The organism is Paraburkholderia sp. BR10882 (assembly GCF_040948855.1).
Lineage (GTDB): Bacteria > Pseudomonadota > Gammaproteobacteria > Burkholderiales > Burkholderiaceae > Paraburkholderia > Paraburkholderia nodosa_A.
The window spans coordinates 339590-396228 of record NZ_JBFPKP010000004.1 but is presented as its reverse complement, the minus strand read 5'-3'; the positions used below and the strand labels follow the sequence as shown (position 1 = coordinate 396228).

53 protein-coding genes (2 of these 53 running past the window's edge) are annotated in these 56639 nt (G+C 63.9%); 23 read left to right on the top strand and 30 right to left on the bottom strand.

What is annotated here, in order from left to right; genetic code table 11:
* From AB3X99_RS14150 to AB3X99_RS14140, 3 genes are all read right to left on the bottom strand, one after another.
* Positions 1-177, bottom strand: partial view of a DnaJ domain-containing protein gene (locus AB3X99_RS14150; protein WP_368617258.1) — the 5' portion only. 954 nt of this gene lie to the left of the window's left edge; 177 of the gene's 1131 nt are visible here — the first part of the coding sequence; the start codon lies at positions 175-177; its stop codon lies beyond the left edge, outside the window.
* Between the two features lie 117 nt (positions 178-294).
* Positions 295-2073, bottom strand: a complete 1779-nt coding sequence (locus AB3X99_RS14145; protein ID WP_368617257.1) for a cobalamin biosynthesis protein CobT — start codon at positions 2071-2073, stop codon at positions 295-297.
* A gap of 14 nt (positions 2074-2087) precedes the next feature.
* Positions 2088-3317 (bottom strand): AAA family ATPase, encoded by a 1230-nt coding sequence (locus tag AB3X99_RS14140; RefSeq protein ID WP_069268614.1) that lies wholly within the window; start codon positions 3315-3317, stop codon positions 2088-2090.
* A gap of 167 nt (positions 3318-3484) precedes the next feature.
* On the opposite strand from AB3X99_RS14140, the gene AB3X99_RS14135 reads away from it, so the two are divergent.
* On the top strand, positions 3485-4297 hold the full coding sequence (locus AB3X99_RS14135; RefSeq protein ID WP_368617256.1) for a helix-turn-helix transcriptional regulator: 813 nt from the start codon (positions 3485-3487) through the stop codon (positions 4295-4297).
* 25 nt (positions 4298-4322) lie between these two features.
* On the opposite strand, the gene AB3X99_RS14130 is transcribed toward AB3X99_RS14135, so the two are convergent.
* A complete protein-coding gene (locus AB3X99_RS14130; protein ID WP_069268616.1) occupies positions 4323-4544 on the bottom strand; it encodes a hypothetical protein in 222 nt (73 codons plus the stop codon).
* Positions 4545-4913: 369 nt separating this feature from the next.
* Here AB3X99_RS14130 and AB3X99_RS14125 point away from each other — a divergent pair, with 369 nt between their 5' ends.
* The 4 genes from AB3X99_RS14125 to AB3X99_RS14110 are packed head-to-tail and all read left to right on the top strand — an operon-like array spanning position 4914 to position 14346.
* A complete protein-coding gene (locus tag AB3X99_RS14125) occupies positions 4914-6242 on the top strand; it encodes an efflux RND transporter periplasmic adaptor subunit (RefSeq protein WP_342947432.1) in 1329 nt (442 codons plus the stop codon).
* A gap of 18 nt (positions 6243-6260) precedes the next feature.
* Positions 6261-9419 (top strand): efflux RND transporter permease subunit, encoded by a 3159-nt coding sequence (locus AB3X99_RS14120; protein WP_368617255.1) that lies wholly within the window; start codon positions 6261-6263, stop codon positions 9417-9419.
* Positions 9416-12730 carry an efflux RND transporter permease subunit gene (locus AB3X99_RS14115; protein ID WP_368617254.1) on the top strand — a complete coding sequence of 1105 codons (3315 nt, stop codon included), beginning with the start codon at positions 9416-9418 and terminating at the stop codon, positions 12728-12730. The genes AB3X99_RS14120 and AB3X99_RS14115 overlap by 4 nt, the downstream gene beginning before the upstream one ends.
* Positions 12731-12762: 32 nt before the next feature.
* Positions 12763-14346, top strand: a complete 1584-nt coding sequence (locus AB3X99_RS14110; RefSeq protein WP_368617345.1) for an efflux transporter outer membrane subunit — start codon at positions 12763-12765, stop codon at positions 14344-14346.
* A gap of 15 nt (positions 14347-14361) precedes the next feature.
* Here the strand turns inward: AB3X99_RS14110 and AB3X99_RS14105 are convergent, their stop codons facing one another.
* Positions 14362-14817: a PACE efflux transporter gene (locus AB3X99_RS14105; RefSeq protein ID WP_342947430.1), complete on the bottom strand. Its 456-nt coding sequence runs from the start codon at positions 14815-14817 to the stop codon at positions 14362-14364.
* A gap of 88 nt (positions 14818-14905) precedes the next feature.
* The gene (gene nfsB / locus AB3X99_RS14100) at positions 14906-15556 is read right to left on the bottom strand and encodes an oxygen-insensitive NAD(P)H nitroreductase (protein ID WP_368617253.1); all 651 of its coding nucleotides are present in this window, start codon (positions 15554-15556) and stop codon (positions 14906-14908) included.
* A gap of 187 nt (positions 15557-15743) precedes the next feature.
* Between nfsB and AB3X99_RS14095 the strand changes: the two genes are divergently transcribed.
* From AB3X99_RS14095 to AB3X99_RS14075, 5 genes are all read left to right on the top strand, one after another.
* Positions 15744-16163, top strand: coding sequence for a secondary thiamine-phosphate synthase enzyme YjbQ (locus AB3X99_RS14095; RefSeq protein WP_069268621.1), 420 nt, complete (start codon positions 15744-15746; stop codon positions 16161-16163).
* 86 nt (positions 16164-16249) lie between these two features.
* The gene (locus AB3X99_RS14090) at positions 16250-16972 is read left to right on the top strand and encodes a dienelactone hydrolase family protein (protein WP_069268622.1); all 723 of its coding nucleotides are present in this window, start codon (positions 16250-16252) and stop codon (positions 16970-16972) included.
* A 126-nt stretch (positions 16973-17098) separates the two neighbouring features.
* A complete protein-coding gene (locus AB3X99_RS14085) occupies positions 17099-17872 on the top strand; it encodes a hypothetical protein (protein ID WP_368617252.1) in 774 nt (257 codons plus the stop codon).
* 46 nt (positions 17873-17918) lie between these two features.
* Positions 17919-18230 (top strand): cupin, encoded by a 312-nt coding sequence (locus AB3X99_RS14080; protein ID WP_069268624.1) that lies wholly within the window; start codon positions 17919-17921, stop codon positions 18228-18230.
* A gap of 139 nt (positions 18231-18369) precedes the next feature.
* Positions 18370-19074, top strand: a complete 705-nt coding sequence (locus AB3X99_RS14075; RefSeq protein ID WP_342947428.1) for a glutathione S-transferase N-terminal domain-containing protein — start codon at positions 18370-18372, stop codon at positions 19072-19074.
* 15 nt (positions 19075-19089) lie between these two features.
* Here the strand turns inward: AB3X99_RS14075 and AB3X99_RS14070 are convergent, their stop codons facing one another.
* Together AB3X99_RS14070 and AB3X99_RS14065 are read right to left on the bottom strand one after the other, a co-directional pair.
* The gene (locus tag AB3X99_RS14070; protein WP_368606000.1) at positions 19090-19785 is read right to left on the bottom strand and encodes a DUF4410 domain-containing protein; all 696 of its coding nucleotides are present in this window, start codon (positions 19783-19785) and stop codon (positions 19090-19092) included.
* Positions 19786-19820: 35 nt separating this feature from the next.
* Positions 19821-20438 carry an HAD family hydrolase gene (locus AB3X99_RS14065; protein ID WP_368617251.1) on the bottom strand — a complete coding sequence of 206 codons (618 nt, stop codon included), beginning with the start codon at positions 20436-20438 and terminating at the stop codon, positions 19821-19823.
* Between the two features lie 155 nt (positions 20439-20593).
* Here AB3X99_RS14065 and AB3X99_RS14060 point away from each other — a divergent pair, with 155 nt between their 5' ends.
* Positions 20594-20854, top strand: coding sequence for a hypothetical protein (locus AB3X99_RS14060; protein ID WP_069268628.1), 261 nt, complete (start codon positions 20594-20596; stop codon positions 20852-20854).
* Positions 20855-20872: 18 nt separating this feature from the next.
* Here the strand turns inward: AB3X99_RS14060 and AB3X99_RS14055 are convergent, their stop codons facing one another.
* Together AB3X99_RS14055 and AB3X99_RS14050 are read right to left on the bottom strand one after the other, a co-directional pair.
* A complete protein-coding gene (locus AB3X99_RS14055; RefSeq protein ID WP_069268629.1) occupies positions 20873-21835 on the bottom strand; it encodes a LysR substrate-binding domain-containing protein in 963 nt (320 codons plus the stop codon).
* Between the two features lie 16 nt (positions 21836-21851).
* A complete protein-coding gene (locus tag AB3X99_RS14050) occupies positions 21852-22931 on the bottom strand; it encodes a tartrate dehydrogenase (RefSeq protein ID WP_368617250.1) in 1080 nt (359 codons plus the stop codon).
* 253 nt (positions 22932-23184) lie between these two features.
* On the opposite strand from AB3X99_RS14050, the gene AB3X99_RS14045 reads away from it, so the two are divergent.
* Positions 23185-23682: a GAF domain-containing protein gene (locus AB3X99_RS14045; protein WP_069268631.1), complete on the top strand. Its 498-nt coding sequence runs from the start codon at positions 23185-23187 to the stop codon at positions 23680-23682.
* A gap of 43 nt (positions 23683-23725) precedes the next feature.
* Here the strand turns inward: AB3X99_RS14045 and AB3X99_RS14040 are convergent, their stop codons facing one another.
* The 9 genes from AB3X99_RS14040 to msuE form a co-directional block, all read right to left on the bottom strand.
* Complete coding sequence (locus AB3X99_RS14040) at positions 23726-24637, bottom strand: LysR family transcriptional regulator (RefSeq protein ID WP_368617344.1); 912 nt, start codon at positions 24635-24637, stop codon at positions 23726-23728.
* A 150-nt stretch (positions 24638-24787) separates the two neighbouring features.
* Complete coding sequence (locus AB3X99_RS14035) at positions 24788-25708, bottom strand: aldo/keto reductase family oxidoreductase (RefSeq protein ID WP_368617249.1); 921 nt, start codon at positions 25706-25708, stop codon at positions 24788-24790.
* A gap of 175 nt (positions 25709-25883) precedes the next feature.
* Positions 25884-26684 (bottom strand): ABC transporter ATP-binding protein, encoded by an 801-nt coding sequence (locus AB3X99_RS14030; RefSeq protein ID WP_069268633.1) that lies wholly within the window; start codon positions 26682-26684, stop codon positions 25884-25886.
* A 1-nt stretch (position 26685) separates the two neighbouring features.
* Positions 26686-28050, bottom strand: coding sequence for an ABC transporter substrate-binding protein (locus AB3X99_RS14025; RefSeq protein ID WP_368617248.1), 1365 nt, complete (start codon positions 28048-28050; stop codon positions 26686-26688).
* A 54-nt stretch (positions 28051-28104) separates the two neighbouring features.
* Positions 28105-29139 carry a branched-chain amino acid ABC transporter permease gene (locus AB3X99_RS14020; protein WP_368617247.1) on the bottom strand — a complete coding sequence of 345 codons (1035 nt, stop codon included), beginning with the start codon at positions 29137-29139 and terminating at the stop codon, positions 28105-28107.
* Between the two features lie 10 nt (positions 29140-29149).
* Positions 29150-30031, bottom strand: a complete 882-nt coding sequence (locus tag AB3X99_RS14015; protein WP_368617246.1) for a branched-chain amino acid ABC transporter permease — start codon at positions 30029-30031, stop codon at positions 29150-29152.
* 11 nt (positions 30032-30042) lie between these two features.
* Positions 30043-30822: an ABC transporter ATP-binding protein gene (locus AB3X99_RS14010; protein WP_069268637.1), complete on the bottom strand. Its 780-nt coding sequence runs from the start codon at positions 30820-30822 to the stop codon at positions 30043-30045.
* A 99-nt stretch (positions 30823-30921) separates the two neighbouring features.
* The gene (gene sfnG, locus AB3X99_RS14005; protein ID WP_342947419.1) at positions 30922-32025 is read right to left on the bottom strand and encodes a dimethylsulfone monooxygenase SfnG; all 1104 of its coding nucleotides are present in this window, start codon (positions 32023-32025) and stop codon (positions 30922-30924) included.
* A 26-nt stretch (positions 32026-32051) separates the two neighbouring features.
* Positions 32052-32621: an FMN reductase gene (msuE, locus tag AB3X99_RS14000; RefSeq protein WP_368605990.1), complete on the bottom strand. Its 570-nt coding sequence runs from the start codon at positions 32619-32621 to the stop codon at positions 32052-32054.
* A 436-nt stretch (positions 32622-33057) separates the two neighbouring features.
* Between msuE and AB3X99_RS13995 the strand changes: the two genes are divergently transcribed.
* Together AB3X99_RS13995 and AB3X99_RS13990 are read left to right on the top strand one after the other, a co-directional pair.
* Complete coding sequence (locus AB3X99_RS13995) at positions 33058-34284, top strand: acyl-CoA dehydrogenase family protein (protein ID WP_368617245.1); 1227 nt, start codon at positions 33058-33060, stop codon at positions 34282-34284.
* Positions 34281-35387 carry a sigma-54-dependent Fis family transcriptional regulator gene (locus AB3X99_RS13990; RefSeq protein WP_069268640.1) on the top strand — a complete coding sequence of 369 codons (1107 nt, stop codon included), beginning with the start codon at positions 34281-34283 and terminating at the stop codon, positions 35385-35387. The genes AB3X99_RS13995 and AB3X99_RS13990 overlap by 4 nt, the downstream gene beginning before the upstream one ends.
* Positions 35388-35423: 36 nt before the next feature.
* On the opposite strand, the gene AB3X99_RS13985 is transcribed toward AB3X99_RS13990, so the two are convergent.
* A complete protein-coding gene (locus tag AB3X99_RS13985; protein WP_368617244.1) occupies positions 35424-36692 on the bottom strand; it encodes an acyl-CoA dehydrogenase family protein in 1269 nt (422 codons plus the stop codon).
* 302 nt (positions 36693-36994) lie between these two features.
* On the bottom strand, positions 36995-38287 hold the full coding sequence (locus AB3X99_RS13980) for an NAD(P)/FAD-dependent oxidoreductase (RefSeq protein WP_368617243.1): 1293 nt from the start codon (positions 38285-38287) through the stop codon (positions 36995-36997).
* A gap of 138 nt (positions 38288-38425) precedes the next feature.
* Between AB3X99_RS13980 and AB3X99_RS13975 the strand changes: the two genes are divergently transcribed.
* Together AB3X99_RS13975 and AB3X99_RS13970 are read left to right on the top strand one after the other, a co-directional pair.
* Positions 38426-39097, top strand: coding sequence for a TetR/AcrR family transcriptional regulator (locus AB3X99_RS13975; protein WP_368617242.1), 672 nt, complete (start codon positions 38426-38428; stop codon positions 39095-39097).
* A gap of 353 nt (positions 39098-39450) precedes the next feature.
* Positions 39451-40236, top strand: coding sequence for a CerR family C-terminal domain-containing protein (locus AB3X99_RS13970; RefSeq protein ID WP_368617241.1), 786 nt, complete (start codon positions 39451-39453; stop codon positions 40234-40236).
* On the opposite strand, the gene AB3X99_RS13965 is transcribed toward AB3X99_RS13970, so the two are convergent.
* The 6 genes from AB3X99_RS13965 to AB3X99_RS13940 form a co-directional block, all read right to left on the bottom strand.
* Positions 40160-40768, bottom strand: coding sequence for a TetR family transcriptional regulator (locus tag AB3X99_RS13965; RefSeq protein WP_368617240.1), 609 nt, complete (start codon positions 40766-40768; stop codon positions 40160-40162). The genes AB3X99_RS13970 and AB3X99_RS13965 overlap by 77 nt on opposite strands.
* Positions 40769-40855: 87 nt before the next feature.
* Entirely contained in the window at positions 40856-41665 is an 810-nt protein-coding gene (locus AB3X99_RS13960; protein WP_368617239.1) for an SDR family oxidoreductase, read from the bottom strand.
* Positions 41666-41761: 96 nt separating this feature from the next.
* The gene (gene panC, locus AB3X99_RS13955) at positions 41762-42598 is read right to left on the bottom strand and encodes a pantoate--beta-alanine ligase (RefSeq protein ID WP_069268761.1); all 837 of its coding nucleotides are present in this window, start codon (positions 42596-42598) and stop codon (positions 41762-41764) included.
* Positions 42599-42634: 36 nt separating this feature from the next.
* Positions 42635-44305: an electron transfer flavoprotein-ubiquinone oxidoreductase gene (locus AB3X99_RS13950; RefSeq protein ID WP_368617238.1), complete on the bottom strand. Its 1671-nt coding sequence runs from the start codon at positions 44303-44305 to the stop codon at positions 42635-42637.
* Between the two features lie 803 nt (positions 44306-45108).
* Positions 45109-45927 (bottom strand): SDR family NAD(P)-dependent oxidoreductase, encoded by an 819-nt coding sequence (locus AB3X99_RS13945; protein ID WP_368617237.1) that lies wholly within the window; start codon positions 45925-45927, stop codon positions 45109-45111.
* A 143-nt stretch (positions 45928-46070) separates the two neighbouring features.
* A complete protein-coding gene (locus tag AB3X99_RS13940) occupies positions 46071-47213 on the bottom strand; it encodes a phosphotransferase (protein WP_368617236.1) in 1143 nt (380 codons plus the stop codon).
* A 29-nt stretch (positions 47214-47242) separates the two neighbouring features.
* On the opposite strand from AB3X99_RS13940, the gene AB3X99_RS13935 reads away from it, so the two are divergent.
* The 6 genes from AB3X99_RS13935 to AB3X99_RS13910 all read left to right on the top strand — a co-directional run bounded on the left by AB3X99_RS13935 (position 47243) and on the right by AB3X99_RS13910 (position 53863).
* Entirely contained in the window at positions 47243-47833 is a 591-nt protein-coding gene (locus tag AB3X99_RS13935) for a MarR family winged helix-turn-helix transcriptional regulator (RefSeq protein WP_368617235.1), read from the top strand.
* A 51-nt stretch (positions 47834-47884) separates the two neighbouring features.
* Positions 47885-49372 carry an acyl-CoA reductase gene (locus AB3X99_RS13930; RefSeq protein ID WP_368617234.1) on the top strand — a complete coding sequence of 496 codons (1488 nt, stop codon included), beginning with the start codon at positions 47885-47887 and terminating at the stop codon, positions 49370-49372.
* A complete protein-coding gene (locus AB3X99_RS13925; protein ID WP_368617233.1) occupies positions 49372-50766 on the top strand; it encodes a hypothetical protein in 1395 nt (464 codons plus the stop codon). Before AB3X99_RS13930 ends, AB3X99_RS13925 begins: the two co-directional genes overlap by 1 nt.
* A 37-nt stretch (positions 50767-50803) precedes the next feature.
* Complete coding sequence (locus tag AB3X99_RS13920) at positions 50804-51655, top strand: oxidoreductase (protein WP_368617232.1); 852 nt, start codon at positions 50804-50806, stop codon at positions 51653-51655.
* Positions 51645-53051, top strand: a complete 1407-nt coding sequence (locus AB3X99_RS13915) for a hypothetical protein (RefSeq protein WP_368617231.1) — start codon at positions 51645-51647, stop codon at positions 53049-53051. Before AB3X99_RS13920 ends, AB3X99_RS13915 begins: the two co-directional genes overlap by 11 nt.
* A gap of 113 nt (positions 53052-53164) precedes the next feature.
* On the top strand, positions 53165-53863 hold the full coding sequence (locus AB3X99_RS13910) for a TetR/AcrR family transcriptional regulator (protein ID WP_256095044.1): 699 nt from the start codon (positions 53165-53167) through the stop codon (positions 53861-53863).
* Between the two features lie 30 nt (positions 53864-53893).
* On the opposite strand, the gene AB3X99_RS13905 is transcribed toward AB3X99_RS13910, so the two are convergent.
* Positions 53894-54412, bottom strand: coding sequence for a PaaI family thioesterase (locus AB3X99_RS13905; protein ID WP_256095045.1), 519 nt, complete (start codon positions 54410-54412; stop codon positions 53894-53896).
* A 53-nt stretch (positions 54413-54465) separates the two neighbouring features.
* Here AB3X99_RS13905 and AB3X99_RS13900 point away from each other — a divergent pair, with 53 nt between their 5' ends.
* Positions 54466-55617: an NADH:flavin oxidoreductase gene (locus AB3X99_RS13900; protein ID WP_368617343.1), complete on the top strand. Its 1152-nt coding sequence runs from the start codon at positions 54466-54468 to the stop codon at positions 55615-55617.
* Between the two features lie 64 nt (positions 55618-55681).
* Here the strand turns inward: AB3X99_RS13900 and AB3X99_RS13895 are convergent, their stop codons facing one another.
* Together AB3X99_RS13895 and AB3X99_RS13890 are read right to left on the bottom strand one after the other, a co-directional pair.
* The gene (locus AB3X99_RS13895) at positions 55682-56377 is read right to left on the bottom strand and encodes an SDR family NAD(P)-dependent oxidoreductase (RefSeq protein ID WP_368617230.1); all 696 of its coding nucleotides are present in this window, start codon (positions 56375-56377) and stop codon (positions 55682-55684) included.
* A gap of 35 nt (positions 56378-56412) precedes the next feature.
* Positions 56413-56639: the final stretch of an enoyl-CoA hydratase/isomerase family protein gene (locus AB3X99_RS13890; RefSeq protein WP_069268774.1), read on the bottom strand. The gene runs 568 nt beyond the window's last position; the window shows 227 of its 795 coding nt (coding positions 569-795); its start codon lies off the right edge, out of view; the stop codon is at positions 56413-56415.

Below are 56639 nucleotides of genomic sequence, written 5' to 3'. Positions count from 1 at the left end.
CTGGTCGTCGGCCCAGCGCATCGAGGCGGCCGTGGGGTGCCGCCATTTGTCGGGATGCAGGATCTGCGCGAGATGGCGATAGTGATGCTTGATGTCCGCCTCGCTCGCCCCCGGCTCCAGATCGAGCCGGTAGTAGAGGCGGTCGTAATCCACGGGTCGGTAATCGCGGCCTGGCATGACCTGTATCTGTTCGTCAGTGGATGGGTTGGCAGGCGGCGCAACGCCTGCCCACTCAAGTTAGCGCAATGCGCCCAGTCCGGCAAGGAAAGCGCCGCAGCCGTTGCCCGCACCGTTTCAGCGCGGCCGGCCCCCGAGCAGGCGGCTCAACGTCGCAAACGCGGTGGCGGGCAGCTCGTGCAGCTTGCGCACGACCACGGCATCCGGATAGAACGCCTCGACGGCGTCGTCCAGTATGCCGATGCCGACCAGCTCGATGCCCTGCTCCCTGACCGCCTGCACGCGCGCGAGCAGGTCGCTGCGCAACACAGCCGGGTCGCCGTCGCTCGTCGAAGGATAGCCGTCCGAGAGAACCAAAAGCAGCCGACGGCGCGCCTTGCGCTGGGCGAGCCGCGCCGCCGCCCAGGCGAGCGCTTCGCCGTCGGGATTCTCGTGGCCGCACTCGATGGCCGCGAGCCCGCTCAGGTCGCGCGAGTCGAAGCGCTTGAACACGTGCAGATCCAGCCGCTCGACAAAGCGGTTATAGCCCCGCAGATCGGCGCCGGCCGCGCGCTCGCGCTCATAGCGCGCACGCAGTTCCGGCGCTTCGATCGAGCTGTAACCGAGCACTTCCGAATCGAAGGCGAGCTGGGTGAGCGCGTCGGCGAGCGCCGCCGCGCACAGGCGCGCCAACTCGATCTTGCGGCCCGCCATCGAGCCGCTCAGGTCGAGCAGCAGCGTGACGACCGTGTCGCGCCCGCTCGCATCACGCGCCACGCGAAACGGCGTGCGGTAGCCGCGCGAGGCGGCGAGACGCGCGAGCGCCGCGCGGTCGATCTCGCCGCGCTCCTGCTCGCGCTTCCAGTGCGTGAGTTCGTCGGCCTTGAGCACGCGCTCGAGCTGTGCCTTGAGCGCACCGGTCTCCGCGCGCGCCAGGGCGCGCAGCTTGCGCCACGCGGCGGGGTCGCCGCGGCCCGTGAGATCGGTGACGACGTCGTAGGCCGTGGTCAGCGGGATCGACAATCGTGGCCGCGTTGGCGCGGGGCTGCGATTCGTGGCGGCGGCGTGCGGCGCGTCCGCTTCGGAAAGCGTTGAGCCGGAGGCGGAATCGGACTCGGCGCTCGCACGTGCCGAAGCGCCGTCGTCGCCTTCGCGGGCGTTGTCGGGCTGGGCGGCGCCGCCCGGCGGTTCGACCTCGTCCGCCTCGCCGAATTCGTCCATTGCCTGAGCGAGCCGCGCCGATTCGTCGTCGAGCCCTTCGGACGGGGCCGCCGTCTGCATCATGTTGTTCGCGCCGCGCGACGCGAGCGAGCGCACGCCCGCCACGATCGCCGCGGCAGCACTCAGGCTGGCGCGCGTCGACTGGCTCGTGCGGGCCGCGCCGAGCGGAGCGTCGATCGCGCGCAGCGCGGCGGCCAGCGCCGCGGCATCGCGCTCGAGCACACCGGGCGCTTCGTCCCACAGCGTACGCTCGATCGCCCACGCAAGGCGCTCGCGCCACGCCAGTTTCGACCAGCGCCGCGCGACCGCATCGCCGCGCTGCGTACGCCAGCTTTGCGCGTAGCGTGGCGCACCAGGAAACGCCAGCGCGAGTTGTGCGAGCACGCGACGGTCCTCGATCGCCTGCGCAATGCGCCCCGTCACGCCGGCTTGCGGCGTATCCAGACGCGCCGCTTCGCTGTAGCGACGGCGCGCCGCCAGCAAATCGAGCGCGCCGAGCAGTGCGGCTTCATCCACGCCATCAGTCGCGAGACGCGCGGGCAGCACGAAACGTTCGCCTTCAATGCGCGGCTCGCCCGCACCGAACGTCACGCTCACGCGCGAGTCGCCGCTCAGCACCCGCGCGAGACGGCCGAGCGCTCCCGCGGGATCGGCGCTCGCCGTCAAACTATGTGTTGCGTCCTGCAAGTTGGCCACAAGTGCCTCCGCACTCACGCGTCGAAGATCACGTGATGCCGGATGACGCTGCGGATGAGCGCCGCATCGTCCGCGCTCACCTTCGCGTAGATCGCCGGCCCCGCCGCGCGCTCGACATCGCCGGTGCGCAGCATGAGTTCGGCCCAGTCGATCAGGCGACGCGTGGAGAACGCGCTCGCGAGATCCTCGCGGGCGAACGCGGCGCGGCAGTCGGCGGCGATGGCGGCGAGTGTGTGCGCGAGCGGCCGCGTGAGCGCAGGCAGCGTGCGCAGCAATACTTCGGTTTCCTCTTCAAGTGAAAGATAGTCGAACAGGTAGACGCGCCAGCGGTCGAGAAACGCCTCGTTGAGCAGATTCGCGCCCTGGTACAGATGTCGGTACGCGCTCATCGCGCCCGCGGCGTTCGCGGTGGCGAAGAGACGGAACGACGGATGCGGCTCGACGATTTCGTTGCCGCGCTCCTTGAGCAGCAGGCGGCCGTTCGGTTCCAGCACCGCGGTGAGCACCGCCAGAATCGAAGGCTCGGCAAAGTCGAGTTCGTCGATGATGAGCCAGTAGCCCTCGCGCATCGCCACGGGCAGCACGCCGTCCACCCAGATCGTCTCGCCGCCCTTCACGGTCCAGAAGCCGACGAAGTCGCCAATGGTGGTCTGGCCGTTCATGTTCGCGCGCAGCACGCCGTAGTCCGCGCGCGCCGCCACCTGCTCGATGAAGCTCGTCTTGCCCGAACCCGTATGACCGATCAGCATGACGCGGCGATTTTCTACGATGTCCTGAACGATGTCGTCGCCGCGTTCGGTGAAGAGGTAGGCCGCGTTCACGCGCGGCACTAGCGCGTTCGGTTCCCCGCGCGGCAGGTCGACACTGCCGATGCGTACGGTGGGCGTGTGGATTTGCGGGCTGGCTTGAGTCGCTTTGGCCTCGCGCGCCACTTCGACGGCCCGCTGCAAGGCGGCGGCAAATGTGCTGCCCGCTTGTGTGGCTCGCACTTCGTTGGCGCGCTGAGCTTCGGAAACGAAGCCCTCGCGACGCCACTTGAGCAGCTTCGCTTCGAGATTGTCGAGATCGATTTCGGTGTCGATGTCGATGTCGACTTCACCGTCCTCGCCCTGGCCGTGCTCGATGCGGTACATGTGTGCGCGTTCCGAAGGCGTGACGCGCCACCATTCGCGCGCTCGGCCGGCGCCGCGTGTGTAGAGCCCGAGCGGGGCTTCGTCTTGTACTGCAGGATCGGTTGCGTTCATGGGCGGATAATGCAGGGCGCGGTCGGTCAATCGTCACATATTACCGATGCGCATCGCAGGGCGGCAATGCCACCGCCGTGCTTCCGGCCCGCGCCCAACCATGCTAGCGTGGCGATCGCCATACGTGGCACGCACGCCACGCCCCACCTGTCACCCGGAGGCCCCCAATGCCCCAAGCCGCGCCGCCCGAACTCGACAACGAGCCCGGGCGCGGCCGTTCGCTAGCACGCCACTACCCGCGCGGCCTCCAGATCGAGCCGCACTCGCATACATGGGCGCAGGTGCTCTACGCCGTCTCCAGCGTGATGTGGGTCGAGGTAGAGCGCGAGGCGCTCGTCGTGCCGCCGCAGCGCGCCGTGTGGCTGCCTCCCGGCACGCAGCACGCCATCCACATGCTGAGCGCCGTCGAGATGCGCAATCTGTATCTGCACGAGCGCGACAGCCGGCACCTGAGCGAGCGGTGCGAAGTGTTCGAGGTCAACGGCCTGCTGCGCGAACTCATCACGAGCCTCGCGGAACGCGCGCGCGAAGACGACACATGGCTCGACGCGGCCTATCGCCTCGCGTCGATCGAACTTGCCCACGCACCGCGCTCCACGCTGCGCATTCCGCTGCCCGACGCGTCCGACCGCCGCCTCGCCACGCTGTGCCGCGCGGTGATCGACAACCCATCGGCCGATATCGGCTTCGAACGACACGCGGCATGGGTGGGCGCGAGCGTACGCACGCTCTCGCGGCTCTTCACGCGCGAGCTTGGCATGGGGTTTGCGGAGTGGCGCCGCCAGGTGCAGCTCGCAGTCGCGGTATCGCGCCTGGCGCAAGGCGAGCCCGTGAGTGCCGTGGCGCGGATGCTGGGCTATCTACCCAGCAGCTTCAGCGACATGTTCCGCCGCGAACTGGGCGTGCCGCCCAGCGAGTTCCGGCCCGCCGGCACCCTTGGCGACACGGCGGGTTTCGCAGAGGAAAGCGCTGCGCAGTAATACGCGCGCAGACGCGTGGCGCGGCTCAATGCGGCGGCAGATCGCCCACTAGCGGAAACATGTCGGGCGTATAGCCCATATTGAAGTAACCGGCCCGTGCATAAGTAGCGATTCGCTCGAGATGCTCGGTTTCGCGCGACGCGTCGCGCAGTTCGGGCTCATCGGCTTGCGGCGTGGGCGGCGCCCGATTCGCCCGGCCGCGCCGCGTGAACCACGCCGGCACGGACAGTATCGACAGCTTCGACATTGCGGACTCCTTGCGAGGCGTTGACCCCTTCCAATCTAGACAGTCGAAGGCGCGCACGCAAACAAGCATTTCTGCGATGCATTGCACAGCGCGGCCCATGCTCAACCCTCAACCGGTCCGCGCGCTGTAAACGCCCGAAAATCTTACAAATAACTAACGTTTCGAAATTGGCGCACGAGTTGGTTAGACTGCGAGTCTTAGCCTTCGCTGCATGGCGGGGCACGGCTTCGACGGCATAACAATCATGAGAATGCGTATGCAGCAACTCGACAGTCTCCGGCAGCAATTCGCGGCGCCCAAGCCGTTGAGTGCGCCGACATGGTTTCTCCGCACCGCCTCGCGCGGTGTTCCGATCTCCTGGAGGCAGGCATGAGCGACGTCCCGCAGACGCAACCCGCGCCCCAGCCACCCCCGCCGCCCCCGCCACCGCCACCCGCTCCGCCCCCGCGGGCACCGAAGCGCCGCCGGCTCGGCCCGATCATTCTCGCCATTCTCGTGATCGTGCTGATTGTGCTCGTGATCGTGCACATCATGCGCAACAAGAAGACGGAGCATGGCGCGGCGCCGCAAGTCGTGACCGTGGCCGCCGCCACGCTCGGGCCCATGCCCGTGACGCTCAACGCGCTCGGCACCGTCACGCCTGTCGCGACTGTCACGGTTCTGCCGCAAATCAGCGGCTACCTCACCGAGGTGGGCTACAAGGAAGGCCAGGACGTCGTGAAGGGGCAGTTCCTCGCCCAGATCGACCCGCGCCAGTACGAGATCAGCAAGGAGCAGGCGCTCGCGCAGCTCGCCAAGGACCAGGCCTTGCTGGCACAGGCGCGCGCCGACCTCGCGCGGTATACGCAGTTGAACGCAAAGCAGTCGATCGCCGCGCAGACCTACAGCGACCAGCAGTTCCTCGTCAAGCAGTACGAAGCCGCGGTGCAGGCCGACAAGGCGAACGTCAGGCTCTTCGAGCTCGACCTGATCTATTGCCGCATCACGGCGCCGGTGTCGGGGCGCGTGGGACTGCGGCTCGTCGATCCGGGCAACTATGTGACGTCGTCCAGCTCCACGGGCATTGCCGTCATCACGACCATCAAGCCCACCACCGTGCAGTTCGCCATCCCGCAAACCTCGCTAGGCAGCGTGCTCGAGCGCGTCAACGCCGGCGCGAAATTGCCGATCACCGTCTTCAGCAGCGACAACACCCGCCAGATCGCCACCGGCACGCTCTTCGCGCTCAGCAACCAGATGGCCACGGCCACCGGCACGGTCACGCTACGCGCGAGCGTGCCCAACGACAACGAGGCGCTCTTTCCCAACGAGTTCGTCAACGTGAGGCTGCTCGTCGACACGCTGCAGAACGCCGTACTCGTACCGACGCCCGCCGTGCAGACCGGCGCGCCCGGCGACTACGTGTACCTCGTGAACGCCGACAACACCGTGTCGGTTCACAAGGTCACGCTCGGCCCGAGCGACGGCCGCTACACGGTGATCTCCGCGGGCCTGCAGCAGGGTCAGCATGTCGTGACCGACGGCCTCGACCGCCTCAACGACGGCACGAAGATCCAGCCTGCGGGGCCGAGGCCCGCCACGCACGCAGGCGCGGCGAGTGCGCCGCACCATGGCAGCGCCCCGGGCGCGGCCAGCGAACCCGGCGCCACGGCGCCGAACGCCTCCGACGCGAGCGCCGCGGCCTCGCAAGCGGGTTGAGCCCCGGACCCAGCGCCGATGAATATTTCGCGTCTCTTCATCCTGCGACCGGTCGCGACTTCGCTCCTGATGATCGCGATGGTGCTGATCGGCCTCGTCGCGATGAAGTTCCTGCCGGTTTCCTCGCTGCCCGCGGTGGACTATCCCACCATCCAGGTGCAGACCTTCTACCCGGGCGCGAGCCCGAACGTGATGGCGACCACGGTCACGGCGCCGCTCGAAGTGCAACTCGGCGAAATCCCGGGCCTGCAGCAGATGATCTCGTACAGCTCCGAGGGTGCCTCGATCATCACGCTGCAGTTCGACCTCTCGCTGAGCCTCGACGTGGCCGAGCAGAACGTCCAGCAGGCCATCAACGCGGCCAACAGCTTCCTGCCGAGCGGCCTGCCCGCGCCGCCGACCTACGCCAAGGTGAACCCGGCCGACCAGCCGATCCTCACGCTCGCGATCACGTCGAAATCGATGTCGCTCACGCAGTTGCAGGACGCAGCCAACAACCGTCTCGCCACGAAGATTTCCGAAGTGCCGGGCGTGGGCCTCGTCACCACGGCGGGCGGCAACGTGCCCGCCGTGCGCGTCGAAGCCGACCCGCAGAAGCTGGCCGCCTACGGCCTGAATCTCGACGACCTGCGCACCCTGCTCGCCAACGTCAACGTGAGCAACCCGAAGGGCAATTTCGACGGCCCCGAACTGAACTACACGATCAATTCGAACGACCAGATCTCGGACCCGAAGGACTACGAAGACACCGTCATCGCCTATGAGAACGGCTCGCCCGTCTTCATGCGCGACGTGGCGCGCGTCTCAACGGCCGCGCAGGACGTGGAGCGCGGCGCCTGGTACAACAAGACGCCCGCCATCGTGCTGAACGTGCAGCGCCAGCCGGGCGCGAACGTGATCGCCACCGTCAACCAGATCATGCAGCAGTTGCCGCAGCTCGAAGCGGCGCTGCCCGCGGGCATGCAGGTCACGGTGGTGTCGAACAGCGTGGGTGTAATCCGCGCTTCGGTGAGCGACGCGGCCTTCGAACTCGTGCTCGCTGTGGCGCTCGTGGTGGCCGTGATCTTCGTGTTCCTGCGCAATCTGCCCGCCACCATCATTCCGAGCATCTCAGTGCCGGTCTCGCTGATCGGCACGCTCGCGATCATGTACGAGCTGGGCTATTCGATCGACAACCTCTCGCTCATGGCGCTCATCATCGCCACGGGCTTCGTGGTGGACGACTCGATCGTGATGATCGAAAACATCGTGCGCTACCTCGAGGAAGGCGACAAACCCTTGCAGGCGGCGTTAAAAGGCGCTGGCCAGATCGGTTTCACGATTCTTTCGCTGACGATCTCGCTCATCGCCGTGCTGATTCCACTACTCTTCATGGGCGGCGTGATCGGACGCCTCTTCAGCGAATTCGCCGTCACGCTCGCGGTGACCATCGTGCTGTCGGCCGTCGTCTCGCTCACCGTCGTGCCGATGATGTGCGCGCGCATCCTGCGCGCCCAGGCCGAGCGCCACCCGAGCCGCTTCGAGCGCATCAGCGAAGGGCTTTTCAACAAGACGCTCAACGCCTACGAGCGCGGCCTGCGCTGGGTGCTAGACCATCAGACGCTCACGCTCGTCGTGTTCGTGGTGACGGTGGTGCTCACCGGGCTGCTGTACGTCGTGATTCCGAAGGGCCTGTTCCCGGTGCAGGACGTGGGCGTGCTGCAAGGCATCAGCGTGGCCGACAACTCCATCTCCTACCAGGCGATGGTGCGGCGCCAGTCCGCCCTGGCCGAGGAAATCCTCAAGGACCCCGATGTCGTTTCGCTCACCTCGTACGTGGGCATCGACGGCATCAACAACACGCTCAACAACGGGCGCTTCCTCATCAACCTGAAGCCGCACGACGACCGCTCCGAAACCGCCGACGAAATCGGGCGGCGCATTCAGCAGTCGGTCGCGAAGGTCGCCGGCGTGCGCCTTTATATCCAGCCCGAGCAGGACCTCACGCTCGACACCACGGTCTCGCGCAACCAGTACAACTTCGTGCTGCGCGGGCCGAGCCAAGACGCGTTCGAGCAGTACGTGCCCGCGCTCATCGCACGCATGAAGCAGATCCCGTCGATCCGCGACGTCACGAGCGACCTCAACACGGATGGCCTTTCCGTGAATGTCGAAGTGAACCGCCAGCTCGCGGCGCGCTACGGCATCACGGCGGCGACCATCGACAACGCGCTCTACGATGCGCTGGGCCAGCGCATCGTTTCGACCATCTTCCAGCAGTCGGACCAGTACCGCGTGATTCTCGTGGCCAAGCCCGAGGCGCTGCCCACGGTCGAATCGCTCGGCGACCTCTATCTGCCGAGCCAGACGAGCAGCGAAGGCCAGGTGCCACTCAAGGGCATTGCGAAGATCAGCATCACGCGCTCGCCGCTCATGATCAGCCACCTCGCGCAGTTCCCTTCGGTCACGATCTCGTTCAATCTCGCCGATGGCGCGTCGCTCTCCGCCGCCGTGCGCGACGTGCGCAAAGCCGAGGCCGCCGTGAACCTGCCGCCCTCGATCACCTCGTCGTTCCAGGGCGCGGCGCAGGCGTTCGAGGATTCGCTTGCCAGCGAGGTGTATCTGCTGATCGCGGCGCTCGTGGCCGTGTATATCGTGCTGGGCGTGCTGTACGAGAGCTATGTGCACCCGGTCACGATTCTTTCTACGCTGCCTTCGGCCGGCATTGGCGCGCTGCTCGCGCTGATGATCGCAGGCAAGGACCTCGACGTGATCGGCATTATCGGCATCGTGTTGCTGATCGGCATCGTCAAGAAGAACGCCATCATGATGGTGGACTTCGCGCTCGAAGCCGAGCGCGTGCACGGCAAGCCGCCGCGCGAGGCGATTTTCGAAGCGTCGCTGCTGCGTTTCCGGCCGATTCTCATGACCACGCTCGCGGCCATGCTCGGCGCGCTGCCCATGCTGCTCGGCAGCGGCACGGGCTCGGAGCTGCGCCGCCCGCTGGGTCTTGCGATCATCGGCGGGCTCACGCTTTCGCAGATGCTCACGCTGTTCACGACGCCCGTGATCTATCTGCTCTTCGACCGGCTGGCCGAACGCTTCGGCCGCAAACGCAGGCCTGAAAGCCATGCGGACGGCGACGCGGGCGGCAGTCCCGGCAACGGCGCGCCACCCGCGCCCGAGGGCACGCCGTGAACCTCTCGGCGCTCTTCATCCAGCGGCCGGTCGCGACATCCCTCCTCGCGATCGCGATCCTCATTTCGGGGATGCTCGCCTTTTTCCGGCTGCCGGTCGCGCCGCTGCCCAACATCGCCTACCCGGTGATCGTGGTGCAGGCCAACATGGCAGGCGCGAGCCCGGACATCATGGCGTCCACCGTGGCCGAGCCGCTGGAGCGCCGGCTCGGCACCATCGCGGATGTCAGCCAGCTCACGTCGATCAGCAACACGGGCACGGCGATCATCGTGGTGGTGTTCGGCCTGAACCGCGACATCAACGGTGCCGCGCGCGACGTGGAAGCGGCCATCCAGGCCGCGCGCGCCGACTTGCCCACCACGCTGCGCAGCAACCCCACGTATCGCCAGTACAACCCCGCGAGCGCGCCGATCATGGTGCTCGCGCTCACCTCGGACACGCTCACCAAGGCGCAGCTGTACGACTCCGCCGATTCGGTCATCCAGCAGCAGCTCTCGCAGGTGGACGGCGTGGGCCAGATCACACTGGGCGGCGGCGCGCTGCCCTCGGTGCGCGTGGAGCTGGAGCCGGGCAAGCTCAACAGCTACGGCATCGGCCTCGAAGACGTGCGCGCGTCGATCGGCGCGGCCAACGCGAACAGCGCGAAAGGCCATATCGACCAGGGCAACCAGCGCTACACGGTGACGTCGAACGACCAGATCAGCAAGGCCGCGCCGTTTCGCGACGTGGTGATCGTCTATCGCAACGGCTCGCCCGTGTTCCTGCGCGACGTGGCTTCCGTCATCGACTCCAACGAAAACATCCGCAACGCGGGCCTCTACAACGGCAAGTCGGCCGTGCTGGTGATCGTCTACCCGATGCCGGGCAGCAACGTCGTGAAGACAGTGCAGCAGATCCGCGATCGCCTGCCCTCCATCGAGGCCGCGCTGCCCGCCACGATCAAGGTGGATGTGGCGATCGACCGCTCCGAGTCCGTGCGCGCCTCCGTGGCCGACACCGAACGCACGCTCTTCATCGCCGTGCTGCTCGTAATCGGCGTGGTGTTCGTGTTCCTGCTCTCGCCGCGAGCCACGCTCATCCCCGCCGTGGCGTTGCCGCTTTCCATCGTGGGCACGTTCGGGCCCATGTACCTGCTCGGCTACAGCATCGACAATCTGTCGCTCATGGCGCTCACCATCGGCACAGGCTTCGTGGTGGACGACGCCGTGGTCGTGCTGGAGAACATCGTGCGCCACATCGAGGCCGGCATGGACCCGAAGGAAGCCGCGCTCAAAGGCGCGGGCGAAGTGGGCTTCACGGTGCTTTCCATGAGCCTTTCGCTCATCGCCGTGTTCCTGCCCATTCTGCTCATGCCCGGCATCGTGGGGCTGCTCTTTCATGAGTTCGCGATGACGCTTTCGATCGCGATCCTCATCTCGCTCGTGATCTCGCTCACGGTCACGCCCACCATGTGCGCCTACGTGCTCAAGCGCGAGGCGCTGCACAAGAAGCCATCGCGCGCGGCCGTGTGGATCGACGCGCAGTTCGAGCGCTTCAAGCAGTTCTACTCGCGCACGCTCGACGTCGCGCTCGATCACGCGCGGCTCACGATCTTCATCCTGTTCGCGCTGCTGGTCGGCAATGTGTTTCTCGCGCGGCTGCTTTCCGGCACGTTCTTCCCCGAGCAGGACACCGGCATCCTGATCGGGCAGATCATCGCGGACCAGAGCATTTCGTTTACGGCGATGGAAAAAAAGCTCGCGCAGCTGCAGGCCATCGTGAAGGCCGATCCGGCGGTGCAATCGGTGGCGGGCTTCACGGGCGGCCGCGCGCTCAATTCGGCCACCGTGTTCGTCGAGCTGAAACCGCTCAACGAACGTCGCCTGACGGCGACCGAGGTCGTGAACCGCCTGCGTCCCAAGCTCAATGGCGTTTCGGGCGCACGGCTTTTCATGCAGGCCCAGCAGGACCTGCAGATCGGCGGGCGGCAGTCGGCGGCCGAGTATCAGTACACGCTCACGAGCGACGACGCCGACGCCCTCTTCACCTGGGTGCCGCGCCTCGTGGACGAGCTGAACAAGCACCGCAGCCAGATGTCGGATGTGAACTCGGACCTGCAGCAAAATGGTCTGGAGGCCTACATGACGGTGCAGCGCACGACCGCCAAGCGCTACGGGTTCGACCCGAACCAGGTGGACAACGTGCTCTACGACGCCTTCGGCCAGCGCACCGTTTCGACCATCTACAACGCGATCAACCAGTACTTCGTCGTGATGGAAGTGGCGCCGCAGTACTGGCAGTTTCCACAGTCGTTCCAGGATATCTGGCTGAGCACGGCGGCAGGCAACGCGAGCGGCGCCGCGCAAACGCAGATGCCGTCGAGCGTCATCTCGGGCGTCACGCCCTTCACGGCCGTGACCACGGCCACCACGGCAAACGGCAACACCAACGAGCGCAACGCCAACGCGGTGGCCAATCAGCAGAACAACGCGATCGCCAACAGCAAGGGCGGCAGCTCCAGCGGCAGCGCGGACAGCACGGCCGCCGAAACCATGGTGCCGCTCATGGCGCTCATGGACTGGAAGACGCGCCATACGGCCACCCAGGTCAATCACCAGGGCACCGAAGTGGCGGGGACGATTTCGTTCAATCTGCCCAAGGGCGGCTCGCTTTCGGAGGCCGGCACGATCATCGAGCAGGCCGAGCGCAACATCGGCATGCCGGCCTCCATCCACGGCGCCTTCGCGGGTGCGGCGCAGGCCTACGCACAGTCCATGGGCGTCGTGCCGCTGCTCATTCTCGCCGCGCTCGCCGTGGTGTATATCGTGCTGGGCGTGCTGTACGAAAACACCATCCACCCGCTCACGATCCTCTCCACGCTGCCTTCGGCCGGCATCGGCGCGATTCTCGCCATGCTGATCTTCGGCACGCCGTTCTCGGTGATCGCGATGATCGGCATCATCCTGCTCATCGGCATCGTGAAGAAAAACGGCATCATGATGGTCGACGTCGCCATCCAGTTGCAGCGCAACGAGGGCATGGAGGCGCGGCGCGCGATTCACGAAGCCGCCGTGGTGCGCCTGCGACCGATCATGATGACGACCTTCGCGGCCGTGCTCGGCGCGCTGCCGCTCGCCATCGGCATTGGCCAGGGCGCTTCGCTGCGCCAGCCGCTCGGCGTGACGGTGATGGGCGGCCTGCTCCTGAGCCAGGTCTTTACCCTGTACACCACGCCGGTGATTTACCTGTTCCTCGACCGCGTGCGCGCACGCCTCGCGCGCTGGGCCGCGCGCCTGCCGTGGAATCGCCAGGCCGATGAGAGCGCATCATGATGAAAACCCGCCTTAATCCATCGCTCATGCGAATGCTGATCCCCGCCGCCGCAAGCGCTGCCACGCGCGCGCAGGCGCTCGCGCCCCTCACCGTAGCGCTGGTGCTCGCAGGCTGCATGGTCGGGCCGGACTACCACCGCCCGCAGGTCAGCGTGCCCGCCACGTGGAAAGAACTGCCTGGCTGGACCCAGGCCGAGCCCGAAGCCGCCCAGGGACCCAAGGGCGAATGGTGGACCGCCTTCCAGGACCCGCTGCTCGACGAACTGGAACCGCTCGTCCAGGTCTCGAACCAGACCGTGCGGCAGAGCTACGCGAACTACCAGCAAGCGCTCGCCGAAGTGCGTGTCGCGCGTGCGAGCCTCTTCCCGACCATCGGCATTACCGGCTCGCTCGCGCGCGAGCGCTCGTCCACCGGCACGCTCAGCAGCGTGAGCAGCATCACGTCCACGCCGAGCGGCGCGCGTATCGTCAACGGCGGCACGCTCGAAGCGAACGCGAGCTGGGACATCGACCTCTGGGGCCAGGTGCGCCGCCAGATCGAGGAACAGTCGGCCACGGCGCAGGCGAGCGAGGCGACGCTGGCCAACGCTACGCTCTCCGAACAAATTGCGCTGGCGAACGCCGTGATCGATCTGCGCATCACCGATGCCGATATCGACCTGCTCACGCATACCGTGCAGGCGTACTCGGACTTCCTGCGCGTGGTGACCAACCAGGACCAGGCGGGCACCGTGCCGCCGTCCGACCTGATCTCCGCGCGCACGCAGCTCGAATCCGCGCGTGCGAGCCTGATCGCCCTGGGCGTGGCGCGCGCGCAAAACGAGCACGCCATCGCGGTGCTCGTGGGCCGCAACCCCGAAGAGGTCGATATCCCGCACAGCACTCAGCTTCCCGCGCTGCCCGCCATTCCCGCCGGCGTGCCCTCCACGCTGCTGCAGCGGCGGCCCGACATTGCGACCGCCGAACGCCAGATGGCGTCGGCCAACGCGGCGATCGGCGTGGCGGTGGCTGCGTACTATCCGACGGTCTCGCTCACTGCGCTCGACGGCTTCACGCAGTCGCCGCTTTCGGGCCTGCTGCACATGAGCAACTATGTGTGGTCGCTCGGCGCGAGCGCGACCCAGACGATCTTCGACGGCGGCCAGCGCAGCGGCCAGGTGGCGGCCGCGCGTGCGAGCTACGACGCGGCGGTGGCGAACTATCGCGGCACGGTGCTGACGGCGTTCCAGGGGGTGGAGAACGATCTCTCGGGGCTGCGCATCCTCGCGCAGCAGGCCGACGTGCTCGATACCGCCGTGCGCGACGCCATCCGCGGCGCGCAGATCGCGCAAAACGAATACGAGGCGGGCACCGTGGACTACACGACAGTGGCCACGGCCCTGGCTACACAGGTGACCAATCAGCAGAGCGCGCTCAACGTGCATCAGCAGCGGCTGCTCGATACGGCTTCGCTGATCGGCGACCTGGGCGGCGGCTGGTCCGGGCAGCTGCACGATGCGCAGCATCCGGCGCGTGCGGTGGCGCCGGCTTCCGACGCCGCGGCGGCGGGCGCGAGCGCAAGCGGTCCGGCAAACGTGGAAGCAAGCAGGACGCAGGGCGCCGCTGCGAGCCCCTGACCGGGCGACCCTGCGCTACGCGCGCGGCTCGCGTTCCGAAGCCGTCGTCACCGGCATGGCGGAGGCCGGCAGGCCGAACACGGCATCGAAAATCAGGTTATAGACGTAGTTGTAGACGAGAAAGAACATCGAGAGGCCGATATCCATCGCGAACGCCTCGATCAACGTCACGTGCAGCGTGAGCGCGATCATCGGCACGAGGAACACCACGAGGCCGCCCTCGAAGCCGACCGCATGCGCAATACGGCGCGCGACACTGCGGCCGCGTTTCGTCTGGCGCGCTTCCCAGCGCTCGAACAGCAGGTTGAAAACGAAGTTCCAGCCCACCGCGATCAGCGATGAAAACACCGCCGCCGCGCCCGCGCGGTCCATGCCGCTGCCCGAGAGCGAGGCGAAGCTCGTGCTGGTAATCAGGATCGCGATGCCTTCGAACAGCGTGACGTACACGATCCGGCGTTTGATACCCTGCATGGACCCATGCTCCTGATGCGGCTCCCGCGTGGCTTCGGGCCGCGTCAATCGCCGCACCTGCTGCGAGCGCGGCGAAACCCTGCGCGAATCAACCGAGATCGGTGAATACCGAAGCTGCGGACAAACGCGACTTCGGCAGCTTCGCGTTGAAGTCGTCGGCGCTGCGGTAGCCGAGGCCGACCACCACCAAAGCGGTGAGGCCCTGCTCGCGCAGGCCCAGTTCCTCGTCGAGCGCTTTCGCGTCGAAGCCTTCCATCGGGCAGGCGTCGATTTCGAGCGTCGACGCGCCGATCAGCAGCGTGCCGAGCGCGAGATACGCCTGCTTTTCCATCCAGGCCGGCAGGTCGTTGCGCTCGCGATGCAGGTTCACATAGAACGCGCGCGTCTTTTCCTGACCCGCCTTCGCCTCGGCATTGGCGAAGCGGCCGTCCGCTTCTTCCTGCGCGAGCACTTCGGCGAGGTGCGCTTCGTCCATGTCGGTGCGCACGCACAGCACTACCACGTGCGAGGCGCGCGTGACCTTCGGCTCGTTGTACGCGAAACCTTCCATGCCCTTGGCGATACGCGCACGCGCCGCGTCGCTTTCGGCCACCACGAAATGCCACGGCTGCGAATTGACCGACGAGGGACTGAAGCGGATCAGCTCCTTGAGTTCGTCGATGACGGCCGCGGGAATCTTGCGGACTGGGTCGAACGCCTTGGTGGCGTGGCGGGCTCTCGCGAAGCGGGTGAGGTTCAAGCGGTTTTCTCCTTCGTATGCGGTCGGCCGGGGCAGTACCCGGCAAGGGCGACATCGTACCAGCATCGTGTGCCGGCCGCGGGGGCGGTCTGCGCGCCCGGCGCGCCTGCGCTATGCTTGAAGGCTGAAATCGCCGCGGCGGCGGCTCAGCAGCCATGCGCCGCCGCGAGCAAGGAGAATACCGATCATGCGCCAGGCCATCCATCATCTGCCGGTGAGCACGCGCACGCGCGGGCTCGTCGAGATCAGCCAGGAGGTGCGCGCGTTCGTGCGCGAACAGCGCATCGCCACCGGCTTGCTCACCCTCTTTTGCCGCCACACTTCAGCGTCGCTCGTCATCCAGGAAAACGCCGATCCTTCGGTGCGCCGCGATATCGAACGCTACTTCGAGCAGCTCGCGCCCGAAGATCCCCAGCGCTACGAGCACGACACCGAAGGCCCCGACGACATGCCCGCGCATTTGCGCACGGCGCTCACGCACACGCAGCTCTGCATCCCGGTCGAGCACGGCAATCCCGTGCTGGGCACGTGGCAGGGCATCTATGTGTTCGAGCATCGGCGCGCGGCGCACACGCGCGATATCGTGCTGCATCTGATCGGCGAATGAGCAGGTCAGGCGCAGACACGCAAATCCCGTACGCAAGCGCTATGCTTGCGTCTTTCGTTCAACCGATTCACCGAGGGTTGCCCCAAATGAAACAGTCCGCCGGATCCATGATTTCCTTCACCCGCCCTGACGGCCAGTCGCTCCAGGGTTATCTCGCCAAACCGGAGAAGACCGAAGGCGCGCCCGCCATCGTCGTGATCCAGGAATGGTGGGGCTTGAACGACCAGATCCGCGGCGTGGCCGACCGGCTCGCGCAAGCTGGCTACTTCGCGCTCGTGCCCGACCTCTATCGCGGCAAGAGCACGGTCGAACAGGAAGAGGCCCACCATCTGATGACGGGCCTCGACTTCGCGGATGCCGCCTCGCAGGACGTGTATGGCGCGGTCAACTATCTGAAGACGCTCACGGACCGTGTGAGCGTGACGGGCTACTGCATGGGCGGCGCGCTCACGCTGCTCGCGGCCACCATGGTGCCGGGCCTTGCGAGCGCCGTGGTGTGGTATGGCTTCCCGCCGCTCGAATACATCGACGCGAGCAAGATCACGGCACCCATCCTCGGCCACTTTGCAACCCAGGACCAGGCGTTCAGCATCGAAACCGTCGCGGAACTCGAAACGAAGCTCAAGGGCGCCAACGTCGACGTCGAGTTCCATCGCTATCTCGCCCACCACGCGTTTGCGAACGAGACCGCCGTGGGCCCGAACCGCATCCCCATCACGCAGTACGATCCGGTCTGGGCGCAGCTCGCGTGGGACCGCTCGCTGACGTTCTGGGGCCGCACGATGTGGCCGCAGCGCACGGCGCGCTAAAGCACCGGCAGCGGCCCGCGCCGCCGCGCGGAACTGTCGTAGAATCGGCGTCGCCCCGCCTCGCGCGGGCGACGCCGATTTGCATTGCAGCGCCTTCGTCCCTCTCACGCTTTTCGCGGAGACTCCATGACGCCGCTCATCCTCCAGCGCCCCGCGCTGCTGTTCATCGTGCTGATCCTGGTGCTGCCGCTTGCCGCCGCACTCGGCGCAAACGTGCTGCACCGCTACTTCCCGCTCGCCGAGGAGGCGCGCGAGAACTACAAGATCGTGCAGGGCGCGACGCTCACGCTGCTCGCGCTCCTGATCGGCTTCACGCTCTCGATGGCCGTGAGCCGCTACGACCAGCGCAAGAACCTGGAGGAAGAGGAAGCCAACGCGATCGGCACGGAGTATCTGCGCGCCGAGCTGCTTGGCGGCGAGGCGGCTGCCCAGACCAAGGCGCTGCTTGCGCGCTATCTTCAGGCGCGCATCCACTTCTACGTCGTGCACGAGCCCGGCGCACTCGATCAGATCAACCGCGACACCGGCGAGCTTCAGACGCAACTCTGGGCGAGCGTGCGCGATCCCGCGAAGGCGCAGCCGAATCCGGTGATGGCGCTCGTGGTCTCCGGCATGAACGACGTCATCAACACCCAGGGCTACACGCAGGCCGCGTGGATCAACCGCATTCCCGTCGCCGCGTGGGTGCTGATGATCAGCATCGCCATCTTCAGCAACCTGATGCAGGGCTACGGCGCGCACGGCCAGGTCGGCCGGCGGGTGCTGCTGCTCATCCTGCCCGTCACGGTGACGCTGTCGCTCACGCTCATCGCCGATATCGACAGCCCGCGCGGCGGCCTCATTCGCGTCGCGCCGCTCAATCTGATGAGTCTTGCGCAGTCCATGCCTGCCAATCCCTGACCCCCGCTCCGCGGCGCCGCACGATCACACCCAAGGCCGTACCACCATGAAAGTCATCCGCTCGAAAACCTTCACCGCCACCCGCCCGTGGGGCGCGCTCGACATCGCCAACATGAACGGCACCACCGTGCGCCTGCACTGGACCGACCAGCCGTACCAATGGCACGTCAACGACGGCGAGGAAGTGTTTGCCGTGCTCGACGGCGTGGTCGACATGCATTACCGCGAAGACGGCGCGGAGCGGGTCGCGGTGCTCGAAGCCGGCGACGTGTTCTTCGCGGGCGTGGGCTGCGAGCACGTCGCGCATCCGCGCGGCGAGGCGCGCATTCTCGTGGTCGAGCGCGAAGGCAGCGTGTAAGCCGCGTCTTGCGGCGAAAAGACGGCATGCGCCATTTCCACTAAACTTGGCGGCCTGACTCCACTCCCGCCTGTCGATCAGGCCGCGGCGCGCCTTGCACGGCAAGCGCCGCGCCGTTGAAGGCCTTCAAGGACGCCGCATGAACGACCTTTCCGCATTTCCCATCACCCGCAAGTGGCCAGCGCTTCACCCCGATCGCATCCAGCTCTATTCGCTGCCCACGCCCAATGGCGTCAAGGTCTCGATCATGCTGGAGGAAAGCGGCCTGCCTTATGAGCCGCATCTCGTGCGCTTCGACGCGAATGACCAGATGTCGCCGGAATTCCTCTCGCTGAACCCCAACAACAAGATTCCCGCGATCCTCGATCCCAACGGCCCGGGCGGCGAGCCGCTCGCGCTGTTCGAATCGGGCGCGATCCTCATCTATCTCGCCGACAAGAGCGGCCGCTTTCTCGCCCGTGAAGGCGCGGCGCGCTACGAAACGATCCAGTGGGTCATGTTCCAGATGGGCGGCATCGGGCCGATGTTCGGTCAGGTGGGCTTCTTCCACAAGTTCGCGGGCAAGGAGTACGAGGACAAGCGTCCGCGCGACCGCTACGTCGCCGAGTCGCGGCGTCTGCTCGCCGTGCTCGACCAGCGCCTCGAGGGGCGCAAGTGGATCATGGGCGACGAGTACACCATCGCCGACATCGCCACGTTTGGTTGGGTGCGCAACCTCGTTGGCTTCTACGAGGCCGGCGACCTCGTCGGTTACGCCGATTTCAGGAACGTCGCGCGCGCGCTCGGAGCATTCGTCGCGCGTCCGGCGGTCGAGCGCGGGCTCAACATTCCGCCGCGCGGCTAAGGCGCGCCCACGGCGTCATTGCGGCGCCGCTTTCACGCGCGCCGCAACCGAGTCGGCCACTTCGGCCGCCGCACGGTCCACGTTCTTGCGGTCATCCGCGCGCGCGAGCACGAATTTTGCCGCCGCCACGTACGGATTGAGCGCGATGGCCGCGCCGGCGCCCGGCTTCGCATGGCTCGACTGGCTGTCGATCACCTGATAAAGCGGCTGCGGCGCCTGGGTGGCCAGGTTGTCCACGGCCACCGCCAGTTCGATCTGGCTCGCGCCCGAGCCGAACCCCACCACCGCGCGCCGCATGCTGTTGCCTTCGTCCACGCTCAGGAAGACGCCGCGCACGAGCCAGCCCTGCGCGGGTAGCGGCGTGCCACTGGGCAGGCGGCGTGCGTCGAGGCCCTTCTCGCGCAGGTCGTTCACCAGCGCATCGGCCATTTTCGTGACGACCTGATCGGCCTGCTGCTGCGGGTCGCGGTGGCGCAACAGCGGTCGTGGCAGCAAGCCGCCCATGTGCTCGCGCGCATTCTCCACAGGATTCGAATCCTGCTTGACGTTGGCCGCGTCGAGTTCGAAGTCCGTCACGTAGACGAGCGGCGCGCCCGGTTGTTGAGCCGCGGCGAGCGGCGCGAATGCGCACAGGCAGACTGTCGCGAACAGCTTCCAGTTCCATTGCATCTTCATCGCAAGCTCCCGTACGTTCGCCAGCCATCCATTCATTCATTCACGCCGTGGGCGCCCGTGCGGCACGGCCATCAAGCGTCGATCAGCCCGAGCCGCGCCAGGTCGCTCGCGAGCGATTCGGTTTCGACGAAGTGGCACGCCTGCAACCCCGCGTCGAGCGCGCCCGTGACGTTCGCTTCGCTGTCGTCGATGAAGAGCGTTTGCTGGGGCTGCGCGCCGAGCTGTGCAACGCAGCCCAGGTAGGTCTGCGCGGCCGGCTTGACCGCGCCGAACGTCGCCGACGAATAGACCTGTGAACCGAAAAGCCGCGCAACGGGCGGATTCAGATAGTCGAGGTGATGCGTGACGAGCGAGCAGTTGTTGGTCAACACGGCGATGCGGCAACGCGCGGCTACACGCTGCGCCAGCGCGAGCGCCGCCTCGTTCGGCGTGATCGACGCGCGCCTCGCCGCGAGCCACACGTCGCGGCCCACCTCACAGCCGAGCATTGCGCCCAGTGCGCGCAGATAAGCGTCGGGGTCGATTTCGCCCGCGTCGGCGCGCGCTTCGAGACCCGAGCCCCAGATCGCGTGACGCACCGCTGCAGGCGGCGCGCCGGTGGCGGCCGCGAGGCTCGCCACGCGCGCGTCGCGATCGTAGTGGGACAGCACGCCTTCCATGTCGAACAGGACTACGCCGATCGCCGCCATCTGCCGCTCCCGCCACGATATTTCGCACTGCGGTCCCGCCACATCCGCAGCCGATCATACCGCCGGCCGGCCCCGGGCGGCGCACGAATGACACTCATGAGGCGCGCTGATCGCGCCCCTAAAACCACCCATCGATTTTGGGTAAACTGGGACGCATGGACACCTGCCGTTACTGCGGAAAACTGCGCGACGAATGGGATTGCCACGGGCCAGCGTGCCGCCAGGCGATCGCGCAGGCGCTGCACCGCCAGCGCAAGGGACTGCCGATGGTCGCGAACGTGATCCGCAACGAAATCCCCGCCGACGCCACCACCGGCCAGATCATCACCGTGCTTTCGCGCCAGCGCCAGCGTGCGAGGCGCGGCAACGAGGAACGACGCGAGCGCAAGGCGCTCGATCTCCCCGAGAGCGAGTAAGGCTCCCGCCGAACCCGGTCAGCGCCCGCTCTCGTCCTCGTTTGCCGGCGCCGCAATGCCGATGCGCGCGAACGTTTCCTCCAGATGATTGACGCACACGCGGACCTTCGCGGACTGCGCGAGGCGCGCCGGGTACACGGCCCAGACATTGGCCGGCTGCGTGACGCCGGGCAGCACGCGCTGCAGGCGCCCGCTCTCCAGCAGTGGCGCAACATCCCACATCGAGCGCAGCACGATGCCGCGGCCCGCCAACGCCCACTGCACGGCCACCTCGCCGTGATTGGTCGAGAGCGGCCCGGCTACCTTCACCGAAACCGTCTCGCCATGCCTGGTCAGGCGCCAAACGCCGAACGGATGATCGCGCTCCTTGATCGCGAGACACGCGTGTTCGGCGAGATCGGCGACCTCCTGTGGCGCGCCGCGCCGCGCAAGATACGCGGGCGCTGCGCAAAGCACGCGATAGTTCGTGGCGAGACGGCGCGCGATCAGATGGCCGGCGATCTCGTCGCCGATACGCACGTCGAGATCGAAACCCTCGCCCGCCACGTCGACGAGCCGGTCGAACAGTTCGAGGCGCACGCTCAGTTGCGGATACCGCTCGGAAAGCCCGGCGAGCGCGGGCGCGACGAAGTTGCGGCCAAAGCCGAAGCTGCTCGACACGCGCAGCGTGCCGCGCGGAATGCGCCGCGTGGTGGAGACGTCGTCCACGAGGCGCTCGACGTCGTCGAGGATCTTGCCCGCCGACGCATAGACGCGCTCGCCCGCCTCGGTCATCGCGACGCGCCGCGTCGAGCGGTGCAACAAGCGCGTGCCGAGACGCGCCTCGAGCACGCCCACGCGCTTGCTCACATAGGCCGGCGACGCCGCAAGCGCTTCGGCCGCCGCGGTGAAGCTCGCTTTGCGCGCGACCATGCAGAACACGCGCAGGTCGTCGAGCTCCGGCGACGCGACAGATTTCGGCGCTTTCGGTGCGTCCGGCATAGGCGTCACCGCAGCGTCACAGCGCGGCGGCTACCGCTTCGCCCAGCACAGTCGTGTTCGCCGTGCCGCCCATGTCGGGCGTGCGCGGGCCTTCCACCAGCACCTTCTCGATGGCCTGCATGATCGCGTCGTGCGCGGCCTTGTATTGCGCGTCGCCGTTGCCGAGGAAGTCGAGCATCATCGCGCCCGACCAGATCATCGCGATCGGGTTGGCGATCTGCTTGCCGAAGATGTCGGGCGCCGAGCCGTGCACCGGCTCGAACAGCGAGGGGAACTTGCGCTCGGGATTCAGATTGGCCGAAGCCGCCAGACCGATCGTGCCCGTGCATGCGGGGCCGAGGTCCGAAAGGATGTCGCCGAAGAGGTTCGAGGCGACGACCACGTCGAAGCGGTCCGGCTGCAGCACGAAACGCGCGCACAGAATGTCGATGTGCTGCTTGTCCCACTTCACGTCGGGATACGCCTCGCCCATCGCCGCCACGCGCTCGTCCCAGTACGGCATGCTGATCGAGATGCCGTTCGATTTGGTGGCTGCCGTGAGTTTCTTGCGGCCGCGCTGGTTTGCGAGTTCGAACGCGTACTTGAGAATGCGGTCCACGCCGTGGCGCGTGAACACCGACTCCTGCAGCACGAACTCGCGCTCGGTGCCTTCGAACATCTTGCCGCCCACCGAGCTGTACTCGCCCTCGGTGTTCTCGCGCACGACGAGAAAGTCGATGTCGCCGGGCTTGCGGTTGGCGAGCGGACACGGCACGCCGGGCAGCAGACGCACCGGGCGCAGGTTGACGTACTGGTCGAACTCGCGGCGGAACTTCAGCAGCGAGCCCCACAGGGAAATGTGATCGGGCACCTTGTCGGGCCAGCCGACCGCGCCGAAATAGATCGCGTCGAAACCCTTGAGCGTGGCGAACCAGTCGTCGGGCATCATCTTGCCGTGCTGCAGGTAGTAGTCGCAGCTTGCCCAGTCGAAATGGCTGATTTCGAGCTTCAGGCCGAACTTCGCGGCCGCCGCCTCGACCACGCGCACGCCCTCGGGCATTACTTCCTGGCCGATACCGTCGCCGGCGATGGCGGCGATTTTGAATGTCTTGCTCATGTCGCGTTCTCCGTTTCTGTGTTGATTCTGTGCTGATGCGCCAGCATGCCCGAAAAACCGCCGGCAACCAGCCCCGCAGGCGTGGATAGATTCAACACGAAACGTGAATAATCGCACGAGGGCGCGCTACCGTCCATGGATGCGCCATATTCAGCGCCCGCCGATTTCCTGCCGATAGCCGATCTCGCCTAGAATCTCGTTTGGCTCCACCGCGCCTTTCGCTGGAACGGCGCATATCCAGATCGACCGACTTATGTTCTCGCTTTCCGACACCCTTCCCTCCGACAAACCCGCCCTCTACGAATCGCTGGCTGCGCAGGCGCGCTCGCTGATCGAAGGCGAAACCGACGTCATCGCGAACGCCGCGAACTTCGCTTCGCTCGTGTTTCATTCGCTCGAGGGCCTGAACTGGGCGGGCTTTTACTCGTTCGACGGCACCGAGCTCGTGGTCGGTCCGTTCCAGGGCAAACCGGCGTGCGTGCGCATTCCCCTGGGCAAGGGCGTATGCGGCACGGCGGCGGCCACGCGGCAAACGCAAGTGGTGCCCGATGTGCACGCGTTCGCGGGCCACATTGCGTGCGATTCGGCTTCGCAGTCGGAAATCGTCGTGCCCCTCGTCACGCCGGACGGCGAGCTGATCGGCGTATGGGACGTGGACAGTCCGCATCTCGCGCGCTTCGACGAAGAGGACGCGAAAGGCATGGAGTTGCTGTGCCGCACGTTCATCGAATACGGCATGAAGCGTCGCTGAGCGCTGTTGTTACGCGCCCTTATACTAGGCGCTCGACGCGTACTCAGGATGCCGAATCGTCTGACGCATTCTCCTTGACGAAGTCGACGAATGCGCGCAGCGGCGCCGGCAGGTGCCGCCGCCCAGGGTAGTAGAGAAACGGTCCCGGAAACGACACATGCCAGTCGTCGAGCAGGCGCACGAGCGCGCCGCTGCGGATATGCGGCAGCAACATGTCTTCGAACAGATACACGATGCCGACGCCGTCGAGCGCCATGTTGATCAGCAGGTCGAGCGCGGCGCCAGGACGCACGACGAGCACCGTGGGCGGGTCGAGGCGCAGCACTTCGCCGTCCCGCTCGAAATGCCAGAGCGGCATCGCGCCGCCCGCAAACTGCACGCGCAGGCAAGCGTGGTCGAGCAGTTCACGTGGATGTTCAGGCCGCCCCCGCGCCGCGAGATACGCGGGAGATGCGACCGCCGCGAAGCGCTCTACGCGCGGACCGATGGGAATCGCGATCATGTCCTGCTCAAGCCGCTCGTCGTAGCGAATACCGGCGTCGCAACCGATCTGCAGCACGTCGACGAAGCCGTCCTCCACCACCACCTCGACGCGGATCTCGGGATAGGCGCGTTGGAACGGCGCGAGCACGCCCGGCAGGATGGTGCGCGCCGCGCTCGCGGGCACGTTGAGCTTGAGCGTGCCCGCCGGCTTTTCGCGGTAGCCGTTGAGCACGTCGAGCGCCGCTTCCATCTCGCTGAAAAGCGGCGTGATCGATTCGAGCAGACGCTGCCCCGCCTCGGTCGGCGCGACGCTGCGCGTGGTGCGGTTCAACAGGCGCAGCCCGAGCTTCGCCTCCAGCCTGCGCACCGCGGCACTCAGGCTCGACGCCGAAACGCCGCCCACGCGCGCCGCGTCGCGAAAGCCGCCCGCACGCGCCACCGAAACGAAAGCGGCCAGATCGTTCATTTCCATCGGCATGGTTCACCCCGCACTGTTCGATTTCCCGCACAGCCTATTCTGATCAGATGGGATTATCGGACAATTCGAACGCGCCCATACATACAACGTTCCCGGCTACAGGCCACGCCGTAGACATTCTCCTGTGCGCCTGCGGCGATCGATTCATGCGATTGTTTTCTGCCCTTTACCAATCGCGTCCAGTTGCGCCAGCACCTCACCGGAGAGCTCAAGCGTCTGCGCTGTCATGTTCTCGCGTAGATGCGCCAGCGACGATGTCCCCGGAATCAAAAGAATATTTGGCGACCGGTGCAGAAGCCACGCTAGCGCAACGGCCATCGGCGTGGCCTCGAGCATTCTTGCGATGTCTGACAGCGCTGAGGACTGAATCGGCGTGAAACCGCCCAGCGGGAAGAACGGCACATAGGCGATACCGCGTGCCGCCAGCGCATCGATCAACCCATCGTCGTCGCGGTGCACCAGGTTGTAGTGGTTCTGGACACAGACTATCGGTGCGATCTTTTCTGCATCGTCGATCTGCTTCGCTGTCGCGTTGGAGATGCCGATGTGGCGCACGAGCCCGCGCTCGCGCAGTGCGGCGAGCGCTTCCATTTCCCGTTCGACGGAGCCTTCGGCGGGCTTGTGGACGTCGCCCATGATGCGCAGATTGACAACGTCGAGCGTGTCGAGTCCCAGATTGCGCAGATTGTCGTGCACGGCGCGCTCGATGTCGGAGGGCTCCAGCGCGGGCAGCCAGGCGCCCGTGCCGTCGCGCACCGCGCCCACCTTGGTGACGATCGTGAGATCGTCGGCATAGGGATGGAGCGCCTCGCGGATGATCTGGTTCGTCACGTGCGGGCCATAGAAGTCGCTCGTGTCGAGATGGTTTACGCCGAGTGCGAGCGCCTCGCGCAGCACAGCCACGGCAGCCGCGCGGTCCTTCGGCGGGCCGAATACGCCGGGGCCGGCAAGCTGCATGGCCCCATAGCCCACACGGTTGACGGTGTGGCCGGCGAATGGGAACGTGCGCGCGGGTTGTGCGCGTTGTTTGGTCTGGGCGGGGGAATGGTTGGACGGCTGCGGCATGTCGTGCTCCTCGTGAACGGATGGCGCCAGTATGGGCGCTGCCGCGCTGTTCGATAATTCCCTCAGGTTCGCACGGGGTGTTCGAAATTTTGCACAATAAGATGACGGGCTATGGGAATTGAACGACACCCGAGCCGGGTACTTCTACGTTTCCACACCATCGCTTGGGCACATATCAGCCAGTCAAAGCCTGTCTCGCGCGCCCGGAGCGGCGCGCAATGTAATCGACGGCTGCGCCGCCAAGGTATGCGTCGTGCAGCACGTCGAGGCGCGCGAGCTCGGCTGCCGATCCGTGTGCAACCACGCGACCGCCTTCGAGTACATAGCCATGCTTTGCATAACGCAGCGCCATCGTCGCGTTCTGCTCCGCGAGCAGAAAACTGACCCCCTCGTCGCGGTTGAGCGCCGCGACAATCTCGAAGATTTCCTCCACGACCATAGGCGCGAGCCCCATTGAAGGCTCGTCGAGCAGCACGAGCGAAGGACGCGCCATCAGCGCACGGCCGATCGCCACCATCTGCTGCTCGCCACCCGACGTCAATCCCGCCAGCGACTGGCGCTTGACCTTCAGACGCGGAAAGATCCCGTAGATCCGCTCGAGATGGGCCTCGATCTCAGCCCGTCGCGGCCGCCTGGCGAACGATCCGATCCGCAGGTTTTCCTCGACTGACAGGTGCGCAAAGCAGCGCCGCCCTTCAAGCACCTGGACAAGTCCGCGCTCGACCAGTGTCCACGGCTCGACGCGCGCGACATCGTCGCCGCGATAGACGATGCGACCGCCCGTCAGTTCGCCGCGCTCCGCGCGTACGAGGTTCGAGATCGCCCTGAGCGTGGTCGTCTTGCCCGCGCCGTTGCCGCCGAGCAGCGCGACGATCTCGCCCTCGGGCACCGCCAGCGACACCCCGCGCAAGGCGGGGATGATCTGGCTATAGGTCACGGCGATCTCGTCGACCTGCAGGATCGGAGTGCTCGTCATGTTAGAGGTCCTTGCTGCAATCGCGTGGCGTAATGCCCTTTTCCTTCGCGTACGACAGCGCAGACTTCTCGATGATCGGACGTAGCAGCTCGCGGTCCGCCTGCACCCAGTTGCTGATCACGTTCCATTTCCGGCCGTCCCATTGCTGGAAGCGCACGGCACCGCCGCCTTCGTGGTCCGCGCAGGTCAATTTGAGCGGCTGCACGAGGCCGAGTGCGCCGAGTTGCTTGAGGCGCGCATCGTCCAGATCCAGATGCTCGAAGCCCCAGCGCACCTGCTCGCCCGTGAGCGGCTTGTTGCCGAACTTGCGCTGCGCAACGCGCACCGCCTCGACGTTGAGAATACCGTTCACCACGCCCAGGTTGTAGTAGACGGTGCCAAAGCGCGTCGGGTCCTTGAGGTTGCCGTTGCCGGGCTTCACCACGTACTGATTGATCGCCTGCAGCACCGGGTAGTCCGTGCCCGAGGGGTGCGTCGTGATCGAGATGAAGCCCTTTGCCGCATCACCTGCGGGCCGGACGTCTTCCTCGGAGTTGCTCCAGATGTTGCCGATGATGTGATCGACCGGATAGCCGACCTTCTGCGCGGTCTTGATCGCTACTGGATTCATCACACCCCAGCCGCGCAGGATTACCCAGTCGGGATTGATCTGGTGAATCTTCAGCCACTGCGAACCCTGTTCGTTGCCAGGATGCGGCACTTCGATCTGGGTCACGTCGAAGCCATATTTCTTCGCGAGCAGATCGACCACAGGAATCGTTTCGCGGCCGTACGGCGAACCGTGATATAGCACGACAATCTTCTTGCCCTTGAGCGCGGCGAGACCGCCCGAGCGCTGCCCGATGTAGTTGACGATCGCGGAGACCTCGCTGTACGGATTCAGCTGCAGCGGGAACACATAGGGAAACACTGCGCCGTCAGTCGAATCGGTGCGGCCGTGGTTGATCGTGATGAGCGGGATCTTGTCGGCCGTCGAACGGTCGAGCGTCGCGTAAGCGATACCGACCGACAACGGGTTCGTAGCCGCGGTCGGCGCGCCGTCGGGGCCGCCGCTCTTCAGGCGCTCATAGCATTCGACGCCCTTCTCCACCACGTACTCGGTCTCGCACTCCTTCCATACGAGCTTGACGCCGTTCACGCCTCCGTCACGCGCGTTGATCAGCTGGAGATAGTCGATGAAGCCGCCGAAGAAGCCGCTGCCACCGGCTGCGTAGGGGCCGACCCGGTAGCTTTGCAGCGGAAAATACTCCTCACCCGCCGCATGCACCTGAGGCAACGCGCCAACGGTGAGCGCAAGCGCGGCCACGAAAGCCGAGGACCACTGTCGCCACTTGGCGCGAGAGGGACGAATATCATTATTTCGCATAACAAAATATTCCTTGAACGATAAAAGAAACAATAAGGCGGGGAGATTAACGGCTCAGGATTGCTTCGGCCGACGTTGACGGACGATCTGCACGAGTCTCGCGAGGCCTTCCGGTTCCTTGATCAGAAAGACGATGATCAGCGTACCGAAGACGATCTTCTGCAGGTTCTGCACCTGGTCTGCGCCGATGCCCGCGTGGGCCAGCGCGCCAGCCGCGTTCGAAAGCAGGATCGGCAGTAAAACGATGAAGGCGGCGCCAAGAAAGTTGCCCGAGATGCTGCTCATGCCGCCAATGATGATGATGAACAGCACCTGGAACGAAAGATTCAGGTTGAAGCCGTCCGGCTCGATCGTGCCGAGATACGCGAAGGCCCACAGCGCGCCGGCGATGCCGAGCACGAAGGAACTCAGCGCGAAGGCCAGCAGCTTGCTGCGCCCCACCGGGATGCCGATCACACGCGCGGCGGCTTCCATGTCGCGTACAGCCATCCAGCGCCGGCCAAGTTCGCTGCGCACGAGGCTCGCGCCGAATGCGAACAGCAAGGTCGCGACGCCGAGCACGAACAGGTAGCGCGACACCGGCGTGTCGATGCGCCTGTGACCGATCGCGAGCTGCGGCGCGCTCAACACGCCGGACGTGTCGTAGTTCGAGAACCACCCCACGCGCGTGAACAGCCAGACCACGAAGAACTGGGCGGCCAGCGTCGAGACGATCAGGTAGAAGCCCTTGATACGCAGGCTCGGCAGTCCGAACAGCACGCCGGCCGCGGCGCTGACCAGGCCGCCGAGCAGCAGGTCGACCGGCAGCGGCAGCGCAGGCACACGTACGAGCAGGTTGTAGGTCGCATAGGCGCCGATCGACATGAATGCGGCCGAACCGAGCGACAACTGCCCCGCATAGCCGGTCAGGAAGTTCAGTCCGAGTCCGGCCACGGACAGGATCAGAAACGGCACGAGGATCGCGTTCAGCCAGTAGTCGTTCGCCGCGAGCGGCACGCCGGCAAACGCGACGAGCGCGCCCGCAAGCGGCACCGCCAGCCGGCGCAGGTTCAGCCGGCGCGGTTCGGCGAGGGGACGGGTCAATTCCATCAAGGTTTCCTTAAACGCGCTCGACGGCCGCCTCGCCGAACAGGCCGGACGGGCGCGCGAGCAGGAACAGCATTGCAAGCAGATAGGGGAACCAGTTCTCGATGCCGTCGCCGATCACGCTCCCGACATAAACCTCGGCCAGCTTCTCCGTTGCGCCGACCAGCAGCCCGCCGACGATCGCGCCGCCGATCGACGAGAAGCCGCCGATGATCAGCACCGGCAGAGCCTTGAGCACGACGAGCGAGAGCGAGAACTGCACGCCGAGCCGCGCGCCCCAGAGCAGACCCGCAACGAGGCTGACGAAGCCAGCCAGTGCCCAGACGATGGCCCAGACGCGCGGCAGCCGCACGCCGACCGCGAAGGCGGCGAGCGGATCGTCGGCCACGGCCCGCAGCGACAGGCCAAAACGCGAGCGCTTCGCGAGCTGCGACAGCGCAAGCACCAGCACGCCCGCCGTGGCGGCCGCGAACAGGTCGAAGCGGCTCACCATTACGCCGGCCAGATGCAGCGGCCTGTCGTCGATGCCGAGATCGAGCCCGTGCACCTGCGCGCCCCAGAACAGCTGCGCCGCGCCTTCGAGAATCAGGCTCAGACCGAGGGTGGCCATGAACAGCACGATCGGCGCGCGGTTGACGAGCGGGCGCAGCACGAAGCGGCCGGTTGCGATCGCGATCAGTACGAGCGCGGCGAGCGTCGCCCCGAACGACAGCCACGGGTTCCAGCCGCGCTCGACGAGGCTCACGTAAGTCAGCGCACCGAACAGCACGAGCGAGCCCTGCGCGAAGTTGAAGATGCCCGACGCCTTGTAGATCAGCACGAAGCCGATCGCGACCAGCGAATACATCACGCCGGCGAGCAGTCCGCCTACCAGCACCTCGAAAAAGAATTGCATTGCGCACCCTCTCAATGACGTGTGCCGAGATAGGCCGCCAGCACATCCGGGTTCGTGCGGACTTCGTTGGGCCTGCCGTCGGCAATCTTTTTTCCGTAGTCGAGCACGACCACGTGATCGGACAAGCCCATCACCACGCCGATGTCGTGCTCGATCAGCACGACCGTGACGCCCAGATGCTCGTTGGCATCGAGCACGTACCCGGCCATCGCGTGCTTCTCCTCGGTATTCATGCCGGCCATGGGCTCGTCGAGCAGCAGCAGGCGTGGTTCGGCAGCGAGCGCACGCGCCAGCTCGACCCGCTTCTGTAACCCGTAGGACAGGGTGCCCACCACGCTGTCGCGCCACGGCTGCAGATCCAGTGCTTCGATCACGCGCTCAGCGCGCTCGCGCTGCAAGGCTTCATCCCGTGCGGCACGGCCAACGTGCAGTGTCTGCTCGAGCCATGTACTACGGCGATGCAGGTTGCGCCCGGCCAGCACGTTGTCGAACACGCTCATGCGCCGGAACAGCGCGAGGTTCTGGAACGTGCGTGCGATGCCGCGATGCGCGGCGTCGTGCGCGTCCATGCGCCGGTAAGCATGGCCGTCGAAGCGCAGCGTGCCGTGCTGCGGACGATAGACGCCGTTGATCACGTTCAGCAGCGAACTCTTGCCCGCGCCGTTCGGGCCGATCAACGCACAGATCTCGCCTGCAGCGACTTCGAAACTGATATCGGTAATGGCCTTGACGCCCCCGAACGACACGGAAATGCCGTCGAGCGCGAGCAGGGCCGTCGAGGCTTGCGTCATGCTGATTCACCCCTTGGGGTGCCGTTTCCCAGTTGTGTTCTTCTGTTTCGTGCGGGCGGGTCTGCTCGCGCGCCCGGCCCCGCCCCGCCGCCGCTTGCGTCAGGCGGCCTGCTTTTCGCGCTGCGCCTCGAGCTCGCGCACGAGCGGCAGCACCTTCTGGCCGAAATACTCGACTTCCTCGATGAAATGCAGGAAGCCGGTCAGCACCAGGTCGACCCCGATCGACTTCAGTTCGACGATACGTTCGGCGATCTGCTGCGGCGTGCCGATCAGGTTCGTGCGGAAGCCGTCGTTGTACTGAACGAGATCCTCGAAGGTCGACTTGGCCCAGTTGCCCTCGCCTTCCGGCGACGCCTTGCCAGCCTCCTTGACCGCATCGCCGAACGCGTGCACCGCCTCGACGTGCGCATGCCTGATGATGTCGTCGAGCACGGCCTTCGCTTCCTCTTCGGTATCGCGCGCGATCACGAAGGCATTGACGCCGATACGCACCTGGTGATTGTTCTGCGCCGCCTTCGCACGGATATCGTCGATCTGGGCCTTGAGATTCTCGGGCGTGTTGCCGTTCGTGAAATACCAGTCCGATACGCTCGCCGCGTTGTCGCGCGCCGCGCGCGAGCTGCCGCCCTGGAAAATCTCGGGATGGGGCTTCTGCACCGGCTTCGGACTCAACGTGTAGTTGTTGAAGCGGTAGAAGTCGCCCTTGAACGTGAAGTTGTCCTCGGTCCAGATGCCCTTGAGCGCGCGGATGAACTCGTTCGAGCGGCGGTAACGCTCGTCGTGCTCGAGCCACGGTTCACCGATCGCGGTGAACTCGCCCTTGAACCAGCCGCTCACGACGTTGATCGCGATGCGGCCGTTCGAGATGTGGTCGATGGTGGCGATCTGCTTGGCGACCACTGCCGGATGCCACGGACCAGGCAGGATCGCTGCGAGCACCTTGAGCTTGGTGGTCGACTGCAGCAGCGCCTGGCTAAACGAGACCGACTCGTGCTGATACTCCGCGCCGTAGCCGGCCGTGAAGCGAATCTGGCTCAGAGCATATTCAAAGCCCGCACGCTCGGCGGTCTGCGCGAGACGCTGGTTGTACTCGAGGCTCCAGTCGGTGCGCTGCTCGATCGTGCTGACGACAAGGCCGCCGCTCACGTTGGGCACCCAGTAGGCGAACTTGACGGCATCTCTGGTTTGGGAAGTCTGGCTCATTGAAGATTCCTTGAATGACTTTGGATTCAGACGGCGAGCGCCGCAGTGACGTTTTCCGCACGCGCACCGACGTACGGTGCCGCACGCTCGACAGCGAGTGCGATACGAGCGCGCAACGCGTCGCTTGCGACCTCGTAGCGATCGAAATCGCTTTCGGAGGCGTAGACGCCGATCGGCAGCGTGTGCGCCTGGAAGAAGCTGAAGAGCGGCCGCAACTGGTGATCGATCACGAGCGCATGACGCTCGCTGCCGCCCGTGGCGGCCAGCAGCACCGGAACATCGATCAGCGCCTCGTGGTGCACGAGATCGAACAGATGCTTGAAGAGGCCGGTATAGGAGGCGCGATACACCGGACTTGCCGCAATCACGAGGTCGGCTGTCTCGATCGCCCGGATGTGTTCTTCGATATCCGCCGGCACCTGCGCACGCGTGAGCGCACCGGAGAGCCGTCCGGCGATCTCGCCGAGATCGATCACGCGGATTTCGACAGGCAGCGCGGCTTCCAGCGCGGACAGCAGCGACTGCACCAGCGCCAGCGTGCGCGACGGCCGCTGCAAGCTGCCCGACACGGCCACGATCTTGTGTTTCTTGCTCATGAGGATTCCTTCGTGAAGCGGGACGTGCCTGATCGGTCCCGTCATGAGCTAAAGGCAAGGACTGTGCCAAATCGCGCGAACTGGCCACTTACAGCTGAACGGCTGACATAGCAGCAGTTTTCGTCATCGAGCGGCTTACCAGAAGGGGAAATGCACCTGATAAGCACATCCCGGCAGCACTCGGATCGATATGCCGACATGTGATGACGCACCGGCAACAGCGCTGCTTCTTCGTTGCTTCCCACGCAGCAGCACTGGTTCGTCACATGAATGGAAGTACTTAAGACGCATGGGTTCGCGTCTCGATGCTGCTAGCGCAGCAGCCTGATTAGGTTATGAGAAATCCTTGCTTCTCTCGAGTGCCAAAACCTTGAACACTGTGCTGATCCTGCAGCACGCATGCGCGTGCAGTGCTGCTTCACCCGATCACACTGCAATGGCATCCACTTCCCTATCGTTGCCGCTGGCCGACGCGCCGGAGGACCTCCGGCCCATCCCGCAGGTCGAATCGCCATTGAGCGTCGCCCGGCGTCTTGCTGAACGCTTCGCGCGGACCGCAGCTGAGCGCGACGCGCGCGGCGGCACACCGAAGGCGGAACGCGACGCGCTGCGTGCGAGCGGCCTGCTCGCACTGAGCATCCCTGCGGTACATGGCGGCCTCGGTGCGGACTGGCGCACGACTCTCGACGTCGTGCGCGTGCTCGCGTGCGCCGACAGTTCACTCGCGCACGTGTTCGGATTCCATCACCTGATGCTGGCCACGGCCCGCCTGTTCGGCTCGCGGGAGCAATGGCAGGCGCTGTTCGAACAGACCTCGCGGCACCGGTGGTTCTGGGGCAACGCGCTCAATCCGCTCGACGAACGCACACTTGCGCATCCGCGCGGAGCGTGGCTCGAATTCAGCGGGCAAAAGAGCTTCTGCTCGGGCGCGCTCGACTCGGAAATGCTGATCGTCTCCGCGCGCCACGCCGAAACGCGTGCGTTTCTTGTAGCCGCCGTGCCAACCCAGCGAAGCGGCATCGCGATTGCAGACGACTGGAATAATTTCGGCCAACGCCAGACCGACAGCGGTTCGGTGACGTTCGAACGGGTCCGTGTCGAGCATCACGAGATCCTTTCGGACCCAGGACCGCTCTCGTCGCCGTTTGCATGTCTGAGGCCACTCATTGCGCAACTGATCCTGACGAACATCTATCTCGGCATTGCCGAGGCCGCGTTCGAGGACGCCCGTCACTACACCCTGAACGAAGCACGGCCCTGGCCCGCCGCGAAGGTCGCGAGCACCGGCGAGGACCCGTACATCCTGAGCCAGTACGGCGAGTTCTGGCTCGGACTGGAATCCGCCCGCGCGCTCGCGGACCGGGCCGCTGCAGGACTGGACAAGGCATGGTCGCGCGACACCGGCCTCACGGCGACCGAACGCGGCGAGGTGGCGCTGGCCATTGCCAGCGCGAAGGTCGCCGCCGCACAAACAGGCCTCGACATCTGTACGCGCATGTTCGATGTCGCCGGCGCCCGCGCGACTCATGGAGAGCTTCGGCTCGACCGCCACTGGCGCAACCTGCGCACCCATACGCTACACGATCCGCTCGCCTACAAGATCCGCGAGATCGGCGAATGGGCGCTCAACCGAACCTATCCTACGCCGAGCTTCTACTCATGAACCAACCGCTCTCCCACGCATGGCCCGATGATGCCGAAGCCAACGGCGATGTTTCTGTCCTCACGCTGCCGCACAGGCATTCGCTGACCACCTCGATCCGTGCACGCGCGCAGGTCTTCGTCGATCCCCGCTCGATCGAACTGCTTGAGCGGATCCAGCTGGTCGCGCCCAGCGACGCAAATATCCTGATCATCGGCGAGACCGGCACGGGCAAGGAACTGATCGCGCGCCACGTCCACAGCCTGAGCGGGCGGCGCGACAAGCCGTTTGTCGCGGTCAACTGCGGCGCGTTTTCTGAAACGCTGGTCGAAAGCGAGCTGTTCGGGCACGAGAAAGGCGCCTTCACCGGCGCGTTCAACGCCAAGCCGGGCTGGTTCGAGGCGGCCAACGGCGGCACGCTCTTCCTCGACGAGATCGGCGACCTGCCGCTGTCGATGCAGGTCAAGCTGCTGCGTGTGCTGCAGGAGCGCGAGGTCGTGCGGCTTGGTTCCCGGCGCGGTATTCCGATCGACGTGCGCGTGGTGGCGGCGACGAATGTCCACCTGCAGCACGCGGTGGCGGCCGGGCATTTCCGCAGCGACCTGTTCTACCGACTCAACGTCGTACAGCTCGCCATTCCGACGCTGCGCGAGCGCACCGGCGACATCCTTCCGCTCGCCCGCTACTTCATCGAGGACTACCGCGGCCGGCTCGGTTACGGGCCAGGCACGATCTCGCCGCGCGCCGAACAGAAGCTGCTCGCGTACAGCTGGCCGGGCAACATTCGCGAGCTTGAGAACGTGATTCATCACGCCCTGCTCGTGAGCCGCCACGACACCCTGCAGGACGGTGACCTGCACCTGTTCTCGTCGGGCATCACGGCCCCGGCTGGTGCGAGCGTGAGTGCGCCGAGCGGCCCGCACTACGCACTCGAATCGGCGTTGCTCGAACTGTTCAACGGCGAGCACGAGAATCTTTTCGAGCAGATCGAGGACATGGTCATGCGCACGGCGTTCGAGTACAGCCACCGCAACCAGATTCAGGCGGCGAAACTTCTCGGCATCAGCCGCAACGTGCTGCGCGCGCGGCTGATCAGGACGAAGGAAATCGCGGCCATCAAATAGCGGCGCCGTCCGCGAGACGGCACCGCACGTTCGTACTCAGGCCGCCTTCTGCCCCTTCGCGGGACCGGCGCCGATCGCCCAAACGTACGGCGGCTCGGTGCCGTTGATTTCGCGATCTCCCACAATGCGCTCCTTGAAGACGATCGGATTGTGCGAGGCCGCCGTGCGGGCGTTGCGCCAGTGGCGGTCGAGCCGCTTCTGCTCGCTCGTGCCCGATGCGCCGAGCGCGTTGAACAGCAGCGTGGTCGCGCGCAGCACGAGATCGGCAATCGCGCTCTGGCCGCGTGCGGAATCCAGTTCGGCATCGACGTTCGCCTCGTGCTCGGCCTGCTCATCGCCCCCGAAACGCGCCTCATACGCGCGTTGCGAAGCCTGCGCCGCGCGCACGGCTGTTGCCTCGGCGGCGAACACGAGCGACGAGACCTGGCCCACGACCTGCTGGACCTGCGGATCTTGCGCGAACGAAGGCGCATTGCCATGACTAAAGATGCGCCGGCGCGAACGCACCTCCTGCGAGATGTCGCGCAGCGCGGCGCGGCCCGTGCCCGCGAGCACGGCGAGCAGCACCAGCTGGTAGAACGCGGTCTGGTATTTGAAGCGCGTCGAAAAATCGATGATGTCGATCTCGTCCACCTCCGCGGCGACAAACATGGTCGTGCCGCTGCCCGTCGTGCGCTGGCCAAAGCCATCCCAGTCGTCGTGATGTGTCACGCCGGGCTGCCTCGCGCGCACGGCCGCGATCACGTCTTCGCCCGTGTCGTCGCGGCGCGCAAACACGTCAATCCAGTCAGCGAAGATGCTGCCCGTGCTGTAGTACTTCTCTCCGTTCACCACCCAGCGTGCACCATCACGTGACACGCGCGTGATCACGTCGCCGATCGCCACGCTGCCGACTTCGGTCCAGGCGTTTCCCACCAGTTCGCCGTCGACAAATCGCCTGAACCAGACGTCGCGCGCCGGGCCTGGCTCCGCGTTGAGCCGGTCCTCGACGAACGCGAAGTGGCCGCGCAGTGCCTGCGGCAAATTCGAATCCGCCTCGGCCAGTTCGATCAGCAACTGAATCAATTGAGGCAGCGAAGCCCCCGCACCGCCGTGCTCGACCGGCACGCGAACGGCGCCGAATCCGGCGGCCTTGAGCCATTCGATCTGCTCATAGGGCAGGCTGCGATCGCGCTCACGCTCGAGCACGCCCTCTGCGATGCGGGCGAAAACGGGTCGAAAACGTGAAGCGAGACGCTCGTAATCCGTACCGGGAGAAAGAACGGGAGCAAGTGCCACCGTGCTGGCGAGATTCAATGCGGTCATAGGGGCTCCAGGTACCGGCTTGATGGGTGGCCCGTGTTCGGGCCTCGTTCCTTACCGATAAAGCAGAAGCCATGCCAATCGTTGGCCGGGGATCAGGTGTGCGCAGGTCGGGAAAACCGCATGCGTGTTGCTGGTTCAGCAACAGCATGCTGCTGATTCACTGCTGGATTTGCAGCGATGCCTGAGCGATCTCGTGATGCCCGGACTGGTCACTGGCGTCATCGCTGCCCGCCTGTTTCGCGACAGTGCGCTGCCGTGCAATCGGCCATCACACATTTATCCAGTCGAGAGTGGCGTGGCGTTCAGGTCAGCCGTATCTTCGGCTGCACGAGGCCGTTGATCTGCTCGGCGGTCCACAGCATCATGGCCTTGCCAAAACCGTGCAAAGCCTGCTGATGTTGCCGGTAGAGCATGGCATGACTGAGCTGCGCGAATCGGCCCTTGATGAACCCGCCACGGAAGAACCCGAACTGCCCGAGCGTCCCAAAGGCGTTGTAGTCGCTCAGCGATACCAGCGCGCCGAAGTCGTGAAATGCAAAGTCGGGCAACGAGCCGCCGCCGAGCCAGCCCGGCAAGTGCCTGGCGAGATGTTGTGCCTGCTGCGTGGCGACTTGCGCCGTGGGTGCGAGAGGACGTTCATTGCCGGCGAGCGTCAACGTCGAGCAATCGCCGAGCGCGAATAGTGTGTCGTCGTCCTGCGCCTGCAGGGTTGGCCTGACGGCGATCTGATTGGAACGATTGATCTCGATCCCATCCAGTTTGCCTGGAAAATCAGGGGCCTTCACGCCCGCCGCCCACACCATCAAATCCGCCGGTTGGTGGCTGCCATCGCCCAACCGGAGTCCATCGGGTTCGGCGGCGATCACTCGCGTGCCCGTTCGCACCTTGAAACCAATATGCCGTAACTGTGCCTCACTGGACTCCGACACCGCCGGCGGAAACGCCGCCAGTACCCGCGGTGCGCTTTCATAAAGGGTGAGGTTCAGACGTGAGCGGATGCCGGGGTCGCCGTAACTCGACGCCACTTCGAGCAAGCGGCTCAATTCTGCTGCCAGTTCGACGCCAGTCGCTCCAGCGCCGACGATCGACACGCGCAACGCGCTATTCGTCACAACACTCTGGAATATGCGGATTCGCAATGCTTCGTTGAAGATTTCAGCCTGAGCCTGGCTGTCAATGAAATGACAATGATCGAGGACGCCTGGGGTGCCGAAGTCGTTGGCGCGACTGCCCAGCGCAAGAATCAGTACGTCGTATTCGACGGTGCGCGGGCCGATCACAATTTCACCCGACTTCGAACGCAGCGCAGCCAGCTTTATGATGCGCGCGTTGCGGTCCAGGCCTTCCATCTCGCCTGGCTGATAGTTGAAGCCGTGGTCGCGAGCGTGGGCGAGATAGATGACCTGCTGTTGCTGGACATCGCGCGTGCCCGCCGCGATCGTGTGCAGCATGGGCTTCCAGATGTGGGTTGCGCTTTTGTCGATCAACGTGACCTGAGCGCGGCCGCTGCGGCCAAGCGTGTTGCCCAGCCTGGTCGCAAGCAGAAGTCCAGCGATACCGCCGCCGACGATGACGATCCGGGTGGTCTGGCGCATGATTAAATATTCTACGAGTGATGAATAAATTCGATACTAAGATTTCGAAGGGTTCATGTCAAACCGGTGCCGCTGCTATTCGCGGTGCGGCACCCGCTAAAATTCTGAGCTTTCCTTGAACACGACCGCTCGTCGCCGATGAAACACGCTCACGATCAAACCCCGTCCGCCACGACGACTTCCACGCCCCGTCGGTCGCGCGGCCGTCCAGCGTGCAGCGACGCGGGCGGCGCCGACGCATTGCTTCGCAGCGCCCGAGGGGCATTCGCGAGGAGCGGCTATGAGGCGACTAGCGTGCGGGAAATCGCCAGGGCATCGGGTGTCGACGCCGCGCTGGTCGCGCATCACTACGGCTCGAAGGAAGCGCTTTGGATTGCCGTGGTGGACCAGATTGCCGACGAAGTGGCTCCCATGGTCGCGAAGACCGCCGCATTGCGGGAGATAACAGGTCCAGGACCGCGAGCGCGCGTCGAGGGTGCCGTGTCGATCCTGATCGATCAGGTGTTTCTGACGCCAGACGTTGGCATGTTTTTTTCGACTGCCGCTACTGAAACTGGAGAGCGCCTTAACCAGCTGATCGAACGGGTGGTGCGGCCGTTTCATGACGTGTTCGTGCCGTTGCTCATCGATGCGATCGACGCAGGTGAGATTTCGCGGCAAGATCCCGACATCCTGTTTACGATGCTCGCCAATGGCATCAGCAAGACTGTCGCCTATAGCCATGTACTGAGTCCGTTCTCTTCCTTACCGCGGCGTCCCAAGGCATTCAAACGCGCCGTTCTGACGACGGCTTTAGCCATGCTCGGCTGAACCGCTGCGCCCGTGACGCTCCTCTCACAAATCTGCCGCAAAGCGATCCTTCAGATATTGTGGGTGAGCGCCCGGGTTGGGACGGCGAATTTGGGAAAAGCCAACGGGGTCGAGATTTGCCCTAGGTGCGATTATGTGTATGTCGTTCTATTATTACAATATCGCAAATCCGCTCAAACCAGGTGCAGAATGGCCGGGGCGCTTAACCGGTTACATCATTGCGGGTGGAATATGAGTACCGTCTTTGGAATTCATTCAGATCGACTTGTCGGGGGTTGTTGCCCACGGCCAATTGCCAACGGAGCAAGCCGATTCACTTCCCGCTCCTTTTACAAGACCGATAACTTGTGGCAATGACCAAGAGTCGAGGGCGTTCCGGAACAGCGACTGGCTATGTATGCGGCAATGAAACGCGAGCCCGAATCATTGCCGCAGCACTCACGCTTTTCGGTTTGCGCGGATTTGAAGGAGCCTCGACGCGAGACATAGCGGAGCTAGCAGGTGTCAATCCACCCGCATTGCGCTACTACTTTTCGAACAAGGAAGGCGTGTATCTGGCGTGTGTCGATCACATCGCCACCACGATTTCTGATCACCTCGCCAGCCCCGTCGACGCGGCGCGGGCCGTACTTGATAAAGACGGGGACGACGATCAATTAATCCGCGCGTTCCGTGAAATCCAGAAACATCTTGCTCAATACCTGTTCACCTCGGCTGAGCCCGATAGCTGGAGGCTCTTCATGGCGCGGGAACAGGCGGGCCTGGGACCCCAGTTTCCCGAGGCTCAATTGCGCGATCGTCTTCAGACGCGCCTGATACCTGTGTGCAGCGAAATAGTTGCCCGCCTGATGGGCACAGACGCCGGCGACGAGGAGGCTTTATTGCGCGCCCTAACCATTACCGGCCAACTCATAGCAATTCACCTCACACGGCGATCGATGATGCTTTCTCTAGGGTGGGAATCCATCGATACACATCGGCTCGGCTGGATCACATCGATCGTTGACCGGCAAACGGCTCTGCTGCTCGAAGAAGTAGTGAGAGAACGGCCCGCCAGGATTGTCAGAGCAGGGTCGAAAGCGCCCTTCCCACAACAGCCGACGCAAGGGCTTGCTCCGCGCCCTGATGCGATGACATAAGCAAACTCAGGTGAAAGCAACCCGTCAATAGTGAGTGAATGTATACCGCTTCCACAGCGTAGTCGACGTGATCAGTGGCCATACGATTTGCCGCTGCGAGCCTTAACGCAGACTCGATAGATGACTGCGCGATTCGCGCAGCTTCCCCCAGCGTCGATGTGGAAACAACGGTATCTCCTTCAGATTTTGCTGTGGAGAATGCGATGGAGTACAGGCGCCGTTGTGTGCCGGAGTGAAGGACGTCGGCCAATCTCCTCTCAAGTTTTGAACGCAAGGCGCCAAGCGTTGCCCCATTAGACTTCTCGGGCGGAATTGTGAACGGGTCCAGAGGCAAAGCTGATCGCTCGAACAAAGCCGTCACGAGGGCCCATTTGTTTGAGAAATGACCATAGATTGCGCCTCTGGTCATACCAGCCGCGTGAGCGATGTCTTCAAGAGACGTAGCACTGACGCCACGTTCAAAAAATAAAATCTCCGCGCTGTCGAGGATCTTTTCCCGCGTGACGAGTCCCTGTACTTTTCGCTTCATCATGTCCCCTCGGCCTTCCACGCGTTCTCTTGTCGCGCTGCACCTGATCCGCCCTGTTCGCCGCAAGATGTGAGGTCTTGTCCCGCGCGCCTACCCAATATTCGCGAACATCACGTCGCGCTGGCTGGATACAAGATGTTGACCTCCGTCGACGACCAAGGTCGTCCCCGTCACTCCACGTGCCTCGGCAAGATAGACGGCTGCATCGACGATGTCTTCAAGCCGCGAGCCGCGCCGAAGCGGGGTCATTCGGTGAGCCGTCTCAAACTGCTCTTGCGTTTGATCGCCGGAGACAAGCGTAAGTCCGGGAGCCAGGCCAACCACTCTGACCTTTGGCGCTAGCGCCTGCGCAAGCGCTATCGTTGCATTCGCCAACGCTGCTTTCGTTAAGGTATAGGAGATGTAGTCTGGATTCATGTTGTAAAGCTTCTGGTCCAGAACGTTGACAACAACGCCTCGCTGCGCCTCGTCGGCAACTGCACAGTCCGGTATCGCGTCGTAGAGTCCGCGCGCCAAAGCCAGCGGCGCAGCGACGTTGATCTTCATGAGCGCCAGCAGGAGATCGTAGGTAAAAGTCTGTGCCGTATCTTCCTCGAACCGCGACGCGCAATTCAGGACGCAATCGAGACGTCCGAATGCTTGCACACACGCGGGTACAAGCTGCCTCACCTGTTCCTCTTTCGAAAGATCCGCGCAAAGGGAAATTGCCCTTCCGCCTCGCACCGCGATCTCATCGACAACCTCTTGCGCTTCGCGCTTCGACTCGTGATAGTGCAAGGCAACGTCCCATCCTCGCGCGGCAAAGCCAAGGGCGAGCGCGCGACCGATTCGCCGGCCCGCTCCGGTCACAAGCACCGATTGCCTACGAGAGCCGCCGTCGTGAATTGCTGGTTCAGTCATAACGAAACGCCAATGTCAGGCAGGCGCAGTGTGCGCCTTTGAGTTGCGCTCTCGCCCTACCCTCCAGTCACCGTGGCAAGGCATAGCATCAAGGGTTCAAATCTCAAGATTGTCAATAAGGCGTGTACTGCCGAGGCGCGCTGCCGCCAGCACGACCAGCTTTCGATCGACGACATCCTGCTCCATTGGAGAGCGCAAGTCCGCCTGCTTTCGAACCGAGATGTAGTCGGGTTTCCAGCCGCGATCGACTAGCGTTGAGAACACGCGCCGTTCGATTCGCTGGATATCCTGTCGACCGCTCAAAATGTCCTCGCGCGCGCCGTTGAGGAGCCGATATAGCGTGGGGGCCTCCACGCGTTGCTCCGGCGTCAGGAAGCGATTGCGAGAGGACAGCGCAAGTCCGTCGATGTCGCGGATGGTGTCGCCGGCCACGACCTCCGTGGGCATTGCGAACTGTTTGCACATTTCCCGAACTATCATCAATTGTTGATAGTCCTTCTTTCCAAACACTGTCACGCGCGGCTGCGCGCATAACAGCAACTTCATTACGACCGTGCAAACGCCTTGAAAGAAGCCCGGCCGGAACTCCCCCTCTAGCATGTCGCCAAGCCCACCTGGAGGCTGCACGCGATATTCTTGCGGCTGCGGATAGAGGTCCCGTTCCGTAGGGGCGAAGACGACGTAGACACTCTCCTTCTGAAGCTTCTCCAGGTCCGCCTCAAGCGTTCTCGGATAACGCTCGAAATCCTCACCCGGTCCAAACTGCAGCGGATTCACGAAAATGCTGGTAATGACGGGATCTCCATGCTGCCGTGCGAGTCGAATCAGCGACAGATGTCCTTCGTGCAGATTGCCCATTGTCGGCACGAATGCCGTGCGGTTTTGCCCGCGCAATTGAGCTCGCAGTTCCTCGACAGACCGAATCAGTTTCATGCTGGATCTTGCCTCTGAGACTTAACCACGTACTGCTTACATGTTCGGATAGTTCGGGCCGCCGCCGCCTTCGGGCGTGACCCACACGATGTTCTGCGTCGGGTCCTTGATATCGCAGGTCTTGCAGTGCACGCAGTTCTGCGCGTTGATCTGCAGACGATCTTCTTCCTGATCGTCTTTTACGAACTCGTACACGCCTGCGGGACAGAAGCGCGCCTCTGGGCCTGCATACGTCGCGAGGTTGATGCCGACCGGCACCGTCATGTCCTTGAGCGTGAGGTGCGCGGGCTGGTTCTCTTCGTGGTTCGTGTTCGAGATGAACACCGAAGACAGACGATCGAACGTGAGCTTGCCATCGGGCTTCGGATACTCGATCGGCTTGCACTGCGAAGCGGGCTTGAGCATCTCGTGGTCGCGATGCTGGTGATGCAGCGTCCACGGCACGTTGCCGCCCAGCAGCTTCTGCTCGATGCCCACCATCAGCGTGCCCAGGTACAGGCCCTTGCTCATCCACTGCTTGAAGTTGCGCGCCCTGTACAGCTCCGTGTGGAGCCACGACTGCTTGAACGCTTCCGGATACGCCGCGAGTTCATCGTTCTGGCGGCCCGCCTGCACGGCTTCGAACGCCGCATCCGCAGCCAGCATGCCGGTCTTGATCGCCGCGTGGCTGCCCTTGATGCGCGAGGCGTTCAGGAAGCCCGCGTCGTCGCCCACGAGCGCGCCGCCCGGGAACACGAGCTTGGGCAGCGACATCAGGCCGCCTGCCGTGATCGCGCGCGCGCCGTACGAGACGCGCTTGCCGCCTTCGAGGTACTTGCGGATTTCCGGATGCGTCTTGTAGCGCTGGAATTCCTCGAACGGCGAGAGATACGGGTTCCGGTACGCAAGACCGACGACAAAGCCCACCATCACCTGGTTGTTGTCGATGTGGTACAGGAACGAGCCGCCGTAGGTGTCCGACTCGAGCGGCCAGCCGGCGGTGTGGATCACGAGGCCGGGCTGGTGCTTCGAGGGATCGATCTCCCACAGTTCCTTGATGCCGATGCCGTAGACCTGCGGATCCGAATCCTTGCCCAGCTTGAACTTCTCGTTCAGTTGACGGCCCAGGTGCCCGCGGCAGCCTTCGCAGAACAGCGTGTACTTCGCGTGCAGCTCCATGCCGAGCTGGAAGTTTTCGGTGGGCTCGCCGTCCTTGCCCACACCCATGTTGCCGGTGGCGACGCCCTTGACCGAGCCGTCGTCGTTGTAGAGCACTTCGGCAGCCGGAAAGCCGGGGAAGATTTCCACGCCCAGGGCTTCGGCCTGCTGGCCCAGCCAGCGCGTGACGTTCGCGAGGCTGATGACGTAGTTGCCGTGGTTCTTGAAGTTGTCGGGCAGCGCCCAGTTCGGCACAGCCGTAGCCCCCGTTTCGGAAAGAAAAAGGAACTTGTCCTCGGTCACGGGCACGTTCAGCGGTGCGCCCTGTTCCTTCCAGTCGGGAATCAGCTCGTTCAGGGCACGCGGATCCATGACCGCGCCCGAGAGGATATGCGCCCCGATTTCCGAGCCTTTCTCCAGCACGCAGACGCCGATCTCAGCGCCTTTCTCCGCGGCCAGCTGCTTCAGGCGGATCGCGGCAGACAGCCCGGCGGGACCGCCGCCGACGATCACCACGTCGTATTCCATCGACTCGCGTGGGCCATGCACTTGCTGATTCCCTTCCGCCATCCCCGCTCTCTCCCTGGCCTCGTAACGTCGCCATGCTCGTTGGACTCTCGCCCGTCGAGGGCGCCGTCAACACGGGAATCGCTTCCAGCATCTCCCGCAGGTGACAGCGAGGAGTATATATAAATGAATGTCGTATAACAATATGAACGGTGGCGAGGGTGAATGCGGCTCAGAGCGGCGACCACTGAAACATCTCAAGGGGACCCGATGTGTGGAGAATGTTCTCCAGGAATTTGCGCGCTCGCGGCTTTATTCGCACGAGAACTCGGCGTCCGTCCGCAGGTCCGGCGTTCGCTTCACAAGGCCCAACTGCTCCGACGTTTGCGCGCTTCGCGATGCCGCCAAGTGTCGTTGTCAGAGGCGTCTGAAGCTGCGTCGGCGACTGTATATACGTGGCCCTGAAACCACCGGTTGGTCCGGCAGCGACAACTCGGCAGCCAGAACGCCCTGGCTTGCAGCTGCCTCTTTGAGCGCCCGGTCGATGTGCGTCGACAGTCGAAGCAGTCGTTGCCCGATAAGATAGACGCTCGCGTCTTCGGCTGGCCGCTCGCGCGCCCACGCGGTGGCCTGTGCGTCGTCTGCTTCAGGGATCGCCGGTGTATGCAACGCGGTGCACCCCGCGAGGAATTGCGCTTCGGCATGCACGCGCTTCGAACAGTGCGCCTCCCCGTTGCCGTCCTGAACCACATCGACCCAGCGTGCCTCATCAAGTGCACTCAGGTGCCTGAGCAAACTCGCGTGATATGTTCAATTCGCGCGCGCAGCACAATAAGCGGCGCACGCGCCGAGCGAGTGTGTCCCAACTACTGTCCAACGAGATCGTAAGCAGCAAGTGCCGCAATCTCCGTCACTCCGCCGTCCACCGGCAGGCATGTGCCGGTAATAAACCGCGACTCGTCGCTGGCGAGAAACAGCGCGGCAGATGCAACATCCCACGCGTCTCCTTCCAGCGGAAGTGGTGCGATCTTGCGGCGCCGCTCGCGCGCCTTCTCATTGAGCATGCTCTGCACCATGGGTGTAAAGATGTGCCCCGGCGCGATGGCGTTGGCACGCACATGTTCACGGCCGTACATCACCGCTAATTCGCGCGTGAACGCAACCATGCCTGCCTTCGATGAACCGTACGCGGCTGACCCGTGACTGCGTATGCCGGCAACCGAACTGATATTGACGATTGCCCCGCCTCCGCGCGCCACGATCTTTGGCACTGCACTGCGACTCATCAGGAATGCGCTCTTCAGGTTCACGTCAATCACGCGGTCCCACGACGCCTCGTCGATATCCTGCAACCGTCCCGGTGCGCCTGAAATTCCGACGTTGTTCACGAGTATGTCCAGGCCACCATATCGCTCAACGGTCTCTTCGACGATTCGCGCGCACACGGCTGCGTCCGTGATGTCACCCGTACAGACGAACCCCTGACCGCCGGATTCGGTAATCAATGCGAGTGTCTCGGCAGCCCTTTCGTATTGCTGATCGACGAGGCATACGGATGCGCCCTCAGCCGCAAAAAGACAGGCAATAGCCTTTCCCGTGCCGTAACCTTGCCCGAGCGACCCCGCGCCAGTGACGATCGCGATCTTGCCGCTCAAACGCTGATAAAAAACTTTTGGAGAAGGCATGCTGTAGTCGAATGATGTAGTTGCTCGCCACTCAAAGTATGCGCGCGCTCCTGTGCCCTGTGCGGCTGTCCGTACGCGCGCTGGCGTCGGCATTTTCGACCAAGCTTAGTCTCACGAGGCCAATAATGCAACACATAGTTGCATTATTGGCCTTTGCGATTACCCGACCCTACTCTTGCGTGATCGACCAATGCCGCGCCAAAGCGCGCCGCGTAGGCTGTGTTCACCGCCTCCGTCTGGAAGCGAGTCTCGTTGATGGCGAAGATGAAATAGCCGTATGCGAGATCGCGTCGATAGTCTTCCCACGCTTCGTCGAACGAGGGTGCCTCGACTCCGCCAGTTGCCAATTGCGACAAGTAGTGCTCGAGCAGCGGCCGCTCCCACGCGCGACGGTCTTCGATATCGAGCGCGCAGCCTATGTGGTAGGCAACCTCCAGGCTCCACGGCGCCCGGCTTACCTGAGCATCGAAAAAGCCTGGTGTTCCGTCTGGCTCGACGAACAGGTTGCCCAGATGCGTGTCGCCATGAATGAGACACACGGGCTTTCCTTTGTGCTGGCTCGCAATGTCTGCGAGCGCTGCCACCATCCATTCACGATCGTGCAGGTACCGGCTCACGGCGGCCCCTCGCGGAAGCGAGACGTAGTGGGCCCACACATCCGGTTCCAGATAGCGATTCTGATATTCCAGCGACCAGTCGGAAAAACGCTCACCCACCCAATCAAAGCGGCCGCCCATTTCAAATTCGGCGCTGTTCCAGGTTTGCGCGTGATAGCGCGCCATGGCGCTCAACCGCCGCTCCACCTCTTCGTAGCGTTGCGATTGCTGCGCCCTGCAAAAGCAAGCCTCGCGCTGCTCCAGGTCTTCCATCACGACGACAGACTGCCATCGATCGGGATCCGCGCCCGCATAAAAGCAGTTCGGCGCGTTCATATTTATGAATGGCAAAACGTCGCGATAGAACCGCATTTCATTGCGGTACATGTCCTTCATTGACTCGCTGTGATCCTGAAAGCCACCTTTTACGATCATGCGCGAAGGCAGCGCCATCTCCCTGCCCACATCGTTGTACTCGAGCGCCACGCGCACTTTCGTCGACGTTCCAGGCAGCACGGCCAGGTGGTTGCACGAAGTCACTTCCACGCCGGCGAAGCGAAACGCGAGTGCCGACGTGAGCCATTGTGCGGTCACGCCTTCCACCGTGACCGGCAACGACATGTCACTCACCACAGCTAATGCAGACAAGATTTCCCCCTGACGATTGAGATAGGCAAGCCGCGTGCGCATCGTCGCGCACAGAGTCGTTCGACCGCAACATGGGGAAAACCACACCTCGTCGAGCGTTGCATATTTTGAATGCCGTGCATATAGTTGCCTCCAGATGCAGATACTTTTTTGGCAGGCACCTGATGAATCTCTTTGACTCACCCACACTGGCCGATGACTTCGCCGGTGCCGCACCAGCAAGAATGCTCGCCCCGGAGGAATACCGAACCGAAGAGAGCGTGGCGTTCAAGATGAATCTGGTTCACCTTCTGCTGGGCAACGAAATCGACCGGAAGCTTGCCGCCAGCGGACTTTCCGCTCTCCAGTGGGGCATCCTGAAAGCGCTCTACGACGAGCGCGCACGCACGCCCACCGCTCTCTGCCGCATCCTTCTCGCGGACAGCAGCGCAATGACCCGGAAGCTCGATTCACTCGAAAAGCGCGGATTGATCGAGCGAATCCGAAGCATTTCCGATAGACGCAGCGTCGAACTCGCATTGACGGCAGACGGCCGTGGATTGCTGCGCGAGACCCTGCCGCACATCGTGGAAACGAGCAACCGCCAGCTTCACGGCTTCACGATGGACGAAGTCGCAACCGTCAAACGTCTTCTCGAGCGAATGATCGTCAACCTGAGCTGAACGGCTAGGTCCATGCGCGAATCGAGCGACGAATCCGCAGAAGCTCAGTGCATGACTCAATTGAAAAAGGAGCAGTTCATGGAGCACACCGAAACAACCACACGACCGGCCGAGACATCGACGCAAGCGTCGGATTTTGCGCCGCTGCCGGTTGCGCATGTCTATCGCGGGCGTATGATCACCGGAAACGCGATCAAGCACGTATCGCGAGATCTCGGTCAGGGTTTCTGCACGCCCAAAATCGAACTCGATGATCTCGTCTGGCCGCGTGCGGAGTCGGGTCCTGCGTTCGATGTGCCTGTCGAGCAGATTGTTGATTTTCTCGTCGAGCTCGGTCCCCGCCTGCATCTCGACGTCAATCCGCTCATGCAGGCCGCACTCGAATCGATGATCAAGGTTAGTCCCCTGGGACGCCGGATCCTCGAAAACTGCTATCGGGACATACCTAACCTGTTTTTGCGCGAGGTAATCGACGATGAGTTGCGTGTGAGCCTTGGCGACGCGAGGCTCGTCGACGGCTGGGTAGAACGCACGCTGCGCGGCCGCCCTAGCCGTCTGCGCGCCTTCCCGCCGAGGCTCGTTCATATTCTGGCGGGCAACTCACCGATGGTCGCGGCTATGACCGTCATGCGCGCCGCGCTGACGAAAGGTGTGCATCTGCTCAAGCTGCCGTCGAACGACCTGTTTACGGCCACCGCGATTCTGCGCACGATGGCCGAAATCGATCCGAACCATCCCGTCACGCAGTCCTTTTCCGCTGCCTACTGGCGCGGAGGCGACGAGAACGTCGAGTCCATTCTTTATCGCCCGCAGTACTTCGACAAGATCGTCGTTTGGGGCGGCGAGAGCGCGGTACGCCACGTCATGCGCTACGCCGGGCCGGGTCTGGAACTGGTTGCTTTTGATCCCAAGGTGTCGATCTCCCTGATCGGCCGCGAGGCCTTCAGCTCCAACGAGGTTCTGCGCGAGGTCGCGCGTGCGGGCGCCGCCGATGTGCTGTCGTTCAACCAGGATGCGTGCAACGCAAGCCGCTATCAGTTCATCGAAGGCGACGAAGACGACGCCGACCGCTACTGCGAGCAACTCGCGCTCGCACTCGGCGAGGACTACCGTTATGGCGATGGCCAGGGTCCGCTGGTGCCGAGCGACATTCGCGAAGCCGTCGACGTGCTGCGTGAAATGGAGCCGCTTTATCGCGTGTTCGGTGGCTACGACGGCAAGGGTCTCGTCGTGCGCTCGGACGAAATGGTTGACTTCCATCCGATCTGCAAGACAGTCAACGTCATTCCCGTGGGCAGCTTGCGCGACGGAGCGCGCTACGCGACTGTCGCGACGCAGACCGTCGGTATCTATCCGCCGCATCGGGTAATCGAGGTGCGCGACGCCCTTGCGTGCGCAGGCGTGCAGCGCATGGTCGCTTTGGGCGAATCGATTTCGGATGGCGTTGGCGGCTACCCCCATGACGGCATGTTTCCGATCCACCGATTCATGAAATGGATCTCGGAGGAATCGGGTCCGAACCAGCAGGAGACGCGATAATGCATGCCCTTTCCTCCCTCCTGCAATTCACGGATCTGCAGGACCCCTTTCGCAACGCGCCCGAGAACCTCCATACCGTGCAGCTGCAAGCCGTACGGGAGCGCTTCGCGCAGCGCCGTCAACAAATTCGCATTCTCGACAAACGGGCCAGCGAAGCCGGCGTCACGGAACTTCGCACGCTGGACGACGCTGTTCCGCTGTTATTCGCGGACGCCGTCTACAAGAGCTATCCCGATTCGTTCATCGAAAACGGCAAATGGCGTCACCTCACAGCATGGCTTCAGACCCTTACGACGAACAGGATCGATGGGCTCGACTACAGTAAGGTCGCCAATCTCGACGACTGGATCAACGAGTTGCGCCGCAACGGCCACTATGTGATGAGTTCGAGCGGCACCTCGGGGAAGCAGTCATTCATCTACCAGAGTGAAACCGACCGTGAGCTCGGCTGGCGCCTGCTCGACCAGGGTATTCGCTGGGCGGCAAGCGCCATGCGCGATCGGTCGCGCCGTTATCCCGCGTACCTTTTGACGCCCTCTTCCGGGTCCTACACCGGCACCGAGCGCATGGCGAAGTTCGCCGAGTCGATTGCGTTGCCTGGCGACATTCACTACATGTCGGACGTGCCACAAAGCGCCGCCCAGACCACACGCATGGCGCGCATGCGTCGAGCGATTGCGGACGGCACCGCGTTGCCCAGCGAAATCGAAGCCTTCCAGAACGAAAATCGTGAACGCACCGAGCGTGTGCAAGCCGACTTCCGGCACTTCATCGACGAGTTGCTCGAGCGGCGCCACGAACCGATGTTCATCATGGGCATGATGGGCATGATGGGCATGCTCTACCAGATCGTAGCCACGGCGCGCGAACGAGGCATTCCCGACGGCGACTTCCACCCCGACACGATCATCAGTATCGGCGGCGGCAAGAAGGGTGCAAATTTGCCGGGAGATTTCCAGCAGCAGTGCGAACGCTTCTTCAATTTCAACGCGACCAATTTCAACGATGGATACGGCATGGGCGAAGTATCGGGGTTCTGCCCGTGGTTCCATGAAGCGAAGGCGTGGACGGTACCGCCGTGGCTCGTTCCTCTAGTGCTCGATTCCGCCGGCGAGCAGTTGCTGAATCCGCGTGACGGAAAAGGTGTCGTCGAAGGACGGCTTGCGATGATCGATCTGCTCGCCGACGGCCGCTGGGGCGGTGTCATCAGCGGGGACAAGGTCACCATGGAGTTCGGCCATGGCATCGACGGCGTGCGAACGCCCATCATACGCGACGTGGTGCGCTACAAGGATCTGCCCGGCGGCGACGACAAGCTTTCGTGTGCCGGAACGATCGACGCCTATGTCCGCGGAGAAATTGCGGATATGACCGAAGCCCGTATTGCCAATTGAGGCAATTCTTTTCAATATTACGTAGACCTACTCCACAATGACTGAGCAAACGACAAATCCGCCCGTGTGGTTCATCACGGGAGTCTCGTCCGGCTTCGGCCGGTCCCTGGCGGAAGCGGTCCTCGCACGCGGTGACAAGGTGGTGGGCACCGTGCGTAACGACACGCAGATAGCGCCGTTCGAGAATCTCGCGCCCGGGCGCGCCTACGGCGTGTTGCTCGACGTCACCGACGCCGCTTCGGTGCCCCGCGCCGTCGAGCAGGCCATTGGCCGGGCGGGCGCCATCGACGTTCTCGTGAACAATGCCGGCTACGGTCTGTTCGGCGCATTCGAAGAGGTTTCCGACAAGGAAGCGCGTCAGCTCTTCGATACCAACGTGTTCGGCACGGTCAACGTGATCCGCGCCGCACTGCCCCATTTTCGCGAGCGAAAGCGCGGGCATATCGTGAACTTTTCCTCGGTGGCCGGAGTGATCGGCATCGCGGGTTGCAGTTTCTATTGCGCGTCGAAACACGCGATCGAAGGGCTGTCCGAATCGCTCGCGCGAGAACTGAAGCCGTTTGGAATTCACGTGACCATCGTCGAACCCGGCGGTTTTCGCACGAATTTCGCGGGTGGCTCGCTGAAATGGAGCGAGATCGAATCGCCTGCCTACGCTGAAACGGTGGGCAAGATGCGCCAGATGATGGGTGGCTACCACGGCACGCAGGCGGGCGATCCAGCCAAGGCCGCCGCCGCCGTCGTGCGCGCGGTGTCTGCGGAGAACCCGCCGTTGCGGTTGGCGCTCGGCCCGGATGCCGTCGACGTCGTCCGAAAGAAGCTCGCGTCCGTACAGGACAATCTTGAAGCGTGGCTCGACGTGTCGAGTTCCACTGACTTTGATCGCTAACGCTGCAGAAGTTCGTTGCCTGGGAGACGACATGTCCGCACTGGACTCATTTTATGCAATGCTTCGCGATAACGCCGATCCGTTCCGCAATCACCCTGAAAACCTTCGCGAGCTTCAACTCGCCGCCATGAAGGAGCGTTTCGCCGGGCGCCGCAACCAGATCAGGCTGCTGCGCCGCCGCGCGGACGATCTGGGCGTTGAAACCATCAACCGCCATGAGGACATGGTTCCTCTCCTGTTCGCGCATCAGATTTACAAGAGCTACCCCGAGCAATTCATCGACAACGGCCGCTGGAAGCATCTGGCGGCCTGGCTGCAGACGCTTTCCAGCACCCCGGTGAGCGAAGTGGATATGACGGGCGTGGAAGACGTCGACGCGTGGATGGGCCGGTTGCGCGAAGCGGGACACTACGTGTTCAGCTCGAGCGGCACATCAGGGAAATGCAGCTTCATCAACCAGACGCAAGCCGATCTCGAGAACGTCACCGAGTCGTGTGTGAAACTCGGCGTTCACGGTAACGAACTGATCCGCCGAGATTTTGGCAAGCGCCCGGTATTCCTGATGATGCCGCCTGCCGGCGCGCACCGTCACATTGAACCGGTACTCGGCGCTGCGAAACGACTTGGCGCCGAAAGCACGCTGATGTTCGACGAACCGGTGCTTGCTTCTGCCACGATCTCGATGGGCCGCATGCGTCGTGCAATCGCCGACGGCTCCGCCAAACCCAGTGAAGTCGCGGCTTTTCAGGAACATGCGGTGGCGCGCCAGCGCCATACTGGCGCGATGATCGACAGATTTCTCGACAAGCTGGTCACACAGCGCGACGTCCCCGTTCTCGTACAGGGCAACTGGTCGCTACACTGGACGCTCGTTGAGCGCGCCCGCCAGCGCGGCATCGCCGATGGAATCTGCCACCCCGACACGGTGATCACGACCGGCGGCGGATTGAAGGGCACCTCGGCACCCACCGACTATCGGGAGCAGATCATACGCTTCTATGGCATTCGCCCGGAGAACGTCCAGAACAGCTATGGCATGTCCGAAATGATCGGGACCGGCCCCTGGTCGGAGGTGGCACAGGGCTACGCAATCTGCCCCTGGATCGTTCCGTTCGTGCTCGACAAAGCCGGTGAGCAACTACTGAATCCGTCGGATGGGCGCGGCATTGCCGAGGGCCGTTTCGCGTTTTTCGACCTGCTTGCCGAGGGATACTGGGGCGGCTTCATCACTGGCGACAAAGTCACGGTGGACTTCTCGCCGGCGGGGAACACCGACGGCCTCCAGGGACCACTGGTCAGGGGGGTCGGCCGCTATGCCGACCTCGAGGAAGGCGAAGACAAGCTCTCTTGCGCGGGCACGATGGAGTCGTATGTGCGTGGGATGATCAACGTTTGATTTCGGCCGCGAGCAACTGCGGGGCCCAGGGGGCCAGTATTGGCACCCTCTGGCGCTCGTGAGTATACTGATGCCCTAATTCCGTCATCAAAAGCTCAACGATGTCCAAACCTATGGCAGTCCAGGCTCCCGACGGAGCCTCGCGGCTCGCTGCGGCGGGCAAACCTCGAACGGCCGGCCGGCCCACCCACGACGACGCGGTCCAGCTGCGCGAGCGCCTGCTCGACGCCGCCAAAACGGTCTTCATGAGGGAAGGTTTCGGTGCCGCCAGGGTCGATGAAATCGCATCACTGGCCGGCGTCAGCAAAACTACCGTTTACCGCCAGTTCGGCACGAAGGAAGAGCTTTTTCGCTCTATCGTCTGGCGCGGTATGTCCGACCTGCGCGGCAAGATCGATCAGCACCTGGTGCCCGGCCGCGATTTTTCGACCAGCCTGGCATCCCTGATCGATGCGCTCGTCGAACACATGGCGATACCGGACAGCATTCACACTTCACGCATGGTCATTGGCGAGGCGATACGTTTTCCGGATGTCGCAAGGCAGTTTCTGCAGTTCGTGGTGACGATGCTGGAGCCGCTTACGGCCGTTCTGGAAGCGGCAGCGGCCAATGGAATGATCGACATCGACGATCCTGCGAACGCGGCACGTGATCTCCTCACGCTGGTCACTGGGGCCCCCGAAGTGCACCTTGCGATCCAGACTACGCGCGCTGAACGCAAGCGTAGGGCCGAGAGGATTCATCGGATCCTGTTGACCGCCTGGAAGTATCGCGCAACGCTCGATAAGGCTCGGGCGAGAGCAATGCAGTAACGTTCGCCGCGCGCCTGCCTCGCCCGCAGACTAGCCGCCGACTTCCCCCATCACCTGAAACTGCCCGGATGCCTGGGCAATGCACTTCGCATTGGCCCAGATCCGGCAGTCCGAGAAAATCACCCGTTTCCCAGAACGCAGAACGTCGACATGGGCTTCCACCCAGTCGCCCGGTTCAGCGTTGCCCATGAAGTTGACCGTCAGGCCCGTCGTCAACACCCTTACGGCCGGTTGACGCGAATACTTGCTCGCCCACGTAATGGCCGTATCCGCCAGCATGCAAACGGCGCCGCCGTGCATCATCTGGCCGAGATTCCGATGCGCTTCGCGCACGTACATACCGACGACGTGTCCACGCTCGCTCTTGCGAAAATAAGTAGGACCGAACATCTGATGGAAGGGGCCAAACTCCGGCATCAATGCAAAGCCCTCCGGAATGGGCTTTTCTTCGCTCTCTTCAAGCGCCTCTACCGCCAATGCGTGTGCGTGTTCCAATGCCACTCTCCTCTTCGCGCCGTAGGTGACCGGCACCAATAAATGCTTTTTCATGGGCGAGACATAGCGTATCATTATTCGCACGCAAGTCAATTATATGAATGAATATGGACATCGGATCGCTCTTTACGCCGCTCGTTGTTCGAGGCGTCACGCTTGCCAACCGCATCGTCATGTCACCCATGACTCGCGGCTTTTCGCCCAATGGACTGCCCGGCAGTGACGTTGCCGCCTACTACAAGCGGCGCGCGCAGGGCGAGACTGGCCTTATCATCACGGAAGGTGTCGGTGTCGATCATCCGGCGGCCCTGGGCGAAGCCGGACTCGGCGAGAATTCGATTCCCGTACTCGCCGGAGCAGAATCGGTTGCCGCGTGGCGGCGAGTGACGAATGAAGTTCATGCGAGCGGCGGCGTTATCTTTCCGCAACTGTGGCACATGGGACCGATGAAAGAGGCGAACACAGGGCCCTTCCCCGCCGCCGCGCCACTACGGCCATCGGGGCTCTGGGGGCCGTCCGGACGCACGACTTCTCTCAACGCGGGCTACATGGAGCGGGTGAGGCCACCAACGCACCCAATGACCGACACCGAGATCGCGGACGTCATCGCCGCCTACGGTCGAAGCGCGTCGTTTGCGAAGACCGCCGGATTCGACGGCATTGCCATCCACGGAGGGCACGGCTATCTGATCGATGCGTTCCTTTGGGCCGAGACCAATCAACGCACGGACAAATGGGGTAAGGATCTCGTGGCGCGCAGCCGCTTTGCCGCAGAAGTCGTGCGCGCGATACGCGAAGCGATCGGCGATACGATGCCGATTACATTCCGCTTTTCACAGTGGAAACAGCAGGATTTCCGTGCGCGCCTCGCCAACGATCCGCACGAGCTCGAACAGATCCTCGCACCGCTCGCAGATGCTGGCGTCGACATCTTCGAGGCGAGCACGCGTTATTTCAATCGCGCGGAATTCCCGGGCTCGGAGATGAATCTCGCAGGCTGGGTAAAGAAAGTGACCGGCCGGTATGCTATGGCGGTGGGCGGAATCGGTATTAATAAGGGTTACTACGATTCCATGGCCGGAGCCGAAACATCGGTGCAACCCGACCTGACACCACTGCTGGATCGTTTCTCGCGCAACGAGTTTGACCTTGTTGGCGTAGGACGTTCGCTTCTGCACGACCCGAACTGGGCCCGGCGTGCCCGCCTTGGCGAGCCGTTTCTCGGATTCAGCAACGATTCGCTCGCGCGCCTCACCTGAAACCCAGTTTTGCAGTTGACGCCCCTGTGTCAGGCGTCAACTGCTGTTGGTGGCCTGTTAATCTTCAGGTGCGCCCAGTAACCGGAATCAATGCACCGGTTACCCCCGACGCAGCTTCGGAAGCGAGAAAAAGAATCACGTTCGCGATTTCCTCGGGCCGTACCCAACGTGAAAAGTCTGCATCGGGCATGTCGTTGCGGTTTTGCGGCGTGTCGATAATACCCGGCAGGATCGCGTTCACGGTAATTGACCGATCCTTGAGCTCTTCGGCTAGCGCCTCCGTCAAACGCATCACTCCCGACTTCGACGCCGTGTACGCACCCATTCCCATACCTGCCTTCAGTGCGGCACCAGCGCCGATGTTGACAATGCGACCGCCGTGCGCGCCGACAGCAAGATAGTCCAACGCCGCTTTCGATGCCGTAGCGGCCGTCCGCACGTTCATCTGATACATCAAATCCCACGTCTCGAGGGAGCCGTCCGCCAGTGTTTCCCAGCGAAATCCGCCCGCTATGTTGACGAGGGCATCGAGCTTGCCAAGCTGCTCGACAGTCGCCGAAAACGCCGCGCGCGCCGCGTCCAGGTCAGTGAGTTCCACGCCGCCTCGCCACCAGGAGGCGTGTAGCTGCTCCGCGCTCGCGCCGTCCGGCGCAGGCGCCTTGTCGATCAGCGCGACCTTCCAGCCATTGTCGGCAAATACCCGGCCCACCGCGCGTCCCAATGTGCCGAAGCCACCGGTTACCACCACTACCCGTTGCATGTCCGATCACTCCCTCGCCGCTTCGGCGTGAAAAATCAACGTCCCTTGAAAACCGGCTCACGTTTCTCGCGAAACGCGTTGACCGCTTCCTGGTGGTCTTCAGTCAAATTCGACAGCGCCTCGTAGGCGATCGACGCATCGAGAATCGAATGCGCGAGCTGCTTGAGTCCGATGTTGATTGAAGCCTTGGTCCATTGAATCGCACGCGCGGCTCCGTTTGCCAGCCGCTTCGCCATGGCATCGACAACGGCATCGAGTTCGT

Bases quoted from the DNA above. Each gene is read 5' to 3' on its own strand.
- AB3X99_RS14060 (WP_069268628.1), top strand. From the start codon at position 20,594: ATGGACACCTGCCGTTACTGCGGAAAACTGCGCGACGAATGGGATTGC.
- AB3X99_RS13960 (WP_368617239.1), bottom strand. From the start codon at position 41,665: ATGACTGAACCAGCAATTCACGACGGCGGCTCTCGTAGGCAATCGGTG.
- AB3X99_RS13950 (WP_368617238.1), bottom strand. From the start codon at position 44,305: ATGGCGGAAGGGAATCAGCAAGTGCATGGCCCACGCGAGTCGATGGAA.
- AB3X99_RS14020 (WP_368617247.1), bottom strand. From the start codon at position 29,139: ATGGAATTGACCCGTCCCCTCGCCGAACCGCGCCGGCTGAACCTGCGC.
- AB3X99_RS14105 (WP_342947430.1), bottom strand. From the start codon at position 14,817: ATGCAGGGTATCAAACGCCGGATCGTGTACGTCACGCTGTTCGAAGGC.
- AB3X99_RS14080 (WP_069268624.1), top strand. From the start codon at position 17,919: ATGAAAGTCATCCGCTCGAAAACCTTCACCGCCACCCGCCCGTGGGGC.
- AB3X99_RS13945 (WP_368617237.1), bottom strand. From the start codon at position 45,927: ATGCCTTCTCCAAAAGTTTTTTATCAGCGTTTGAGCGGCAAGATCGCG.
- AB3X99_RS14070 (WP_368606000.1), bottom strand. From the start codon at position 19,785: ATGAATGGATGGCTGGCGAACGTACGGGAGCTTGCGATGAAGATGCAA.
- panC (WP_069268761.1), bottom strand. From the start codon at position 42,598: ATGAAACTGATTCGGTCTGTCGAGGAACTGCGAGCTCAATTGCGCGGG.
- AB3X99_RS13920 (WP_368617232.1), top strand. From the start codon at position 50,804: ATGACTGAGCAAACGACAAATCCGCCCGTGTGGTTCATCACGGGAGTC.
- AB3X99_RS14015 (WP_368617246.1), bottom strand. From the start codon at position 30,031: ATGCAATTCTTTTTCGAGGTGCTGGTAGGCGGACTGCTCGCCGGCGTG.
- AB3X99_RS13995 (WP_368617245.1), top strand. From the start codon at position 33,058: ATGGCATCCACTTCCCTATCGTTGCCGCTGGCCGACGCGCCGGAGGAC.
- AB3X99_RS13935 (WP_368617235.1), top strand. From the start codon at position 47,243: ATGGGGAAAACCACACCTCGTCGAGCGTTGCATATTTTGAATGCCGTG.
- AB3X99_RS14025 (WP_368617248.1), bottom strand. From the start codon at position 28,050: ATGCGAAATAATGATATTCGTCCCTCTCGCGCCAAGTGGCGACAGTGG.
- AB3X99_RS13965 (WP_368617240.1), bottom strand. From the start codon at position 40,768: ATGATGAAGCGAAAAGTACAGGGACTCGTCACGCGGGAAAAGATCCTC.
- AB3X99_RS14010 (WP_069268637.1), bottom strand. From the start codon at position 30,822: ATGACGCAAGCCTCGACGGCCCTGCTCGCGCTCGACGGCATTTCCGTG.
- AB3X99_RS14090 (WP_069268622.1), top strand. From the start codon at position 16,250: ATGAAACAGTCCGCCGGATCCATGATTTCCTTCACCCGCCCTGACGGC.
- AB3X99_RS14125 (WP_342947432.1), top strand. From the start codon at position 4,914: ATGAGCGACGTCCCGCAGACGCAACCCGCGCCCCAGCCACCCCCGCCG.
- AB3X99_RS14135 (WP_368617256.1), top strand. From the start codon at position 3,485: ATGCCCCAAGCCGCGCCGCCCGAACTCGACAACGAGCCCGGGCGCGGC.
- AB3X99_RS13925 (WP_368617233.1), top strand. From the start codon at position 49,372: ATGCATGCCCTTTCCTCCCTCCTGCAATTCACGGATCTGCAGGACCCC.
- AB3X99_RS14120 (WP_368617255.1), top strand. From the start codon at position 6,261: ATGAATATTTCGCGTCTCTTCATCCTGCGACCGGTCGCGACTTCGCTC.
- AB3X99_RS13895 (WP_368617230.1), bottom strand. From the start codon at position 56,377: ATGCAACGGGTAGTGGTGGTAACCGGTGGCTTCGGCACATTGGGACGC.
- AB3X99_RS13990 (WP_069268640.1), top strand. From the start codon at position 34,281: ATGAACCAACCGCTCTCCCACGCATGGCCCGATGATGCCGAAGCCAAC.
- AB3X99_RS13985 (WP_368617244.1), bottom strand. From the start codon at position 36,692: ATGACCGCATTGAATCTCGCCAGCACGGTGGCACTTGCTCCCGTTCTT.
- AB3X99_RS14130 (WP_069268616.1), bottom strand. From the start codon at position 4,544: ATGTCGAAGCTGTCGATACTGTCCGTGCCGGCGTGGTTCACGCGGCGC.
- AB3X99_RS13980 (WP_368617243.1), bottom strand. From the start codon at position 38,287: ATGCGCCAGACCACCCGGATCGTCATCGTCGGCGGCGGTATCGCTGGA.
- AB3X99_RS14050 (WP_368617250.1), bottom strand. From the start codon at position 22,931: ATGAGCAAGACATTCAAAATCGCCGCCATCGCCGGCGACGGTATCGGC.
- AB3X99_RS14045 (WP_069268631.1), top strand. From the start codon at position 23,185: ATGTTCTCGCTTTCCGACACCCTTCCCTCCGACAAACCCGCCCTCTAC.
- AB3X99_RS14065 (WP_368617251.1), bottom strand. From the start codon at position 20,438: ATGGCGGCGATCGGCGTAGTCCTGTTCGACATGGAAGGCGTGCTGTCC.
- AB3X99_RS13970 (WP_368617241.1), top strand. From the start codon at position 39,451: ATGACCAAGAGTCGAGGGCGTTCCGGAACAGCGACTGGCTATGTATGC.
- AB3X99_RS13930 (WP_368617234.1), top strand. From the start codon at position 47,885: ATGACTCAATTGAAAAAGGAGCAGTTCATGGAGCACACCGAAACAACC.
- AB3X99_RS14075 (WP_342947428.1), top strand. From the start codon at position 18,370: ATGAACGACCTTTCCGCATTTCCCATCACCCGCAAGTGGCCAGCGCTT.
- AB3X99_RS14085 (WP_368617252.1), top strand. From the start codon at position 17,099: ATGACGCCGCTCATCCTCCAGCGCCCCGCGCTGCTGTTCATCGTGCTG.
- AB3X99_RS13905 (WP_256095045.1), bottom strand. From the start codon at position 54,412: ATGAAAAAGCATTTATTGGTGCCGGTCACCTACGGCGCGAAGAGGAGA.
- AB3X99_RS14140 (WP_069268614.1), bottom strand. From the start codon at position 3,317: ATGAACGCAACCGATCCTGCAGTACAAGACGAAGCCCCGCTCGGGCTC.
- AB3X99_RS13900 (WP_368617343.1), top strand. From the start codon at position 54,466: ATGGACATCGGATCGCTCTTTACGCCGCTCGTTGTTCGAGGCGTCACG.
- msuE (WP_368605990.1), bottom strand. From the start codon at position 32,621: ATGAGCAAGAAACACAAGATCGTGGCCGTGTCGGGCAGCTTGCAGCGG.
- AB3X99_RS14030 (WP_069268633.1), bottom strand. From the start codon at position 26,684: ATGACGAGCACTCCGATCCTGCAGGTCGACGAGATCGCCGTGACCTAT.
- AB3X99_RS14040 (WP_368617344.1), bottom strand. From the start codon at position 24,637: ATGGAAATGAACGATCTGGCCGCTTTCGTTTCGGTGGCGCGTGCGGGC.
- AB3X99_RS13975 (WP_368617242.1), top strand. From the start codon at position 38,426: ATGAAACACGCTCACGATCAAACCCCGTCCGCCACGACGACTTCCACG.
- AB3X99_RS14055 (WP_069268629.1), bottom strand. From the start codon at position 21,835: ATGCCGGACGCACCGAAAGCGCCGAAATCTGTCGCGTCGCCGGAGCTC.
- AB3X99_RS14110 (WP_368617345.1), top strand. From the start codon at position 12,763: ATGCTGATCCCCGCCGCCGCAAGCGCTGCCACGCGCGCGCAGGCGCTC.
- AB3X99_RS13940 (WP_368617236.1), bottom strand. From the start codon at position 47,213: ATGCGCACGCGGCTTGCCTATCTCAATCGTCAGGGGGAAATCTTGTCT.
- sfnG (WP_342947419.1), bottom strand. From the start codon at position 32,025: ATGAGCCAGACTTCCCAAACCAGAGATGCCGTCAAGTTCGCCTACTGG.
- AB3X99_RS14035 (WP_368617249.1), bottom strand. From the start codon at position 25,708: ATGCCGCAGCCGTCCAACCATTCCCCCGCCCAGACCAAACAACGCGCA.
- AB3X99_RS14095 (WP_069268621.1), top strand. From the start codon at position 15,744: ATGCGCCAGGCCATCCATCATCTGCCGGTGAGCACGCGCACGCGCGGG.
- AB3X99_RS13910 (WP_256095044.1), top strand. From the start codon at position 53,165: ATGGCAGTCCAGGCTCCCGACGGAGCCTCGCGGCTCGCTGCGGCGGGC.